Source organism: Microvirga sp. CF3016, assembly GCF_036314085.1.
Taxonomy (GTDB): Bacteria; Pseudomonadota; Alphaproteobacteria; order Rhizobiales; family Beijerinckiaceae; genus Microvirga.
In genome coordinates this window covers 112695-169323 of the sequence record NZ_JAYGGM010000010.1, presented here as the reverse complement: position 1 = coordinate 169323, position 56629 = coordinate 112695, and the positions used below count along the sequence as shown (strand labels likewise).

The window sequence follows — 56629 nt, the reverse complement described above, 5'->3', positions numbered from 1 at the left end:
TGCTGCGCCGAGATCGCCGCGATGGCCTGATCGACCAAGGCCGACCAGCCGAACTTCATGTGCGCGCCGGATTGCCCGGCTTCGACCGTGAGCGACGTGTTGATGAGCAGCACGCCCTGCTTCGCCCATTTCGACAGATCGCCCGATTTCGGCATCGGCACGCCCAGGTCCTCCGCCATTTCGGCCAGGATCGTGCGCAGGGAGGCCGGGAGCCGCCGGGAGCCGCGGTAGGAGAAGGCGAGACCATGGGAGTCCCCTGGTGTCGGGTAGGGGTCCTGCCCGAGAATGACGACCTTGACCGTATCGAGCGGCGTCAGCGAGATGCTGGTGAACACGGCCTCCGGCGGAGGCAGCACCTGGGCGCCCGAGGCGATGACCGTATCGACCTTGGCCGCCACGGTCTCGGCGCTTCCGTCCTGGAAGAAGGGCAGTCTCAGCCACCCGGCGGCCTGAGGCTTGGCGCGGAAGTCGGCAAGGGCTTGGGTGATGGATCCGGTCATCGGAAGATCATGCCTTTCGGGAGAATGCGGGCTCTGTTGCTGCGCCGGCTCAATAGGTCGGCGGCCAGCGCTGAAAAAGACATCGGACGTGCTGCCGATCGAGGCTCCAGGACCGTCGACAGGATGTTACTTCTGTGACACGTTGCCGATCTAGGTTCCAGGGCTGTCAGACCCCCGGTTCCAATCTTCTACGAGGAATTCCATGATGCTTCAGAGCCGCCCTTCCGCTGCGTTTCGCGCCGGGTTTCTCGGATTGTCCATGCTTCTGTCGGGCACGGCCCTGGCGCAGGAGGCCGTGACCATCCGTTTCGTCCAGACCAACGACATCGACCGCATGAGCGCCGAAAAGGGCCGCGGCGGATTCGCCAGGCTCGCAACGGTGATCAAGGAGGAGAAGGCGAAGGGCAACACCTTCTTCGTCCACGCGGGCGACACCATCTCCCCCTCGCTGCTCTCGGGCTTCGACAAGGGCGCCCACATCATCGACATCCTGAATCGCATGGGCGTCGATGCCATGGCGCCGGGCAACCATGAATTCGATCTCGGCCCCGACGCCTTCCGTGCCCGCATGGCAGAGGCCAAGTTCGATGTGCTTGCCACCAACATCGTCGACGGCAACGGCCTGCCGGCGAACACCAAGCCCGACAAGATGGTCGAGGTCCAAGGCGTGAAGGTCGGCTTCTTCGGTCTCACCACCGAGGATACCCCGATCGCGTCGAGCCCCGGCCCCATCAAGTTCTCCTCCACCATCAACACGGCTCGCGCCAAGGCCAAGGAGCTGCGCGAGAAGGGCGCCGACATCGTCGTCGCTATCGCCCACACGCCGCTCGAGGTGGATATGATCATCGCCCGCTCCGCCGGCGTGGACCTGATCATCGGCGGCCACGACGAGCACCTGCTCGCCTTCTACGACGGCAAGGTCGCCCTGACGGAATCGGAGTCGCAAGCCAATTACGTCGCCGTCACCGAACTGGCTGTCACCAAAGCCACCAAGGACGGAAAGACCACCGTCACCTGGACGCCGAACTTCCGCCTCGTCGACAGCGCGACCGTCAAGCCCGATCCTGAGATCGAGGCCGTGGTGAAGGGCTATGAGGACAAGCTTTCCAAGGAGCTCGACATCGAAATCGGCGTGACGGAAACGCCGCTCGACAGCCGCCGCGCCACGGTGCGCGGAGGCGAGGCTGCCATGGGCAATCTCGTGGCCGATGCGCTGAAGGCCTCTGTCGGAGCCGACGTGGCCATCACCAATGGCGGCGGCCTGCGTGCCGACAAGCAATATGAGGCCGGCCAGAAGCTGACCCGCCGCAACATCCTGGCCGAGATGCCCTTCGGCAACACCACCGTGCTGCTGGAGGTCACGGGCGCCCAGATCAAGGCTGCGCTTGAGAACGGCGTCAGCCAGGTCCGCGAGCTCGGCGGCCGCTTCCCGCAGGTTTCCGGCATCGTGGCAGAAGTCGACGTGAAGGAGCCGGTCGGTAGCCGCGTGAAATCGGTCAAGATCAACGGCGAGCCGCTCGATCCCGCCAAGACCTACAAGCTCGCCACGAACGACTTCATGGCTCGCGGCGGCGACGGTTATCGCGTGTTCACGGAAGCCAAGCCGCTCGTCGACGTCTCGGCGAGCCAGCTCATGGCCACGCAGGTGATCGACTATATCGCCAAGGCTGGCAAGGTGGCGCCGAAGGTCGAGGGCCGCGTCGTCCTGCGCTAATCAGTCCGTTAGCGATCGTTCTCGCGCCGGGGCTCTTGAGGGTCCCGGCGTTTTTCGTGGAACGGTGTTACCGACGTGACGTTCGGGCGCATTCTTTATCGGCATGCAGCGCGATAGTTCGCCTGCCTCTGGTCAACGGGACAACAATAGGTAAATTCCCTCTCCATCAAAGACGTCTGCTGTGCCATTCTGGCCGCGCAACGGCGAATCTCCCAGTCAGAAGCGATCTCCCTTTGCAATATTACACGCGCCCTGAGTCGATCAGCCTGTCCCAGAAGCGGCGTCGCCGTTTTCTTGCGCGCGGCCGGCTGACCTTGTTCATGGGCCTGTTCGGCGTCGCGTTCATTCTTCTGACCTTCGGCTACATCGCCTGGGAGCAGCGCAACCGCCTGATCCAGCGCAACGAGGACGATCTCCGAAATGCCGCCTTCTTCCTGGCGGACCACACGGCCCGGCTCCTGGAGGTCACGGACCTGACTCTGAAGCAGACCACTGCTCTCCTCCAGGGGCAGAGTTGGGATCAAGTCGAAACCTCACGTCCCCTGTGGCAGCAGATCCATGCGGTTCAGGAGGCGTTACCCTATATCAATGACGTCTGGCTCAATGACTCGAGCGGGCGCCTACGCCTCACATCAGCTCAGTTCCCGACGCCTGCATCGAATATCGCGGGACGGGATGTCTTCAGTGCTCAGGTCAATGAGGACCAGGGACTGTTCGTCGGCGAGCCGATCCTGGAACGGGTGACGAAGGTGCCGACCTTCATGATCAGTCGCCGCATCCAGGATCCCAATGCAGGGTTCGGCGGCATCGCAGTAGTCACCGTCTCCCTGTCCTACTTCTACGATTACTGGTCCAAGATCCGGCTGCCGAAAGGCAGCCGGGTCGCTCTGCTGCGCGTCCCCGACGCAACGGTCATTGCGCAATTTCCTCCGCCGTCCGACGGACTCTCCTTCGCGCCTATCGACAAGGCGGCTTTCGACATGGCGCTGGGCTCAGCCCTCCGGGCCGGCCTCTACTCCTTCACCAGCATGGACCAGGAGCGTGTCGGAGCCTATCGTCAGGTCGGCGCGATGCCGCTTTATATCAGCGTCAGTATGCCGGAGGATGCCTATTGGACGCCGTGGTTCGTCCAGACACGGCTCTATGGCGCTTTCGCGCTGATCGCTCTTCTGGCCCTGATCGCCCTGACGGTTCTGGCCTCCGAGCAGTTCCACGAACAGGCCGCTAATGCAGCGCTTCTCGAGCGGCAGGTAGCGCTGCGGACGAGCGAATTGCGGACGGAAACCGCCGCGCTGGAGGTTCTCAACCGCACGGGCAGCGTACTCGCGGCCGAGCTCGATCTCGACCGTATCATCGAGAGCGTCGTCGATGCCGGGATCGAGCTGACCGAGGCCCAGTTCGGCGCCTTCTTCTGCAGCGCGTCCCAGGATGGAAAAGAACATTACGGGAAATTCGCGCCCGATGGGCTCCGCGAGGCTTTCGCCGCGCTCGATATTCGGGCCATCTGCGCTCCCGCTTTCCAAGAGGGCAAGACGGTTCGCCTGGACAACATTGCCATCGAGCAAGGACATGACGGCACGCCCTTCACCCTGGATGCCACGCCTGGCGCTCCCATCATCCGCAGCGTTCTGGCCGTTCCCGTGATCCTTCGCACCGGGGATACGCACGGCATCCTCGTCTTCGGGCACGAGCGGGCCGGCATGTTCAACCGCCGCTCGGAGCGCCTGCTGGCAGGCCTGACGGCCCAGGCAGCCATCGCGCTCGAGAACAGCCGCCTCTACCGCAACGCGCAAAGCGAAATCGAGGAGCGCAAGCAGGCCCAGACCCAGCAATCCCTGCTGATCCGCGAACTTCATCATCGCGTGAAGAACACCCTTGCCACCGTCCAGGCCGTGGTGGGCGCGACGGCGCGCTCCGCGCTCAGCATCGACGATTTCTATCAGGCCTTCGTCGGGCGCATCATTTCACTTGCCAACACGCATTCGCTTCTGACCGAGGCCGTGTGGCAGACCGCATCCCTGCAGGAGATCCTGGAAAAGGAACTCCGGCCCTACAACGATATTCGCGGCGAGAGGATCGTTCTCGAAGGTCCCGCCGTGGATCTGCCCTCCGAGGCGGCCGTGCCGATCGGCATGGCTATCCATGAACTGACCACCAATGCCGCCAAGTACGGCGCCTTGTCGGTTCCCGGCGGCAAGGTTGCCATTTCCTGGGAGGCCGAGCCGGCTGAGGATGGGACCCGGCTGAGGCTCACCTGGGAGGAGCGGGGAGGGCCCGCCGTTTCGGCGCCCACACGCCAGGGGTTCGGCTCTCGCCTGCTGCACCGGGTGCTGGCCACGCAGCTCAACGCCAAGGTCGAGACGGATTTCCATCCGACGGGATTGCGCGTGGCGATCGATGCCATGCTCAAGCAGGCGCGGTTCCCGGAAATGAGCGTCTGACACACTCGGGTGCAAACTCGATTTGCAGCCGATTCCGGTGATGCGATGAGGCGTCCTGTTGGCGGAGCTGCCTGAAACTTCTATCTAAGGCCGCATCAGAGCGGGATCCGAGACTCGGATCCGGCGGCCAAGGGGCTTTTCATGAACGAGAGTGTGAGTCTGACCGATCTTCGCCAGGGCGTGCGCCCGGTGGACCACCCGCCTGTTCGGACCGGGCGGATCGGTGTGCTTCTTCTGAACCTGGGCACGCCCGAGGGTACGAGCTACTGGCCCATGCGCGCCTATCTGAAGGAGTTCCTCTCGGACCGCCGGGTGATCGAGACGCCGCGCCTTCTGTGGTGGCCGATCCTCAACCTGATCATTCTCACCAAGCGCCCCGGTCCCAAGGGGCGCGACTATGCCTCGATCTGGAACAACGAGCGGAATGAGGGCCCGCTCAAGACCATCACCCGCAACCAGGCCGAGAAGCTGACCGCGCATCTCAAAACCGTCGCCGGGGACAGGATCATGGTCGACTGGGCCATGCGATACGGCAAGCCGGAGGTGCGCGAGCGCATTCAGGCGCTTCTCGATCAAGGCTGCGACCGCATTCTCCTGGTCCCCCTTTACCCGCAATATGCGGCCGCCACATCGGCAACGGCCTGTGACCAGGCCTTCCGGGCGCTCATGGACATGCGCTGGCAGCCGACCGTGCGCGTCTCGCCGCCCTACCACGACGACCCGGTCTATATCGAGTCCGTGGTCGCTTCGATGAAGAAGGAGCTGGCGAGGCTCACCTTCGAGCCGGAGGTGATCCTCATCTCCTTCCATGGCGTGCCGAAGGAATACCTGCTCAAGGGCGATCCCTATCACTGCCAATGCGTGAAGACCTGGCGCCTGATGCGGGAGGCCTTCGGCTGGTCGCCGGACAAGTTCCGCATGAGCTTCCAATCCCGCTTCGGCACGGCGGAATGGCTCCAGCCCTACACGGACAAAACCGTGGAGGCTCTCGCCAAGAGCGGCGTGAAGCGCATGGCCATCGTGGCCCCAGGCTTCTCGGCCGACTGTCTGGAGACTCTGGAAGAGCTCAACGGCGAAAACCGCGAGATCTTCATGCACAACGGGGGCGAGGAATTCGCCTATCTCCCCTGCCTCAACGACAGCGACGACGGCATGCGGGTCATCAACCATATCGTCGAGCGCGAGCTTCAGGGGTGGATCTAGAGCATCGTGCGAAGAAGCGGCTCCGGTTCTTCGCACGAAACGATGCGATCCCCTACTCTAGGACTCGAAGCCTCTTTGCGTTAGCGTGAGCCATCTGCAACGAGGTTGCCTGGGGGGCTCATGCCGCTGAGTGGTTTCGATATCTTCGTCATCGTCCTGGTGCTCGTCGTCGTGGTGACGATCGCCATGGGCATCAGGACGGTTCCCCAAGGTTACGCTTACACGGTCGAGCGGTTCGGGCGCTATTCGCGCACGCTCACTCCGGGCCTCGGTCTGATCGTGCCCTACATCGATCAGATCGGGAAGAAGGTGAATGTCATGGAGCAGGTGCTCGACATTCCGAGCCAGGAGGCCTTCACCCGCGACAATGCAGGTGTCACCATCGATGCGGCCGCCTTCTACCAGATTCTTGATCCAGCCCGCGCTTCCTACGAAGTCTCGGATATGAACCAAGCCCTGCTGGTTCTGACCATGACCAATATCCGCACGGTCGTAGGCTCCATGGACCTCGACCAGTTGCTCTCCCATCGCGACGAGATCAACGAGCGGCTCCTGCGGGTCATGGATGCTGCCGCGTCGCCTTGGGGCGCCAAGGTCACCCGGGTCGAGATCAAGGACATCCTCCCGCCGCAGGACCTCGCCGGCGCCATGGCGCGGCAGATGAAGGCCGAGCGCGAGAAGCGCGCCGCCGTGCTTGAGGCGGAGGGCCTGCGGCAGGCGGAAATCCTGCGCGCGGAAGGCCAGAAGCAGTCGCAGATCCTCGCCGCCGAAGGCCGCAAGGAGGCGGCGTTCCGCGATGCGGAGGCCCGCGAGCGGCAGGCGGAGGCCGAGGCCAAGGCCACCGGCATGGTCAGCGATGCCATCGCGCGGGGCGATCTTGCTGCCGCCAACTTCATCGTGGCGGAGAAATATATCGACGCGATCCGGGCTCTCGCCTCGGCCCCGAACCAGAAGGTCGTGATCGTGCCCATCGAGGCGGCTGGCCTGGCCGGGACGCTGGGCGGTATCGCCGAGCTGACAAAGGCCGTGTTCGGCGAGGGTGGTGCGGGAGTCAAGCCCGTGCGCAGCGTTCCCACGGTCAGCGGTGGTTCGGAGCGTTCATGATCGGCGATGCCTTCATTGGCTTGGGGGCGTGGGCCTGGATCATTCTCGGCGTCGTCCTGATCGGCGTCGAGCTTCTCGCGCCGGGCTCGTTCTTCCTCTGGCTCGGGCTGGCCGCTATCGCCACCGGGTTGCTGGACACGGTCCTTGGCCTGTCCTGGCAGGCTGCGGCGTTGATCTTCGCGCTGCTGTCCATCGGGGCGGTGATCGCGGGACGTTTCGTCACCCGCTCGAAGGCGCTGCCCGACGCTGAGACCACGCCGCTCAACCAGCGCGGCCAATCCCTCGTCGGACGGGTGTTCACCCTCGAGACACCGATCAAGGACGGCGAAGGCCGCATCCGGGTCGACGACAGCTCCTGGCGGGTGACCGGCGCGGACCGGTTCGCCGGCGCCAAGGTGCGCGTGGTGCGGGTCGAGGGATCGACCCTCGTGGTGGATGACCCCTGATCAGGCTGCGCCCGCGCGCAGCAAATCGAGATAATGTACGAGGCCGACGGGCCGGTTGTTCTCGACCACGATCAGGGCCGTGATCCGGGAAGCCTCTTCCATCTCCAGAGCGGTCGCCACGAGGGCATCCGGCGCGATGGTGCGCGGCGTCCTGGTCATGATCGCCGTCACCGGCAGGGTCATGAGGTCCGGCTTCAGGTTGCGGCGCAGGTCGCCGTCGGTGACGATCCCGGCGAGCGTGCCGTCGCCGTTCACCACGATCACGGCGCCGAAGCCCTTGCGGCCGATCTCCTCGACGGCTTCGTCCATACGGGCCCCGATGCCGACGACGGGCAGGCGCTCGTCCTTGTGCATGATGTCGCGCACGAGCTTGAGCCGGGCCCCGAGCTTGCCGCCCGGGTGGAACACGCGGAAATGCTCCGCCGTGAAGCCGCGCTTTTCCAGCAGGGCGACCGCCAGGGCGTCTCCGATGGCGAGCTGGATCGTGGTCGAGGTGGTGGGCGCGAGCCCGTTCGGGCAGGCTTCCTTGGCCTTCGGCAGGGTGAGGCAGATGTCGGCCGCGCGTCCGAGGGTCGATTCCGTGTTCGAGGTCAGGGCGATCAGCGGCACCCGGAAGCGCCGGGAATAGCCGATGATGTCCGCGAGTTCCGCGGTCTCTCCGGACCAGGACAAGGCGATGATCACGTCGTCCGTCTGGATCATGCCCAGATCGCCGTGGCTCGCCTCCGCCGGGTGGACGTAATGGGCCGGGGTCCCGGTCGACGCGAAGGTGGCGGTGATCTTGCGGCCCACATGGCCGGACTTGCCCATGCCGGTCACGATGACCCGGCCCTTGGCGGCGGACAGCGTCTCGACCGCAGCCGTGAAGACGGGGCCGAGGCCGTTGCCGATGGCTTCCATCAGGATCGTCAGGCCGTCCCGCTCGGTCTCGAGCGTACGCAGGGCCGAGGCGACGGCGGGATCGGGCGAAAGGGGGGCTGGTTCTGCAAGTGCCATGGCCGCCCTCTAGCACAGAGAAGCGGCCATGAGGAACCCTTGGCTGAGCTCTCGCTTACTTCTGCCGCAGCAGGGCTTCGAGCTCCCGCCGGAAGTCGGCGGAGAGCTCCTCGCGCTCCAGGGCATAGGCCACGTTGGCCATGAGGAAGCCGATCTTGGAGCCGGTGTCGTAGGTCTTGCCCTGGTACTTCATGCCGAAGAACTGTTGGCTCTTCATCAGCCGGATCATGGAATCCGTGAGCTGGATCTCGTTGCCGGCACCGCGCTCCTGGGTGGAGAGCAGGTCGAAGATCTCGGGCTGCAGGATGTAGCGGCCTGAAATGATGTAGTTCGAAGGCGCGGTGCCCTTCGGGGGCTTTTCCACCATGCCGGTGATCTCGAAGGTCTGGCCGAATTCCTGGCCGACCGAGACGATACCGTACTGGTGCGTCTGGTCCTCCGGCACCTCCTCCACGGCAATGATGTTTCCGCCGTGCTTGTCGTAGGCCGCGATCATCTGCTCCATGGAGCCGCGGCTGAGCATATCGGGCAGGATCACGGCAAAGGGCTCATCCCCTACGAGTTCGCGGGCGCACCAGACCGCGTGGCCGAGGCCGAGCGGCTCCTGCTGGCGGGTGAAGCTGGTCTGGCCGGCCTGGGGCTGGTCCTTGGCGAGAAGCTCCAGCTCCTTCGTCTTGTTGCGGCTCTCCAGCGTCCGGTTGAGCTCATAGGCGATGTCAAAATGGTCCTCGATCACGGCCTTGTTGCGGCCGGTGACGAAGATGAAGTGCTCGATGCCGGCGGCGCGCGCCTCATCCACCACATGCTGCACCACGGGGCGGTCGACGACGCAGAGCATCTCCTTGGGAACGGCCTTTGTGGCAGGCAGGAACCGGGTGCCGAGGCCGGCGACGGGAAGGACTGCTTTGCGGATACGCTTCATTGATTGGGCCATGATTGAGCATCAAGAGGGAAGGGTAATCTAAGTCAGGACCGGGAAAAGGGAACCGCTAACCGTCAAGCTTCGGCACCTTCCAACGGGGCAGCGCTGCCGGGATTTGATGGGTGTGGGTACCTCATTGCAGCTCCCGGCCTGAATTGGAGCTGAAGGGTCGCGGTTAAGCGGCCAAGAACGGCGGTTTTGAGGAGGCGGACCGGCCGGGTCCCCCTGTGGAAGACCCGTCGGCACATAAGGACGCACTATCAACAAGGAGAGCTATCAACCGGCTGTTAACCTGCTTAGTGTCGCATTGGCAGGGCAGATCTGTCCTGTTTCCGTGAGCGATTCCATGCGCCAGCCGCTGTCCCTGGTGCGCCGCCTGTCCGGCGCACTCCTTCTCGGACTGAGCCTCATCATCGGTGGAGGCGGCGGTGTTGGGCCTGCGCAGGCGCAGGAAGTCTCCCAGGCCGGGTTCCAGCGCTTCGTGCAGGGGCTCTGGCCCGCAGCCAAGGCGCGAGGTGTCTCAAGGACAACCTTCGAGGAGGCGTTCCGGGGCGTCGAGCCTGACGCCAAGATCATCGCGCTCACGAAAAAGCAGTCCGAATTCGTCCGGCCGATCTGGGATTACATCAACGGCGCCATCTCGGCCCAGCGCCTGAAGCGCGGCCAGGAGGCGGCCGCCGAGTGGTCCAAGACCCTGGCGGCGGTCGAGCGCACCTATGGGGTTCCGCGCTCCATCGTCCTCGGCGTCTGGGGCATGGAGACCAATTTCGGCAGCTTCACCGGCTCCATCTATGCCGTCCAGGCGCTGGCGACCCTGGCCTATACCGGCTACCGGGGCGACTTCTTCAAGGAAGAGCTGCTCACCGCCCTGCAGATCCTGGAAGGCGAGCATATCGATCGCTCCAAGATGCTGGGCTCCTGGGCCGGCGCCATGGGCCAGACCCAGTTCATGCCGTCGAGCTTCATGAAATTTGCCGTCGACGGCAATCGAGACGGGGTTCGGGACATCTGGTCCTCGGTGCCCGATGCCATGGCGTCCACCGCCAATTACCTGCGCCAGCACGGGTGGGAGCCGGGATTGCCCTGGGGCTTCGAGGTAGCGCTGCCCCGCGGCTTCGACTACCGGCACCTGAGGCAGGATTTCGCCCGCTGGCAGGCCGCGGGGGTGCGGCGCATGGACGGGAAAGCCATGCCCCGTTCGGGAGAGGCCACACTGTTTCTGCCCGGCGGATCAGGCGGACCCGCCTTTCTGGTCACCCGCAACTACGACGTGATCAAGGCCTACAATTCCTCGGACGCCTATGCCATGGGCGTGGCCCATCTCGGCGACCGGCTCATGGGCGGAGCGCCGATCCAGGGCGCCTGGCCCAAGGACGAGCCCATGCTGGACAAGGATCAGAGCCAGGAATTGCAGGAGCGCCTCGCTCGTCTCGGGTTCTATGAAGGCAATGCGGACGGCAAGCTCGGCTCCAAGACTCGGGAGGCCGTGCGGAACTTCCAGCTGCGCCGTGGCTTGATCCCGGATGGCTATGCCGATTACGCGGTGCTGCGTGAATTGCGTGCAGCCCGCTGACGGAGTTCCTAACAGGCTCTATAATCAAGGCTGGTCCGGACTGAAAAGGAACCGCCTATGAATTTGGTGCCGATCCTTCGCCGATGGTCCCTGGGGCTGCTTTTCGCGGTTCTCGGGAGCAGCGCGGCCCTTGCCCAGTCCGGCTATTACCAGCAGCCGGGCTACCGTGACCCGCGGGCCTATCCACCGGGCTATTATCCTGGAAAGCTCGTGCAGCCCGCGCAACCCCAGCCGCAGCAGGGTTTCAGTTTCCGGCGGTTTTTCGGGGTTCCCGACGAGCCGCCTCGCCCGGCACGAGCGCCGGTCGCACGACCCCGCAAGCCCGTCGCGCCGTCGGCAGCCGCGGCGAAGCAGGAAAAGCCGAAGGTCGATCCGAGCACCCATGTGGTTGTGTTCGGAGATGCCCTGGCCGGGTACGCCCGCCAAGGGCTCGATGCCCATTTCGCCGAAAACCAGGACGTGGCGGTCGTGCCCAAGATCAGGGACACGAGTCTCGTCCGGACCGATTCGGCCGATTGGCCGAACTTCGTCAAGGCGACTCTCGATGGCGGCCAGAAGACCACCGTGGCGGTGGTCATGCTCGGCACGAGCGACCGGCAGTCGATCAAGGAAGGCGAGGAGACTGCTGAGCCCCTGTCCGACCGCTGGAAGGCGCTCTACCGCCAGCGGGTCGATGCGATCGTGAACACGTTCAAGGAGCGCAAGATCCCCCTGGTCTGGATCGGCCTGCCGCCCATGAAGAACAGCAAGGCGACCGAGGATCTGGTGGCCATCAACGAGATCTATAAGGAAAGCGTCCAACGGGGCGGCGGCACATACGTGGATATCTGGCCGGGTTTCGTGGACGACGAGAACCGCTACACGGCGGAAGGGCCCGATGTGGACGGCGAGCCTGCCAAGCTGCGCACCAACGAGGGCGTGTTCTTCACCCGCGCCGGCGCCCGCAAAGTCGCCTTCTTCGCCGATACCGAGATCAAGCGCATCCTGGGGCAGGGCGGAACGGCGACGGCGGCTTCCAATCCGGCCGATATCACGCCCGCAGATGGATCCTCCCCGCCATCGGTCGAGGCGGCGATCCCGGCACCTCCGGACGCGGCTGCGCCGATCTCCCTCCCGTCCAAGCCGCTGGTCGGACCTGTCCTGCCGCTGACGCGCCAAGACGTGGCCCCCGGAGGAACGCTCGTTGCGGCGCCGCCGAAGCTCACCGGGGACAACGCCTATACGGTCCAGCGCGCCCTGCGGGTCGGGATCGCTCCAAGCTCACGACCGGGTCGTGCGGACGATTTCCGCTGGACCAGTCCTTGATAGGTAGGCTGAGACAATAAAAAGCGGCGGTTCATGCGCGAGATGAACCGCCGCTTTTGCTTTGGGAAACGAAGAGACTACACCGGCAAATTGCTCTCGCCCATCAGGAAGATGTCGATGGAGCGGGCGGCCTGGCGGCCTTCGCGGATGGCCCAGACGACCAGCGACTGGCCGCGGCGCATGTCGCCGGCCACGAACACCTTCTCGCTCGACGTGCGGTAGCTCCTGTCGTCGGCCACCACGTTGCCGCGACGATTCATGGCGACGCCCGATTCTTCCAGCAGCCCCTCCTTTACCGAGCCGGCAAAGCCGATGGCGATGAAGACGAGATCGGCCTTGAGCACGAACTCGGAGCCGGGAATCGGCTGGCGCTTCTCGTCGACGCGGGCACATTGCACGCCGGTGACGCGGCCCTTCTTGCCTTCGATGCCTAGCGTCGCCGCCTGGAACTCGCGCTCGGCACCTTCCGCCTGGGACGAGGAGGTGCGCATCTTCGTCGGCCAATAGGGCCACACGGTGAGCTTGTCCTCGCGCTCCGGCGGCTTGGGACGGATATCGAGCTGCGTGACGGAGAGCGCGCCCTGACGGAATGCGGTGCCGACGCAGTCGGAGGCCGTGTCTCCGCCGCCGATCACCACCACATGCTTGCCATTTGCGAGAATGGGCTCGGCCGTGACCTGCTCGTTGCCGACGCGCTGGTTGGATTGAGTCAGGTACGGCATCGCGTAGTGCACGCCTGTCAGATCCTGACCCGGCAGGTTCGGGTTGCGCGGGTCCTCTGCGCCGCCGGCGAACAGCACCGCGTCGAATTCGTTGTGGAGCGACGCAAAGCTTTTATCGACGCCGATATTGACGCCGCAATGGAAGATCACGCCTTCCGCTTCCATCTGCTTCACGCGACGGTCGATGTGGTACTTCTCCATCTTGAAGTCCGGGATGCCGTAGCGCAGCAGGCCGCCGGGCTTCGCCTGACGCTCGAACACGTGCACCTCATGACCCGCGCGGGCGAGCTGCTGGGCGGCCGCCATACCCGCGGGGCCCGAGCCGATCACGGCCACGCGCTTGCCGGTCGAAACCTCCGCCGGCTCCGGCTTCACGAAGCCCATCTCCCAGGCCTTGTCGGCGATGGCCTGCTCAATGGTCTTGATGGTGACCGGCTGGTTCTCGAGGTTCAGCGTGCAGGCTTCCTCGCATGGAGCCGGGCAGATGCGACCCGTGAATTCGGGGAAGTTGTTGGTGGTGTGGAGGTTGCGCGCGGCCTCCTCCCAATCGTCGGACCAGACCAGATCGTTCCAGTCGGGAATCTGGTTGTGCACCGGACAGCCGGTCGGCCCGTGGCAGAAGGGAATGCCGCAATCCATGCAGCGCCCCGCCTGCTTCTTCAGGTCGTTGTCGTCGAGCGGCAGCGTGAACTCGCGGAAATGGCGCACGCGTTCCCCGGCGAGCTGATACTTCTGCTCCTGCCGGTCGTATTCGAGAAAGCCTGTGACCTTGCCCATGGGTTTGCCCCCTAATCCTTATTCCGCTGCCTGCAGGTTCCGGAGACGGTCCATCTCCTGGAGCGCACGGCGGTACTCGACCGGCATGACCTTCACGAACTTGGTGCGGTAGGTCGTCCAGTTGTCGAGGATCTCCTTGGCGCGTGTCGAGCCCGTATAGGTGTGGTGATTGGTGATGAGCTGCATCAGGCGCTCTTCATCAGGGCCGGACATGTTGGCCATGATGTCGATGCGACCCTTGGTCTCCAGATCGCCGCCGTGATGGTGAAGGCGGCGCATCAGGTCCTCCTCCTCCTCGACGGGCTCGAGATCGACCATGGAGAGGTTGCAGCGCTTGGTGAACGTGCCGTCCTCGTCGAGCACGTAGGCGATGCCGCCCGACATGCCGGCCGCGAAGTTGCGACCGGTCTGACCCAGCACGACCACGAGGCCGCCGGTCATGTATTCGCAGCCGTGATCGCCCGTGCCCTCGACCACCGCGATGGCACCGGAGTTGCGCACGGCGAAGCGCTCGCCCGCAACACCGCGGAAATAGGCCTCACCCGCGATCGCCCCGTACATCACCGTGTTGCCGACGACAATGGAGCGCTCGGGAGCGGCCCTCGAATCCGGCGACGGCGCGATGATGATCTTGCCGCCCGACAGGCCCTTTCCGACATAATCGTTGGCTTCGCCTTCGAGATTGAGGGTCACGCCCGCCGCGAGCCAAGCGCCGAAGCTTTGGCCTGCCGTGCCTTTCAGCTTCACGGTGATCGTGTCGTCAGGGAGGCCTTCGTGGCCATAGCGCTTCGCCACCTCGCCGGAGAGCATGGCGCCCACCGTGCGGTCGGAGCTTTTCACCTTCGACTCAATGGTGACGGCTTCGCCGTTCTCGAGAGCCGGTCCGGCCTGCGCAATGAACGCGCGGTCGAGCACATTGGCGATGGGGTGAACCTGACGCTCCTGATGACGGATCGCCACGGTCGGGCTGACATCGGGCTTGTGGAACAGCTTCGTGAAGTCGAGACCCTTCGCCTTCCAGTGGCCGATGGCGGCGTTCTTGTCGAGAAGGTCGGACTGGCCGATCATCTCGTCCACCGTGCGGAAACCCATCTCAGCCATCAGCTCGCGCACTTCCTCGGCGACGAAGAAGAAGTAGTTGATGACGTGCTCCGGCAGGCCCTTGAAGCGCTTGCGCAACACAGGGTCCTGCGTTGCAACGCCGACCGGGCAGGTGTTGAGATGACACTTGCGCATCATGATGCAGCCGGCGGCGATCAGCGGCGCGGTCGAGAAGCCGTACTCGTCGGCACCGAGAAGCGCCGCGATCACCACGTCGCGTCCCGTGCGCAGGCCGCCGTCCGCCTGGAGCGCCACGCGGCCGCGCAGGCGATTGAGCACGAGGGTCTGCTGGGTCTCGGCCAAGCCGATCTCCCAGGGCGAGCCCGCATGCTTGAGCGAGGTGAGGGGAGAGGCGCCCGTGCCGCCCTCGAATCCGGAAATCGTGATGTGATCGGCGCGCGCCTTGGCGACGCCCGCCGCCACTGTGCCGACGCCCACCTCCGCCACGAGCTTCACCGACACATCGGCCGAGGGGTTCACATTCTTGAGGTCGAAGATCAGCTGGGCCAGATCCTCGATGGAGTAGATGTCGTGGTGCGGCGGCGGCGAGATGAGACCCACGCCCGGAGTCGAGTGGCGCACGCGGGCGATCTTGGCATCGACCTTGTGGCCGGGGAGCTGTCCGCCTTCGCCAGGCTTGGCGCCCTGCGCCACCTTGATCTGCATCATATCGGCGTTGACGAGATATTCCGTCGTCACGCCGAAGCGGCCGGAGGCCACCTGCTTGATGGCGGAACGCTTGGACATGCCGTTCGGCAGCGGACGGAAGCGCTCCGGCTCCTCGCCGCCCTCGCCGGTATTGGACTTGCCGCCGATGGCGTTCATGGCGAGCGCCAGCGTCTCGTGTGCCTCCTTCGAGATCGACCCGAAGGACATGGCGCCCGTGGAGAAGCGCTTCACGATCTCCTGCGCCGGCTCGACCTCGCTCAAGGAGACAGGCGCACGGCCCGACTCTTCCGCATTCTTGATGCGAAAAAGGCCGCGGATGGTTTTCAGCTCGTTGTCCTGCTCGTTCACGAGGCGAGCGTATTCGCGGTAGCGGTCCTGCGCGTTGAGGCGCACGGCATGCTGCAGCGTCGCGACCGTATCCGGGTTCCAGGCATGGACCTCGCCGCGCTGGCGGTAGGCGTATTCGCCGCCCACATCGAGCGCATTGCGATAGATCGGCGCGTCGCCGAAGGCGTCGCGGTGGCAGCGCACGTTCTCCTCCGCCACTTCGTCCATGCCGATGCCTTCGATGGTGGTCGCCGTGCCGAAGAAATCGCGGGATACGAAGTCGGACCGGAGGCCGACCGCGTCGAAGATCTGCGCGCCGCAATAGGACTGGTAGGTGGAGATGCCCATCTTGGACATGACCTTCAGCAGGCCCTTGCCGATCGACTTGATATAGCGCTTGATCGCCTCGTCGGCATCGACCTCTTGCGGCAGCTCGCCGGCCTCATGCATCGCCTCGATCGTCTCGAAGGCGAGATAGGGATTGATCGCTTCCGCGCCGTAGCCTGCGAGACAGGCGAAGTGATGAATCTCGCGCGGCTCTCCGCTCTCGACCACGAGCCCAACCGAGGTGCGCAGTCCCTTCCGGATCAGGTAGTTGTGCACGGCGGCCGTGGCGAGGAGCGCCGGGATCGGGATGCGGTCGGGCCCGACCATGCGGTCGGACAGGATGATGATGTTGTAGCCGCCATGCACCGCCGCTTCCGCGCGGTCGCAGAGGCGGTCGAGGGCGCCGTCGAGGGCGGATGCGCCGAGTTCCGCATCGTAGGTGATGTCGAGGGTCTTGGTGTCGAAGCGATCCTCGAAATGGCCGATGCAGCGGATCTTCTCCAGGTCCTCGTTGGTGAGGATCGGCTGGCGCACTTCGAGGCGCTTGCGGCGCGAGGTGCCTTCGAGATCAAGGATGTTCGGACGTGGGCCGATGAACGACACCAGGCTCATGACGAGTTCCTCGCGGATCGGATCGATCGGCGGGTTCGTCACCTGAGCAAAGTTCTGCTTGAAATAAGTATAGAGGAGCTTCGGCTTGTCGGAGAGCGCAGAGATCGGCGTGTCCGATCCCATGGAGCCGACCGCCTCCTGGCCGGTGACGGCCATGGGCTGCATGAGGAGCTTCAGGTCCTCCGACGTGTAGCCGAAGGCCTGCTGGCGATCGAGGAGCGACACGTCCGTGCGCGACTCGCGCGCCTGCACGGGCTTGAGATCCTCGAGCACGATCTGCGTGCGCTTCAGCCATTCCTTGTAGGGATGGGCCTGCGAGAGCTGCTGCTTGATCTCGTCGTCGGAGACGATGCGGCCTTCCTCGAGGTCGATGAGGAGCATCTTGCCCGGCTGCAGGCGCCACTTCTCGACGATCTTCTCCTCCGGAATCGGCAACACGCCCATCTCGGAGGCCAGCACCACGAGGCCGTCATCGGTGACGAGATAGCGCGCGGGGCGCAGGCCGTTGCGGTCGAGCGTCGCGCCGATCTGCTTGCCGTCGGTGAAACACACGGCGGCCGGGCCGTCCCACGGCTCCATGAGGGCCGCATGATATTCGTAGAACGCGCGCCGGTCGTCGTTCATGAGCGGGTTGCCCGCCCAGGCCTCGGGGATCAGCATCATCATGGCGTGCGATAGCGAGTAGCCGCCGCGCACCAGGAATTCGAGGGCGTTGTCGAAGCAGGCCGTGTCGGACTGGCCCTCGTAGGAGATCGGCCAGAGCTTCGAGATGTCGTTGCCGAACAGCTCGGAATCGACAGAGGCCTGGCGGGCTGCCATCCAGTTCACGTTGCCGCGCAGCGTGTTGATCTCGCCGTTATGAGCGACCATGCGGTAGGGATGCGCGAGCTGCCAGGTCGGGAAAGTGTTGGTGGCGAAGCGCTGGTGCACCAGGGCGATGGCGCTTTCGAAGCGCTCGTCCTGCAGGTCGAGATAGTAGTCACGCAGCTGCGTGACGAGCACCATGCCCTTGTAGACGATGGTGCGAGACGACAGGCTGACCGGATAATAGCCGGCCGTGCGCCCGTCCTTCATGTCGTATACGGCGTTGGAGATCACCTTGCGGGCGATGAACAGGCGGCGCTCGAAGGTCTCGGCATCGTCCATGCCCTTGCCCTTGCCGATGAAGATCTGGCGATGCTGCGGCTCGGTGGCCTTCACGCTCTCGCCGAGATCGCTCGAATCCACCGGCACCTCGCGCCAGCCGAGAACCTGCAGGCCTTCGTCCGTGATCGCCTTGGTGACGATCTCCTCGACGAGGTGGAAGCCCTCGGGATCGCGGGGCATGAACAGATGGCCGACGCCGTATTGGCCCTCCTCGGGCAGCCAGATACCGACCTTGGCGCATTCGGCGGAAAAGAACTTGTGCGGGATCTGAACCAGGATGCCGCAGCCGTCGCCCATCTTGGGATCGGCGCCCACCGCACCACGATGGTCGAGGTTGTGCAGAATGGACAGGCCCTGCTCGACGATGTCGTGCGACTTGCGGTTCTTCATGTCCGCGATGAAGCCGACACCGCAGGAATCCTGCTCGTTCGACGGGTCGTAGAGGCCCTGAGCCGCCGGCAGGCCCGGATCGCGCACCAGTTTAATCGTATCCGCCATCGTGGCCGTACGGCTTGGCACTCGGGTTTCCAGGCTTTTGGTCGGCTCGTCGCTCATGGCAGATCCTCACATCCGAACACGTCATTCAGGTTCTTTGAGGCGGCTTTTGGGCCCGCCGGATGATGAGATCGTCCGGGTGCCCGCCGCTTCTTGGGGTTCCGAGGGTTGGGTCCGGCAGGGGAGCCCGCACCTCGCGGGCACCTTTGGGCTGTCGTCAGCCCAGAGTCGCCCGTTCCGCCCACGTTTTGCGGGCGGCTTTCTTGGTATCTCGTTTCGTTCGCGCCGGGCGAAGCATCAAGAAACCCTCAGGGCAAAAAGGCAGGGCGCAGGCACCCCAAAAGGGACAGCATCGCTGTCCTAATACAGGCAAATTGCCAGAGTTCAGCGCAGTGCACAAGAGGGTTTAGAAATATTTTAGACAAAAGTTACAAGCATTAGAGGCAGAATGTAACAAAAACAGCTTTTCGGCCTTAGGAACGAAAGTCTCCGCCGATGGGTCAATGATCTTGACATGTTGCCATGGCCTTGGAGGAGCCCCTCCGTCCCAGGAGAAAGCATGGGGCGCATGTCCGAAAGGGCGTTCCTCTTGCCGCAACAATGCTCTAGGAGACGGGGCATGAATTTCGCGAGCGACAACATCGTTGGGGGCAGCGCTCCCGTTCTGCAGGCCATCCTGGATGCCAATGCCGGGACCATGGCGGCTTACGGCAACGACGAGATCTCGAAGCGCGTGAGAGCGCGGTTCAACGCGATCTTCGAGCATGAGGTCTCCGTGTTCTTCGTCACGACCGGGACGGCCGCCAACGCCCTCGCCCTGTCCTCGGCGGTGCCGCCCTACGGTCTTTGCGTCTGCCATCGGGAGGCGCACATCATCGACGACGAGTGCGGCGCGCCGGAATTCTTTATGCATGGGGCGAAGCTCGCAGGACTCGCGGGTGTCGGGGCCAAGCTGAAGGCCGACGACGTCGCCGCCTACCTCGAGAGCCTGCCGAAGGCCGTCAAGCAGATGCCGCCGAAGGCCCTGTCGATCTCGCAGGTCAGCGAGTGCGGTCTGGTCTATGGCCTCGACGAACTTGCAGATCTCGGGGCGGTCTGCCGCGCGCACGGCCTATCCTTCCACATGGACGGGGCCCGCTTCGTCAACGCGCTCGTCTCCCTCGGCTGCACCCCGGCCGAGATGACCTGGAAGCAGGGTGTCGACATCCTCTCCTTCGGCGCCACCAAGAACGGCGGCCTGATGGCCGAGGCCATTGTGGTGTTCAGGAAGGATCTGGCGGAGGCGCTCGACTACCGCTCCAAGCGGGCCGGACAGATCATCTCCAAGGGGCGCCTCATCGCGGCGCAGTTCGAGGGCTACTTTGCGAAAGACCACTGGCTCGACAACGCCCGTCATGCGAACCGCATAGCGGCGCTTCTCTCGCAAGGGCTCCTGCGGATTCCCGGCGTGCGCCTTGCTTGGCCGACCGAGGCCAACGAGGTCTTCCCGATCATTCCGAAATCCTTGGATCAGGTGCTGAAGGCGGCCGGCCTTCTCTATCATAACTGGACGGAGCTGAGCCTGCCGGAGACCGAGCGTGTTGCCGATCACGAGGTGTTGATCCGCCTCGTAACCTCCTGGGCCACAAGGGAAGAGGACGTGCGCAAGCTGCTGGAGGTCGCCTCTTCCGAAGCAGCGCAGCAAGCTGCCGAGTGATTGCCCTAACCCTGCCGCAATCACCCGTGATTGCTTATTGCCAGAGACCCTTGACCGACGGGGCCCCTCCAGCCCCAGCGGGATTTCCAAGGACCAGGATCCGACAATAAAAAAGCGCCCCGGCCGAACCGGGGCGCTCTTCGTTTGGGCTCGGAAAAACCGTCAGGCAGCCTGCTTGGCTTCGATGGTCCGGGCACCGTTCGAGGAAATCGGGATGAGCTTCGGCTTCTTGGCCTCCGGAATCTCGCGCACGAGGTCCAGGTGGAGCAGGCCGTTCTCGAGGGCCGCACCCGTCACCTGCACGCCGTCGGCCAGCTGGAAGCGCCGGTCGAAGCTGCGCGCCGCAATGCCCTGATGGAGCACGTCGACCTTGCGCTCCTCCTGGGGCTTGCGCTCGCCGCGCACGGACAGGGTGTTTTCCTTGACCTCGATGGTCAGGTCACGGTCGGTGAAGCCGGCAACTGCGATCGAGATGCGATACGCATTCTCGCCGGTGCGCTCGATGTTGTAGGGCGGGTAGCTCGGGGCCGCATCGACGCTGACGAGCTGGTCGAGCATCGAGAAAAGACGGTCGAAGCCGACCGTGTTGCGGTACAGGGGAGCAAGATCGTACTGTCGCATGGCATATCCTCCGCTTGAAGCGACATGCTTGAGGTGGAATCCACCTGAAGAGGCTGGATCCGGGTTGACGTGCCGCCGTCATGGCCGGCACGACCTCGATGTGGGAACAGCCAGTTATGCTTTCAAGAGGCTCGTTTCCTGAGGCCAAGTTGCCCTATATTGAGGCCTCTATCCTCGATCCTGGATCCTGCCGTGGACTTCATCACCACCCCCGACAATCCCGTGCCCGGCGAACCCAAGCTGGTCAGCGTCACGACCCGCGATGGGATGACGCTCCGGGCCGCCACCTGGATGCCCGAGACAGAGGAGCCGCAGGGCACGGTCTGCATCCTGCAGGGCAGGGCGGAGTTCATCGAAAAGTACTTCGAGGTGGTGGGGGAGCTGCTCGACAGGGGATTTGCTGTCGTGGCCTTCGACTGGCGCGGCCAGGGATTGTCCGGGCGGCAGGTGAGCAATCCGCGCAAGGGTCATGTCCGGCGCTTTTCCGATTTCCGGCTCGACCTGGAGGCGATCCGCGACCAGATCCTGGTGCCGCACATGCCGCAGCCGCATTTCGGCCTCGCCCATTCCATGGGCGGCGCCATCGCGTTGAACGCGGCCTATGAAACCTGGCTGCCCTTCCGCCGTCTCGTGACCACGACGCCGATGATCGCGCTGTGCATCATCAGGCGCACCCGCACCTCTGCCATTTTCGCACGAATCCTGAGATTTCTGGGGTTGGGCGGCATGTTCGTGCCCGGCGGCGGCGAGACGTCGATCTCCACCATGCCCTTCAAGGGCAACCGGCTGACGAGCGATCCTGTGCGCTATGCCCGCAACGCCGAGGCGGCCCATGCCATTGGAGCCGGAGCCGTGGGGGCACCGACCGTCGCCTGGCTCGACGGCGCCTTTCGCCTGATGAAGCGCTTCGCCGATCCTCGCTACGCGGTCAAAATTCGCCTGCCCACCCTCATCGTGGCAGCCGGTGCCGATCCGGTCTGCGCCACGCCTGCGACCGAGCGCTTCGCTTCGCGGCTCAAGGCCGGTTCCGTCATCGTCATTCCAGGTGCCCGGCACGAGATCCTGATGGAGCGGGATCCGATCCGGGAGCAGTTCTGGGCCGCGTTCGACGCCTTCATCCCCGGCACCCCCGATCCGGAGGTGGGGACGACACGCGATCTCGCGGCGATCGGCTTAGCGGCTGAGCAGCTCGACCGCGGCAGCATGGACCCGGCGGTCTCCCGCCGCGACGATGCGCCCGCCATCGGCAGCTGAGCCGCCTTCCCAGGTCGAGACGACCCCGCCGGCCCCTTCGATGATCGGGACGAGCGCCGCGATGTCGTAGGGCTTCAGCCCCGACTCGACCACGAGGTCGATATGGCCGGCCGCCAGCATGCAATAGGCATAGCAATCGCAGCCGTAGCGGGCGAGGCGGGCGACGCTCTCGACCCGGTCATAGGCCCGCAGCTCGTCGCCGGCGAAGAGGCGTGGGCTCGTGGTGGAGATGACGGCATCTTTCAGCGAGGCGCAGCGGCGCGCCATGAGCTTGCGTTCGCCGCCTGGTCCCCGGTAGGTCGCGCTGCCCCCGTCGCCGAAAAAGCGTTCGCCGGTGAAGGGCTGGTGCATCATGCCGAAGACCGGCCGGCGCTTGTAGGTCAGTCCGATCAGGGTGCCCCAGGTGGGGAGGCCGGCGATGAAGGCCCGCGTGCCGTCGATGGGATCGAGCACCCAGACATAATCCGCATCCTCGCGCTCCGCGCCGAATTCCTCGCCGACGATGCCGTGCGTAGGAAAGCTGCGCTTGATGAGGTGGCGCATGGTCGCCTCGCTCGCCCGATCCGCCTCCGTCACCGGGTCGAAGGCGCCGCCCCGGGACTTGTCCTCCGTGGCAATGGCGGTGCGGAAGAAGGGCAGGATCGCCTGGCCCGATTGGGTCGCGAGCTCGTTGACGAAATGCGTGAAGTCGATGAGCCCCATGACGCGCGTATCCCCTAAAAGTTGAGTGCGGGCGGCCTTGGCCCGCTTGCGATCAGCTTTTATCAAGCGCTGGGCGCGCGGCAAGGGAGCGGCGGCGTCACAGGGGTAAAGGCATCGATGAATTTTGCGCCCAAGCTTGGCAAGTCACGCTCCGAAACGGCGCTGTTCCTGATCGCGGTGCTCGCCGCTCTCTATGCGGTCAGCCAGTTCCTGCGCAACTCCATCGGGGTCATCGCCAACGATCTCGCCCGCGAGCTTCATCTGTCGGCGACCCAGACGGGTCTCCTGTCCAGCGCCTTCTTCTTCGCCTTCGCGGCGGTCCAGATCCCCATCGGCATCCTCATCGACCGCTACGGCCCGAAACGGATCATGCTGGCGACCGCCGTGCTGACGGTGGCGGGAACCGTTCTTTTCGCCCTAGCCCCGTCCGCCTCCGTGCTCATCGCCGCGCGGGCACTCATGGGGCTCGGCTGCTCGACCTTCTTCATGGCGCCCCTCGTGATCTATGCCCGCCGGTTCTCGCCGGAGCGCTTCGCCGGGCTCACGAGCCTGCAGATGGGGTTGGCCAATCTGGGCACCCTGGCGGCGACAGCCCCGCTGGCGGCCTCCGCCGCCGTCTACGGCTGGCGCGCCTCGTTCCTTGCGGTGGCGGTTCTGACGATCGTCATCTTGCTTGCGGTCGTCTGGATCGTGCCTCGGGATTCCGGCTCGGACCGGCCGAAGGAATCCTGGGCCGGCGCCTTCCGGGGCGTCGCCGCGGCCCTGAAGGTGCCCTCCTTCTGGCCGGTCTTCTTCATGCACCTGACCACCTATGGATGCTTCGCCTCGGTCATCGGGCTCTGGGGCGGGCCCTGGCTGTCGGACGTGCACGGAGCCGATCTCGGCACGAGGGGGAATATCCTGCTGCTCGGCGCCACGGCCCAGATCTGCGGCATGCTTCTCTGGGGGGCGATGGACCGGTTCTGGGGCAGCTACAAGAAGCCCGTCATGATCGGCAGCACGGCGACGATCCTGCTTCTGAGCGTCCTCGTCCTCGCCCCCCTCGACCCCGCTTCCGCTGCGGTCTGGTTCCCGCTCTTCGGCCTCTGCGTCGCCTACACGCCCATCCTCACCAGCCACGGAAAGTCGCTGTTCCCGCCGGCCCTGACGGGTCGGGGCATCACGCTCATGAACATCGGCACCATGGGCGGGGCGTTTCTGTCCCAGAGCGTGACGGGGATGTTGATCGATCTCATGGGACGGTCCGACCAAGGCCTCTATCGCCCCGAGGGCTATCGTCTCGTTTTCTCAGCCCTGGCGGCATGGCTGTTGCTCAGCCTCGTCTTCTATGTAAGAGCCATCGACCCGCATCCCGGCAGTCATGCATGAAACGCATGGCAGAAGCAAAGATTTTAGTTGCATTTTGTGCGATGCGGCGTAATTATTGCAGTGCGATATGGCGATGGCGTCGCCTTATCGTAGCCCTTCTTGGGCGTTTCCTCCCTAAACTTCGGGCCGCTGGCAACAGTGGCCTTTTTTCTTGCCCGATTGGCAAGACGGCGCCGAGGGTAGGACGGCTCTACGCCGAATAGGGCTTCGGCCCGGCGCGATGGGCTTGGTGTGAACCGTCAGGGATTACTCCGCCGCGATCGACCGGATCGTCAGCTCGCTCTCGATTTCCGAGATCACCTGCATGAACGCCTGCATCAGATCGTTCGCAAGAACGGCAAAGCCGGGCTTCTTATGCATGCTCCGCTCGTCCATGTAGAGCGCCCGGTTGATCTCGATCTGAAGCGCATGCCGTCCGATGGCCGGCTCGCCGTAATGTTCGGTGATGAAGCCGCCCGCATACGGCTTGTTGCGGAGCACCGTATAGCCGCAGCCCCTTAAAGCCGCTTCCACCAGATCGATCAGCAGGGTGGCGCAGCTCGTGCCGTAGCGGTCCCCCAGCACGATATCGGCCTTGGCGCCATCCTCGCGGCTGACGCTGGAGGAGGGCATGGAATGGCAGTCGATGAGGATCGCATGTCCGAAATGCTGGGCCGTGCGGAGCACGAGATGCCGGAGAGCCCGGTGATAGGGCTTGTAGAGCCATTCGATCCGTTGCAGGGCCTCCTCGACATGAAGCCGCGTGCGGTAGATCTCCTGCCCGTCGGCCACGATGCGCGGAATGGTTCCCAGTCCGCCGGCCACCCGCATGGAACGGGTGTTGGTGAAAGGCGGCAGACGACCGTCGAACATGCGGGAGTCGAGCTCGTAGGGCTCCCGGTTCAAGTCGAGATAGGCCCGCGGGAATCGCGCGGTCATGAGAGGGGCGCCGAGATCGGTCATGGCACCGAATAGCTCGTCGACGAAGGCGTCCTCGGAACGCCTCAGGGCGACGGCGTCGAGCCGGGACGCGGCCAGAAAGGACGCCGGATAGATGGCTCCCGCATGCGGCACGTTGAACACGAAGGGGATCGTCTGCGCCGAAGGTTCGGTGACGATGAAGGGAGGGTCGAACTCATCAACGATGGCTGGCCGCATCAGAATCTTGGCTGGGTTGGAAAAGAAGCAGGTCTTCGCGCTAGTGTAAGGCAGCCCCGTCGCCTGTCCATGACAATATCGTAGCAAGGCTGCGTCCTACTTTCACGGCTTGTTTACCCTCCATCCCTCATGAAGGGGCTAAGACCATCCGCCACGATTCGGGACTGGCAACCGATGAAGATTCTTCTTGCCGAAGACGATAACGACATGCGCCGCTTCCTCGTGAAGGCGCTGGAGAACGCAGGCTACGACGTCGCCTCGTTCGATAACGGCCTTTCCGCTTACAACCGCCTGCGCGAGGAGCCCTTCGAGCTCCTCCTGACGGACATCGTCATGCCGGAGATGGACGGGATCGAGCTGGCCCGCAAGGCCACCGAGCTCGACCCGGAGATCAAGGTGATGTTCATCACCGGCTTTGCCGCCGTCGCGCTCAATCCGGATTCCCAGGCCCCGCGGGACGCCAAGGTCCTGTCGAAGCCGTTCCATCTGCGCGACCTGGTCAGCGAAGTCGATAAAATGATGGCTGCCTAAAAAAGGGCAGGTCTAAGGCTTGCGCCTGAGCCCGCTTGTGGGTATATCGCCCCCACAGCCGAAGCGGGACGTCAAAATCACCGTTTCCCGGGCGCGTAGCTCAGCGGGAGAGCACTACGTTGACATCGTAGGGGTCGCTGGTTCGATCCCAGCCGCGCCCACCATTTTCTTTTTTCCGGCCTTCCCGAAGGGCCGCAGGAGACCGGATATGAAGATCCGTAACTCGTTGAAGTCGATCCGCGGCCGTCACCGCGACAACCAGCTGGTTCGTCGCAAGGGCCGGGTCTACATCATCAACAAGACCCAGAAGCGCTACAAGGCTCGTCAGGGCTAAGTCCGCTGCGGCGATGCCGCACACGAGAATCTGAATTGACCGCGCATGCCGGGACCCTAAAATCCCGGCATGCGCTTTTTCGCGTCCGTCCTGATCTTATCGCTGAGCTGTCTCTCCCACCCGGTCGGTGCCCAGGAGCCTGCGCGCCCCAGGGAGTCGAAGGAGCAGGCCCAGCCGCCGCAAGCCCGCCCTCGCGCTTCCACGCTGGATGAGCTCTTCGAACGCCTCGGCAAGGCCCAGTCGGAACGCGAGGCGGAGGGCATCGCGGCCCTGATCGAGCGGCGCTTTGCCCGCTCCGGCTCCGATACGGCCGATCTTCTCCTGAACCGCGCCGCCGAGGCTTTCGGCAAGAAGGACTTTCCGCTGGCCATCGAGCTCATCGACCGCGTCCTGACGCTGCGTCCCAACTGGGCGGAAGCCTGGTACAAGCGGGCGACCGTCTTCTACCAGCTCGACGATCCGGTGGGCGCCATGGCCGACCTGCACCGGGCGATCAAGATCGAGCCGCGCCACTTCAACGCATGGACCGGACTCGGCCATATCCTCATGGCCTCCGACGACAAGGCGCGGGCCCTCGCGGCCTATCGCCGGGTCCTCACGATCAATCCGCAGATGTCCGACGTGAAGACGATCGTGAGCCGCCTCAGCCCCGAGGTTGACGGGCAGGATCTCTAAATCCACGTTGCAGGGATGTCCCTGCTTCTCGTTCCTGTCGTTCCGCTCGTGCTCCTCGCCATGGGAGCCGCCTTCACCTATCTCTATGCCTGGACCATCGAAAGGCGCTATCCGCCGACCGGCCGGTTCATCGAGGTCGAGGGTTGCCGGATTCATTACCGGGAGGATGGCCCCAGGGACGCGCTTCGGGGAACCATCGTCCTGCTGCACGGGGCGTCCTCCAATCTCGTCGAATCCATGCTGGGGCTCGGCGCATCTCTCTCGCGACGCTATCGCGTCCTAGCCTTTGACCGCCCTGGCCATGGCTGGAGCGAGCGCAGGCCGGGCCTCATCGACGCCGAGCCTGCCCGCCAGGCGGCGCTGATTGCCGGCGCCTTACGGCAGTTGGACGTGCGCAATGCCGTCGTCGTCGGCCATTCCTGGTCGGGAACCATCGTGCCGCATCTCGCTCTCGATCATGCCGACGTGACGGGAGCGATCCTGGTCCTGTCCGGCATCACGTCTCCCTGGCCCGGCGGCTATATCGGCTGGTACCGGCGCCTGATCGATTCCTGGGCGGGCTGGCTGCTGATGCGGACGCTCGCCGTGCCGATTCTGCTCATGCTCCGGCCACCGATGAAGAGGAAAACCTTCTGGCCGCAGAAAGCCCCGAAAGGCATCGTGAAGAAAGGCTTCATCCCGCTGGCTTTCCGGCCCCGGGCCTACGAGGCCAACATGCAGGATTTCGCCGTCATGTATCACGCGGCCCTGCGGCAGAGCGCGCGCTACAAGGATATCGGGCTGCCCGTGACGGTGGTCGCCGGCGACCGGGACGAGATCGTCTGGACCGACCTGCACAGCCTCTCCTTCGCCCGGGAGGTGCCGGGTGCGGAGCTGATCCTGATGCCGGGCATCGGCCACATGCCGCAATATGCCGATCAGAGGACGGTTCTCGATGCCATTGAGGCCCTGGCCGAACGGGTTACGCCGGCCAGGGTCGAGGCGGATCAAGCCTGAGCGGCGTGTTCCTGATTGACGAAGGCGATGCGCACCATGTTGGTGGCGCCGGGCGTGCCGAAGGGCATGCCGGCCACGATGATCACGCGGTCGCCGACCTCCGAGAACCCTTCGCGCAGGGCGAACTTGCAGGCGCGGAACGCCATGTCGTCGATGTCGCTGGCATCCTTCGTGCGGATCGAGTGCACGCCCCACACCAGGGCCAGACGCCGGGCCGTGTTCACGCTGGGGGTTAGCGCAATGACCGTCGAGTTCGGCCGTTCGCGGGCGATGCGGAAGGCGGTGGAGCCTGAAAAGGTCCAGGCCGCCACCGTCTTGATATTGAGCGTATCGGCGATCTGGTGGGAGGCCGCCGCGATGGCGTCCGATCCGGTGGCTTCCGGCTCTGCGTTCAGGGTGCGCACGATCGACCAGTAGTTCTGATCCTGCTCCACCTCTTCGGCGATACGGCTCATGGTGGCCACGGCGTCGATCGGATACTGGCCCGAGGCGCTTTCGGCCGAGAGCATCACCGCATCCGCGCCGTCATAGACGGCGGTCGCCACGTCGGAAACCTCCGCACGGGTCGGCACCGGCGAGGTGATCATCGATTCGAGCATCTGGGTCGCCACCACCACGGGCTTGCCGAGGCGGCGGGCGGTGCGGACGATGCGCTTCTGGATGCCCGGGACCTTTTCCAGCGGCATCTCCACGCCGAGATCGCCGCGGGCGACCATGACCGCATCGGAGATCTCCATGATCTCGTCGAGGCGGGTGATGGCCTGAGGCTTCTCGAGCTTGGACATCACGAGCGCCCGGCCGCGGGCGACCTTCTTGACCTCGGCCACATCCTCGGGGCGCTGCACGAAGGAGAGCGCGATCCAATCCACGCCGGCGTCGAGCGCCGCCTCGAGATCCGAGCGGTCCTTCTCGGTCATGGCGGCGACCGGAATCGTGGTGTCGGGCAGGCTCACGCCCTTGCGGTTCGAGATCTTGCCGGCGACCTCGACCGAGGTGGTGGCCGAGCCCTGCTTCACGCTCTTCACGCGCAGCCGCAGCTTGCCGTCGTCGATCAGCACCGTGTGGCCGGGCTCGAGCGAGGACAGGATCTCGGGATGCGGCAGGTGCACGCGATCCTTGGTGCCTGGCGTCTTGTCGGCGTCGAGCGTGAAGGATTGTCCCGGCACCAGCATGGCACTGTCGCCCTCGAAGGCGCCCACGCGCAGCTTCGGGCCCTGCAGGTCGGCGAGGATCGCGATGGGGCGCTTGAACTTGGCTTCCACGGCGCGGATCATCTCGACCCGCTCCTTCAGCTTCTCGCGCGGCAGATGGCTCATGTTCAGACGGAACACGTCGGCGCCGGCCTGGAACAGCTTGGCGATCATCTCCGGGTTCTCGGAAGCCGGTCCCAAGGTTGCAAGGATTTTCGTGCGCCGGTCGCGTCTCATCGTCATGGCCCCCCTGGCCGGTTCGTTTCGGTGAGCTGGATGGTCCAGCTCTTCTGTTCACCTGTATCGACTTCGAAGAAGCCGCTGCGATCAAAGCCTCTGGCGAGGCAATCCTCCGTTCCACGAATCGTGAACTCGCGCTCCCGGGTGCACATGAAGGAACGACCGCTCCATTCGCCGCCCCGGTCGTAATCGATGGCATAGATGTAATAGAAGCGCCCGCCGAGTTGACCCTTGAGCAGGGTCTCGCAGGCGCGGGCGGTCAGGTTCCACCAGCCCTCCGTCACCCAGCCCTGGGAATCCCGGTAGCCGAGCGCGATGCCGACTCGGCTCGACGTCATGTTGCACAGGCGCAGATCCGCCTTCGCGGGCGATGCGGCCAGAAGGCCCCCGCCGACGAGAAATGTCGCGAGTGCAAGGCTTCGCCGCCAGCGAGGAGACGATGTGAGAGGAGCGGCCTTCATGGATGCGGTATGATCGAATCGAAAGGAATGAAATCGCACAATGCTGTGAGAACTATGTCGAATCGTTGTCGGCCAGAAGTTCAGCCGGAGCAAGACCTTACAGCAGAGGCGCTGCAGTTTTTGCGGTCTCCATGGCCTTTACGACACGGTAGGAAGGCCCTTGCTCTCCATACGGAGAGGGCTTGAGGGCTCATCCGTTCGCCGCATCAGCCTTGGGCCGCGCAACCCAGATCCCGAACAGGATCAGGGCGCCGCCCAGGCTTTGAGTCGGCGTCAGCACCTCGCCCAGGATCGCCCAGCCGAACATCGCCGCGGCAATCGCCTCCAGGAAGATCACCAGCGACGAGAAGACCGCCGGCAGCCGTCCGAGCGCGATGGCGAGAAGGCCCTGGCCCCCCGCATGGCTGACATAGGACATGGCGAGAAGCGCCGCGATGCCTTGCGCCGTCTGTGGGATCACCCGTGTGTCGAACAGGACCGCAATGACCAACAGGATGGCGGAGGTGATGAGGCCGGCCTCGAACGTGACCCGCGCGGCACCCGCCGTCTTGCGCGCCCGGCTCGCGGCCAGGAAATACATGCCGAAGAAGAAAGCCGTGGCGACGCCGTAGAGATCCCCTTCGATCCGAGCCGGGTCCGCCCGCAGGCTCTGACCGATCAGGGCTGCGCCGCCGAGAAGGCACAGGGCAAGTCCCACGAAGGTACCCCGCGACACACGCTGCCTGAGAACGAGCCAGACCGTCAGCACGACGAAGAGGGGAGCCATGGTGGCGAAGAAGGTTGCGTTCGCCACCGTCGTCTTGAGAATCGCCAGGTGCCAGAAGAAGAGGTCGCCCGCAAAGACGATGCCGCCGAAAATGCTGGCCTTGGAAAATCGGACTTTGGGAGCATTGACGGGTGCGCGCTTCTCCTCGATTCGCATCCAGGCATAGAGTAGCGGCAGGCAGAGCGAGACGCGCCAGAAGGCGCTGGCGAAGGGACCCACATCGGCCGGCGCCCCACCCATGTCGGCGGAGGCGAAGCGCACGAAGATCGGGGAAATCCCCATGGCGACGGCGCCGAGGCATAGGGCGGCAAAAGCAGAGGCGAAGCCCGGCTCGAGCCGGGCCGTTGTGGATGAAGTGGGCATAACGTTGTGAAAATGTGTTGCGCGGAACGTCGCGTTGTCAGGGTTTCAGGCGCAGGGTAAGGCTTTTCCTCCGCCGTTCAATCCATCCTTCCTGAAATCCGTCTTCCGTCATGTCCGCCTCCGCCGCGATCAAGCTCGACGATCCTGCCCTCGAGCCCTGTCCTGTCGAAATCATCGAAGGCTCCCTCGAATCGGGGATCTTGATCCTGTGCGACCACGCCTCGAATGCGGTGCCGCCGGATCTCGGGGATTTGGGCCTGCCCGCATCCGAGTTCGAGCGCCACATCGCCTACGACATCGGCGCCGCCGCCGTCACCCGCTCCCTGGCCCGGCGCCTTGGGGCACCTGCGATCCTGACCCAGTTCTCGCGGCTCATCATCGATCCCAACCGGGGACGGGATGATCCGACCCTGGTCATGCGCCTGTCCGACGGCGCGGTGGTGCCGGGCAACGCCCGGGTGGACGAGGCCGAGGTGCAAAGGCGCATTGCCCGCTTCTACGATCCCTATGACGATGCCATTGCGGACGCGATCCACAAGGCCATGGCGGCAGGCCAGCCGCCCGTCATCGCGACCGTCCACAGCTTCACGCCGGCTTGGCGCGGCTGGCTGCGGCCCTGGCATGTGGGCATCCTGTGGGACGCGGACGACCGGTTCGCCAAGCCGCTGCTCGAAGGGTTGGAGGCCGAGGGTGGACTCGTCGTCGGCGACAACGAGCCTTATGATGGGGCGCTTGCGGGCGATACGGTCGACCGTCATGCGACGGTGCGGGGTCTGGCCAATGCGCTCATCGAGATCCGGCAGGACCTGATCGCTTCGGAGGAGGGCGCCGAGGAATGGGCCGAGCGCTTTGCCCGGCTGCTCGCGCCGCTCGCAAGCCGGCCGGAGCTTCGGGCGCCGAGGATATTCGGAACCCGCACCCGCAACCGCCTGCGCCGGCATGGAGGATAGACCAATGAAGGATATCCACGGGACAACTCAGGTCGAGCTGGAGGCAGCTGCCTTCCGCAGGCTCGTCGAGCACCTGCGGGAGCGGACCGACGTCCAGAACATCGATCTCATGAACCTGGCGGGCTTTTGCCGCAACTGCCTGTCAAACTGGCTCAAGGAGGCAGCGGACGCGCGGGGCATCGCTCTCTCCAAGGAGGACAGCCGGACCTATGTCTACGGCATGCCCTACGAGGAGTGGAAGGAGCGCCATCAGCGCGAGGCCTCTGCCTCCCAGCTGGCCGATTTTGAGAAATCGAAGCCCGGGCATTAAAACGGCTTCAACCAAATGACCATAACACTGGCGCCAATGCCATCAATCAGGGGCTTCATTCATGGATGACGCAGCTTTCAACACCGAATCCGTCGCAGCCGACCAGCTGAAGGCCTTCATCGAGCGCATCGAGCGCCTCGAGGAGGAAAAGGCTGGCATCGCGGGCGACATCAAGGACGTCTACGCCGAGGCCAAGGGCAACGGCTTCGACACCAAGGTCCTGCGCAAGATCATCTCCCTGCGCAAGCGCGACTACGCCGAGCGCCAGGAGGAGGAGGCGATCCTCGAACTCTACATGCAGGCGCTCGGGATGGCTTAGCCCTCCCGACCGTTGAAGAGCTCAAAGGCCTCGCAGATCGACCTGCGGGGCCTTTCTTGCGTCAGGAGGCTGGCTGCGCATTCACAGTGACCTGATTGGAACCTTCCGTCATGGCTCCCGTATCGTCATGGCCGGGCTTGTCCCGGCCGTCCCGATCGGAAAGGCACGGCACCTCACACGATCGGGATCACCGGCACAAGGCCGGTGATGACGGTGGAGAGGATCAGGCCCGGTCCTGTGCCGGCGATGCCGCAGTGGATGTGCCGGCGATCCTCGCCAAGTGCTTCTCATAATCCATCCGCCATGCATGGTTCCCGCTCGCTTGCGGCGATCCGGTTACCTATAAGGAAGCGACCACGAAATGCTGGAGAGATGCATGAAGCTCGCCCGGGACCAAGTGTCCGAACCTGCCGATGCGGAGGCGCGTCGGAAAGTTGCTCCTGTCATCTGCTACCCGGTCGAGACCCTGCCGCGGCCCGACCTCGCTGCCTATCGGGCGGCTCGCGAAGGCTGGCAGAAGGTTGACGAGGTGATCGTCCCGCCCCGGGACGCACGCTGCTTCGCCGTGCCCGCCGGCTGCTTCTTCCGCATCGTGAGCATCGAGGGCCCGCAGGTGGGCGACCTCAATCTCTGGTCGGCTGACGATCTCGCTGAGCGCTTCTTCTCCGGCAAGACGAGGGCTCTCAACGGCACGCATGTGTCCACCGGAGACCAGCTCTGGTCGTCCCTGCCGTATCTGAGGCCGATGGCGACGATCACCCACGACACCCTCGATTGGTACGGCTTCGACGAATTCGGCGGCTCGGTGCACGACGTGATCGGCACGCGGTGCGATCCCTACACGCACCGTCTGCTCTCGGGCCAGGACTACTATTATTGCTGCCATTCCAACCTGACCCGGGCTCTCGCGCATCGTCTGGGGCGCGCCAAGGAGGATGTCGAGCCGGCGGTGCACGACGTGCTCAACGTCTTCATGTGCACCGGCTTCACCCGAGACACGGGGCAGTACTTCATGAAGGCGAGCCCCGTCAGGCCGGGCGATTATCTCGAGTTCTTCGCCGAGATCGACCTGCTGGGCGCACTCTCCGCCTGCCCGGGCGGCGATTGCAGCGCGGAGCATTCCAGCGATGTGGCCGTCTGCCATCCCTTGTTGGTGGAGGTGTATCGGCCGAAGGCGCCGCCGCAAGGATGGACCTCGCCGGCGCGCAACCCCTACGGACGGCAGCACGGCGAGTGATTGGGCAGCGCAGTCGAGAACCCGATCGAACAAAAAGGGCTCCGCAAGGAGCCCTTTTTCTTATCGCACCACGCTCAGCGGTTTGACCGCCGGTCCCGTGAAGCGGTTCGTCGCCAGATCGCCCGCGGGCTTGCTGGAAAAACCCATATGCAGGCTGGGCTCCGCCGACATCAGGGCGCTCAGCGCCGTGGGCGGCTTCTTGGCGGCCGGGGGAGCCTTCGCCTCCGGTGCTGCCGCGGGCTTTGCTTTCGCCACCTCCCTGGGGGTCGAGCCGGTGACCGGAATGTCGACCGGGCTTGCGGCGGCCACCACGATGGGGCGCAGGTCGGGCCGGGGCGGCGGCAGCGGGTGCTGGACGGCCGCCACATCCATCGGGCCGCGCAGCTCGGGAAGGCCGGGGATCGGGTTGGTGGCCGCGAGCGAGCCCGGCCGGGCCGGCGGAAGCGGGGCATAGGCCAGAGCGACCGTTCCGCCGATGGGCTCGATCACCTCGTCAGCCGCATCGGGCCGCCGGGGCGGCATCGGGGCGAAGGCCATGCCCTTGGCGATGGACATCTGCGAGCCGTCAGCCCCTTGCGCCTCCGGCCCCTGCTGCCAGGCCAGGGCCGGACCGGAGGCTGTCTGGACAGTGCCGGGCGCCCCATTGATCCGGGTCGGCGGCAGCGGCGCGGCGGCCGGCGGCGTCAGATCCTCACGCAGGGCCGGCGCAATGGCCGCCATTACGGCGGGAGCGGGCGGCTCGGGCCGCGGCTGGATCGCCACCGGGGCTCGGCGCACCGGCTCGACGGCCTGGCCCGGCTGCAGCGCCGCATAGACCGACGCGTTGGAGTCGCTGGCGTAATAGTTCTGCGCCGGCTGCGGCTGACGGGAAGCCATGATGGCCCGGCCCGGACGCGAGGCGACGCGGATCTCCTCCGCATCCTCCTCCTCGTCGTCGCCGATTCCGAACAGGGTGGCCCAGAAGCTCTTGCGGCGCGGCTGGTTGGCGACGGCCTCCTCCGCGTCCGCGTAGGCCGTGTAGCCGGCCACCGTGCCGCCCTTGGCGAGCACCTCGGCGCGGGCCTCGTCGTAGCCCGGAAGGGGCCGGCCGTCGGAGGGGACGTGGACGGTCTTGCCGTCGGGGAAGATGCTGGCGAGCTGGGCCCGTGTCATGCGCGGCCAGGCGCGGACACTGCCCACGTCGAGATGGACGAAGGGCGTGTAGGCGTTGGGATAATAGCCGACGCCGCCGTTCTGAAGCCGCATGCCGATGGCGCGCAGGCGCGCGGTGGACACGTCCGGCAGGTAGAAGTCCATCGCCTTGCCCTGCATGTGCTGGCTGTTCTTGGCTACGGCGCTCGACCGCCGCCTGAGCATGGAATTCGTCCGGGGCGAGCGGTAGCCCGAGTTCACATGCACCGGCTCGTTCGAGCCTGACTCGCGATAGACCTCCCACACCGTATCGAACAGGCGCGGATCCATGCGGGTCGGCTCGTCGCGCCGCCAGTCGCGCAGGAACCAGTTGAGCTGCTGCAGGGCGGCAGAATCGTACTGGCCATTGCGCCGGAAAGTGACGGTGAGGCTTTCCTTGGTGTTGTTGTTGTAGAGGCTCAGCGTGCGGGTATCGCCATTGGCGACGGCATCCTGCGTGCCGCGCACCCCGCCCACCATGATGGCCAGAAAGGCCACAAGACCAATGCCGACGCGGCGCGCTAGAGCATCGGACCCAAAAGTGGAACCCACTTTTGGGAACCATCCGATGCTCATTCCTTTGGCTGGCGCATCGTTCTTCGCGGAAAACCGGATCCACTTTTCCGCGCGATGCGCCAGGCGGTCCGTACGCAATACTCTCACTGTGATACTCGTCTTTACTGGGCCGCACCCGTGGATGCAGCAATCCTTATAGTGAAAGGATCTTTGCCGAGGACGGTTACCTTCGCGTTAAGTGAGGGCAGGAAAATCGTTGAGAACGTGGAGGAATGGAGAGTTACTCGGACAGATTGAGAGCGGCGCGGACCTTGCGGTCGAGGCCGTAGAGATCCTCGAACCGCTTCACCTCGCCCTTCTCGTCGATGGCGAGCGTGAAGTAGGTCAGATGCACGGGCAGGGGATTGGTGAGGTGCACGTAGCGCTCGCCCTTGCCGATGAGCCCGCGGAGCTTTTCCTCGGTCCACTTGCCGTCCCGGCCCATGATCTCTTCCGCGAGTTCGAAGGGCTTCTCGACGCGCACGCAGCCATGGCTGAAGGCGCGCTTGCTGGCGGAGAACAGATTGCGGTTCGGCGTATCGTGCAGATAGACCGCATGCTGGTTGGGGAACATGAACTTCACGAAACCCAGCGCATTGCGCTCGCCCGGCGGCTGCTGCACGGTGATCCGGTCGCCCCTGCGGATGATCTTGTAGCCCTTGCGCGCCGCGTAATACGGATCGTTGGCGAGTGCGGGCAGGATTTCCTTCTTCATGATCGACGGCGGGATCGTCCAGGACGGATTCACCACGAGATACTTCATGGTCTCGGAGAAGATCGGCGTCTGGGACTGCTCCTTGCCAACGATCACGCGGGTCTGATGGACCACGTTGCGCCCTTCGACCACCTGCAGGCGGAACTCGGGCACGTTCACCATGATGTGCCGTTGCCCCAGATCACCCGGGAGCCAGCGCCAGCGCTCCATGTTGGCGATCAGGTCGGATTGCCTTTGCGCCACCGACGGGCCTGAGAGGGCGGCGATCGTCTGGGCATTCAGAACGCCCGTGTCCGGCAGGCCCTTTTCCTTCTGGAAGGCCGCCACAGCCGAGGCCACGCGCTCGTCGTAGACCGTCTGGTTGTCCGCGTCCTTCGTCAGGTTGAACCGGGCGCGGATCAGAGGCACGCGGGGATCCTTCATGCCCACGCGCAGGATCGGCCCTCGGGGCAGGTGGACGCTCGGCTGCGAGGGATGGTTCTCGCGCAGCTTCACCAGCCGGTCCTTCAGGGCTCTGTAGCCCGGGTGCGGCGGGTTGTAGGCCTCGAGCGCCCCGCCGGCATCTCCGGCCGACGAGACCTTGCTCAGCACCTCCTCGGCCGAGGGCAGGGCGAGCTTCGGCGTCACGAGAGGTGACAGGCGGGCAAGATCGATGCGCCCGCCGCGGGCATCGCGGGCATAGCGGATCACGGACAGGGAGAGCCTCACGTCGGCCCGGGCCCATTGCGCCGGCGTCGCATCCTTGCGCAAGCCCCGGTCGGGCAGAGAATAATCGGCCGGATCGAGGCCATCCTCGTCGGCCGCTTTCAGGCGCTCCATCGCGCCCAGTGCAGCAGGCGACCAGGCGCCGTCCCGTGCCCAGACCAGAGGGCGCTCGGCCTGCGCATAATAGGCGGATAGGGCATCCCGGTCCTTGCCGCTCACGCGCAGATCGCGCATGGCGGCGTCATCCGCGAACAGGCCTTCCACGGCCATGCGGACGAGATCCGCCTGCATCAAGGCCGTCACGGGAGCCGCGTCGGGCAGGGGAATGTCGATGGCAGGCGACGGCTTCAGATCGGTTGCCTCGATGCCGACCGGCGCCGGCTCGGGCAACGGAATGGGCTGGGAGACCACGTCCTTCTGCGACGGGGTCTGTTGAACGGCAACATCGTGGAAGGAGGGCTCAGCGGGCACGGACTGAAGCATGTCTGGCTGGATAGTGCTGGTGTCGTCCGCCAGGGCGCCGAGGGGGAGGAGTGAAACAGACCCGATAAGACCGAGCCAAAGTGCCGTCTTGCGCAAGTCACGCATGATCTTGCTCCTCGTCGCAATGAAGGGTGGAGGCTGGAAAAGTCCTCCATCGAATGGATTTCGTCAGTGTTCCCGCACACGTCCTGTTACGCTTAACGCACAAAACGGCATGCGGCTTCATCGTCTAGGCCAAGTTCTTTCAATTTTCTGTAAAGGCCCGCGCCAAAGCGTGCGTCCGCCTCCTGCATTCTCCCACAAATATCGTTTGCGGGGAGATCGTGTCGGGGCGCGAACGCTTTGAAGGATCTACGAGAACCGTTCAGGCTATGCTGGGCGAGGAGGGTAAACCGGCCCTTGACGAGGGCGGGATTGCCCCCTGGGCTGATATGGGTTGATCCGGAGAGCGCGGCGGCCAATATGTGTGCAGTACCTTCCAGACCGATCCCAATCAGGCTGTCGTCCGTGACCTCTCAGAAAGCGATCCCCTTGCATCACCCGTCCGCTGCCGGCGCCGCGCAGGCCGAACTCGGGGCGCTGCCCGAATGGAACCTGTCCCATCTCTATCCAGGCATGGACAGCGAGGCGTTCAAGCGGGATCTCGCGAAGGCCGAAGCGGAGTGCAAGGCCTTCGCCGCCGCCTATCGCGGCAAGCTCGATGAGATGGCCCGGGGCGAGAGGGCCTCCGAGCGGCTCGACGAGGCGGTGAAGCGCTACGAGGCGCTCGAAGACCTCCTCGGCCGCCTCATGTCCTATGCGGGTCTCGTCTATTCCGGCGATACCACCGACCCGGTCCGGGCGAAGTTCTACGGCGACACCCAGGAGCGCCTGACCGCCGCCTCGACGGAGCTTCTCTTCTTCGGGCTCGAACTCAACCGAATCGACGACGAGGTCCTCGACAGGGCCGTGGGCGAGGAGCCGCTCCGGCATTACAAGCCCTGGATCGAGGACCTGCGCAAGGACAAGCCGTTCCAGCTCGAGGACAAGATCGAGCAGCTCTTCCACGAGAAGTCCGTGACCGGCCGCTCGGCCTGGAACCGCCTGTTCGACGAGACCATCGCGTCCTTGCGCTTCACGGTGCGCGGCGAGGAACTGCCGATCGAGCCGACCCTGAACAAGCTGCAGGATCCGGACGAGAGCCTGCGCAAGGACGCCTCCGACGCCCTCGCCAAGACCTTCAAGGCCAATCTTCGCACCTTCACGCTCATCACCAACACGCTCGCCAAGGACAAGGAAATCTCCGACCGCTGGCGCGGCTTCGAGGACGTGGCCGATTCCCGCCATCTGGCGAACCGGGTCGAGCGCGAGGTGGTGGAGGCGATGGTCTCCGCCGTGCGGGAAGCCTATCCGCGCCTGTCGCACCGCTATTACGCCCTGAAGGCCAAGTGGTTCGGCAAGGACAAGCTCGACCATTGGGATCGCAACGCGCCCCTGCCGAGGGTCGAGCAGCGCACCATCTCGTGGAACGAGGCGAAGGACACGGTTCTCTCCGCCTATTCCGCCTTCTCGCCCCGCATGGCCGACATCGCGCAGCGCTTCTTCGACGAGGATTGGATCGATGCGCCGACCCGTCCCGGCAAAGCGCCGGGCGCCTTCGCCCATCCGACCGTGCCGTCGGCCCATCCTTACGTGCTCCTGAACTACCAGGGCAAGCCGCGGGACGTGATGACGCTGGCGCACGAGTTGGGCCACGGGGTGCACCAGGTCATGGCCGGCCCCAACGGCGCACTCATGGCGCCCACGCCCCTGACGCTTGCCGAGACGGCCTCCGTCTTCGGCGAGATGCTCACCTTCCGCCGCCTTCTCGACCAGACCACCGACCCGGTGCAGCGCAAGGCGATGCTGGCGGCGAAGGTCGAGGACATGATCAACACGGTGGTGCGCCAGATCGCGTTCTATTCCTTCGAGCGCAAGGTGCATCTGGAGCGCCGCAACGGCGAGCTCACGGCGGACAAGCTGTGCGAGCTCTGGATGTCGGTCCAGGACGAGAGCCTCGGGCCTGCGATCCGGCTGGGTCCGGGCTACGAGAGCTTCTGGACCTACATTCCTCACTTCATCCACTCGCCGTTCTACGTCTACGCCTATGCCTTCGGCGACTGCCTCGTGAACTCGCTCTACGGCGTGTACGAGCGCTCCAACGAAGGCTTCGTGGACCGCTATTTCGCGCTCCTCTCGGCCGGCGGCACCAAGCATTACTCGGAGCTTCTCGCCCCCTTCGGCCTCGATGCCAGCGATCCGTCCTTCTGGCAGATCGGCCTGTCGATGATCGAGCGCCTGATCGGCGAGCTCGAGGCAATGGAGAAGGCGTCCTGATCGCTTGCCCTGTGCGGCAGGGGTCACCTGCCGCACAGGGCAGCGACATCGATGAGTGAGAGAAAGATCACTGTGGGGGCTGGACCGGGAGGTCGACCATGGCGGTTCGTATCGGGAGTCAGGCTGCAGACAGGCTGAGCGGCACCGGCGGGGCCGATGTGATCTACGGCTACGACCCGAATGCCAGAACCCCGCCCACGATGGCGGCCACCATGCTTGTGTCCGGCCTGGATAATCCCTTGTACCTGACGGCGGCGCCGGGTAATTCCCGGCACCTCTTCATCCTTGAGAAGCGCGGGCTGGTGAAGGTCCATGACACCAGCACGGGGCAGACCCTCGGCACGTCTTTTCTCGATGTGTCGACCCAGGTCGCGACCGACGGAGAGCAGGGGCTGCTGGGGCTCGCCTTCGCGCCCGATTTTGCGACCAGCCGGACGTTCTACGTCTATCTCAGCACGACCGACGGTGATGTGGAGATCCGTGAATACAGGACCCTGGCGTCGAACCCGCTCGTCGCTGATCCTGCCACCATGCGGCTCGTCGAGCGGATCGACTACCCGTCCTCCTCCAGCAACCACCGTGGCGGTTGGATCGGGTTCGGTCCCGACGGCTATCTCTATGTAGCGACCGGTGACGGCGCGAACGGGGCGAATTCGCAAAGCCTCGGCAACCAGCTCGGCAAGATCCTCAGGCTCGATGTGAGGGCCGATGCCTTCCCGTCCGACCCTGAAAGAAACTATGCCTTGCCCGCCGACAATCCCGCCTCGATCGAGGGAATCTCGGGCAGTGCGGCAGGGACCGGGATCTATGCGGCTGGCCTGCGCAATCCCTGGCGCACGAGCTTCGACCGGGTAACGGGCGAACTGTATATCGGCGATGTCGGACAGAGCGCCTTTGAGGAGATCAATCTCGGGCGGGCCGGCGCCAATTACGGCTGGAGCGCCACCGAAGGGCCGTTCAACCCAGGAGCGTTCCCGGGCTACACCAACCCGATCCACGCCTATGGGCGCGATCTCGGTCAGGCGGTCACCGGAGGCTATGCCTATCGAGGCGCCGAGCAGGATTTCCAGGGCACGTACTTCTTCTCCGATTTCGGAAGCGGCGGAATCTGGTCGCTGCAGCGCGTCTCCGGCTCGTGGTCGTTCAAGGATCTGACGGGTCAGGTGGCCGTAGGCGGCGGCCCGATCGGCTCCGTGTCGTCGTTCGGGGAGGATGGGTCCGGAAACCTCTATATCGTCGATTACGGGGGCAAGATCTTCCGTCTCGACCTCAAGTCCGGCCTCGGCCCGAACGTCCGTGACGATACCGCCGACGTTCTCAGGGGCGGCGGCGGCAATGATCGAATCTTCGGCGGCGGCGGAAACGACTCGCTGTACGGGGGCACCGGCAACGACTATCTCCGAGGCGGACCGGGCGCCGATCTCCTGTCCGGCGGAAGCGGCTTCGATTATGCCGATTACCGCGATTCCTCGGGGCCTGTGCTCATCGACCTCGCAAGAAGGACGCAGGTGGGAAGCGATGCGGCCGGCGACCGATTCTTCAGCATTCAAGGTGCGTTGGGCAGTGCGTTCGACGACGTGCTCAAAGGCTCTCGGAGCAGCGATACGCTTCGCGGCAATGCGGGCAACGACAGCCTCTCCGGCAATGCGGGCGATGACAGGCTCTATGGCGATGCCGGCCGGGACACCCTTGTGGGAAGCTCGGGAAAAGACTGGCTGTCCGGCGGACCGGAGGGTGACGTGTTCCGCTGGCACTCCGGTGGCTCGGCCGGCACTGCCTTGAGCCGCGCGGACGTGGTGCGCGACTTCAGCCATAGTGCTCGGGATCGTCTCGATTTGGCAGGGATCGACGCCAACAGCCTGCGCGACGGCAATCAGACCTTTGCGTTCATCGGCAAGGGCAACTTCACGTCGGCCGCCCAGGTCCGTTACGAGGTTGTCGGATCCGAAGCGCGCATTTTCCTGAACACGGATTCCGATTTCGATGCTGAAGGCCTCATTCGCCTCGTCGGAATACGCAATCTGAAGTCAGGTGATTTTCTCTTGTAAGAAAGCCGAGCCTCGCCGGTAAAAGGCCGCGGAGGGCTGCCCTAGCGCTTGGCGCGGCACGCCATATCTTAAGCTCTCCAGTTCAGAGCAAGAGATTCCACGTCATGGCTGAATCCGACCGCGAAGCGAACCGCTTCTCCGCGCGCGCCGCCCGTTATGCCCGCGTGGGCGCCAACATGGGCGGGGTCGCGGCCCGCATGGCAGGATCTCGGCTATTCGGGGGCGATGCACGCGACGCGTCCAATGCCGCAGTGCTGGCCCAGGCGCTGGGCGGACTTAAAGGACCGATCATGAAGGTGGCGCAGTTGCTCGCCACCATCCCGGACCTGATCCCGCCGGAATATGCCGCCGAGCTGCAGAAGCTTCAGAGCGAGGCCCCACCCATGGGGGCGGCCTTCGTGAAACGGCGCATGCAGGCGGAGCTTGGGCCGCAATGGCAGAGCCGCTTCGGCTCCTTCGATCTCAATCCCGCGGCGGCAGCCTCCCTCGGCCAGGTTCACCGGGCGACCACGAAGGACGGCGAGAAGCTCGCCTGCAAGCTGCAATATCCGGACATGCAATCGGCCGTGGAGGCGGACCTCAAGCAGCTGGAGCTCGTCTTCGCCCTGCATCGACGTATGGATCCCGCCATCGATACCCGCGAGATCGCCAAGGAGATCGGCGAGCGGGTGCGGGAGGAGCTCGATTATGAGCGCGAGGCCAAGCACGCGGCGCTCTATGCCCAGACCCTCTCGGACGTGGAGGAGGTCCGGGTTCCGGGGGTGCGTCCGGAACTCTCGACCAAGCGGCTCCTGTCGCTCGAATGGCTGGAAGGCGAGAAGATCCTCGGGTTTACCGAGGCCCCGGTCGAGATCCGCAACCGGCTGGCGGTGGCCATGTTCAAGGCTTGGTGGCACCCCTTCAGCCATGCGGCCGTCATTCACGGCGATCCGCATCTCGGCAATTACACTGTCTTTTCCAATGATGGCGAGGCCCGGGGCATCAACCTCCTCGATTACGGCTGCATCCGCATCTTCCACCCGCGCTTCGTCGGTGGCGTGGTCGATCTCTATCGCGGTCTCCAGACCGACGACCGGGCCCGCGTCGTCCATGCCTATGAGACCTGGGGGTTCAAAAGCCTCTCGAACGAGCTGATCGACATCCTCAACATCTGGGCTCGCTTCATCTATGCGCCGCTCCTCGACGACCGGGTTCGCACGGTGGCCGACGGCGTGAAACCGGGCGAGTACGGCCGCCGTCAGGCCTTCGAGGTTCACAAAGCCTTGAAGGAGAAGGGGCCTGTCACGGTCCCGCGCGAGTTCGTGTTCATGGACCGGGCGGCCGTGGGCCTGGGCGCGGTCTTCCTCCACCTGAAGGCCGAGCTGAACTACCACCGGCTGTTCGAGAACGAGATCGAGCGCTTCTCCCTGGAGAACCTGGAGCAGAAGCAGAGGGAGGCGCTGGCAGCTTCCGGTTTACCAAATCCTGTGTAATGAGGTTGCATCTTTCCTGTTCCGGCCCTACAGGCTTACGGAGCGTTAGGGGCAGCCGATGAAGATCGCTTTCGTTCACCAGAACTTTCCAGGCCAATTCCTGCGTCTGGCCCGGACCTTCGTGGCCGAGGGGCACGAGGTCGTTGGTCTCGGGATGGTCAAGCAATGCTCCGTCCCGGGCGTGAAGTACTTTTCCTACGATGCGGTCCCGGGGCCGGAGGATGCGCCTTATCAGAACCGCTACTCCCCGGTCATCCCGCGCCTGCGCCGGGCCTATGGCGCCGCCTACAAGGCCAAGGCGCTGGCTCAGCAGGGCTTCGAGCCGGACGTGGTGGTGGTCAACACGGGCTGGGGCGAGAACCTGTTCCTGAAGGACATATGGCCCAGGGCCCGGCACGTGGCCTATTTCGAATATTATTATCACGCCAAGGGGCAGGATCTGGATTTCGATCCTGAGTTCCCGGTCACCAACGAGGAGGTGATCTGGCGCCTTCGTCTGAAAAACTCGATGCAGCTCGGCGCCCTCGACGCCGCCGATATGGCCGTGGCCCCGACCCGCTACCAGCGCGACACGTTCCCGGCCTACCTGCGCGACCGGCTCGCCATCATCCATGACGGGATCGATACCCATAAGCTCCTGCCCGATCCGAATGTTCGGCTCCAGCTCGGCGAGGGCGGGCCGCAGCTCACCCGTGAAAGGCCCGTCGTCACCTATGTGACGCGCAACATCGAGCCGATGCGCGGTGCTCATGTCGTCTTCAAGAGCCTGCCCTATCTCCTCGACATCGATCCCGAGCTGCGGGTGGTCATCATCGGCGGCAAGGGCACGAGCTATTCCGGCTCTGCGCCGAACGGGCAGACTTGGTTCGACGTGTTCAAGGCCAGGATCGAGCGCCCCGTCGATTGGTCCCGGGTCCATTTCGTCGGAAACCTGCCCTATGACCAGTTCGTGAAGGTCCTGCAGGTCTCCTCGGCCCATGTCTACATGACCTATCCCTTCGTGCTGTCCTGGTCCTCCATCGAGGCCATGGCCCTCGAATGCCGGATCGTGGCCTCGGACACCGAGCCAGTGCGCGAGGTCATTCAGGATGGGGTGAACGGGCGCCTCTTCCCCTTCTTCGACGAGAAGGCCCTGGCCGAGAGGGTGCGCGAGACATTGGCGGAAAAGGACAGATCCGCCGCCATGGCCGCGGAGGCCCGGAGAATCGCGGTCGCGAAATATGATTACGAGACTGTCTGCCTGCCTCAATGGCGCGAGTTTCTCGGGATCAAATGACCGGAAAAAGCATTCATAAAGTTTTCATTTGGAGCCATTCGAAAGATTGCGGCTCCTCACTGCTTGCGTTAAACGCAGCAATTAACAAGTGACGCTGAACAGGGCTTTGAAACATGGCCGATACAAAACACGCGCCGCATGGGGGCTACAGTCCGGATATGGACGCCCGTACCCATGAGGCGACCTATCAGGGATTTGTCCAGTTCGCCGAGATCGGCACCGCCGTCGTCATCTGCCACGTGCTGGCGCTCGCGGTCGGCGGCATCAAGCACGCCTGGCTGACGGCGATTTTCGGTGTGATCCTCTCGCTCGTGGCGGGCGGCATCGGCGCGATGGCCCCGTCCGTTGGAGTTCGGGCTCCGGCAGCCGTCGGCGTCCTCCTCCTGCTGGCGCTTATTTTCTATTGAGCCGAGCGGGCGACCTTTTGACAGAGTGAGACAAGAGCTTGATTTCAAGCCGTTGACCAGATCGCAGGGGGGCTAAAATGCGGATCGCCGTTCTCTCCGAAACCGATGGAGCGGAGACTCGCGTTTCCGCCACCCCTGAAACCGTCAAGAAATATAAAAATCTCGGTGCCGACGTGATCGTCCAGGCCGGGGCGGGTGCCAAGGCCGGCGTCCCCGATGCGGAGTTCGAGGCGGCCGGCGCTTCCGTTGCCAAGACCGCCGAGGATGCCCTGAAGGATGCCGATATCATCCTGAAGGTCCGCCGCCCTGCAGAGGGCGAGCTCAAGGGTGCCAAGCCCGGCGCGCTGGTCATCGCCATCATGGATCCCTACGGCCAGGACGCGGCCCTCAAGGCCCTGGCAGAAGCACAGGTTTCCGCCTTCGCCATGGAGCTGATGCCCCGCATCACCCGCGCGCAGGTCATGGACGTTTTGTCCTCCCAGGCCAATCTCGCCGGCTACCGGGCCGTCATCGATGCCACGGCCGAGTACGGCCGGGCGCTGCCGATGATGATGACTGCAGCCGGCACGGTGCCTGCAGCCCGCATCTTCGTCATGGGCGCCGGCGTCGCCGGTCTGCAGGCCATCGCCACCGCCCGCCGCCTCGGCGCCGTGGTGACCGCCACCGACGTGCGGCCCGCCGCCAAGGAGCAGGTGGAGAGCCTGGGCGCCAAGTTCGTCGCCGTGGAGGACGAGGAGTTCAAGCAGGCGGAGACCGCCGGCGGCTACGCCAAGGAGATGTCGGCCGAGTACCGGGCCAAGCAGGCCGAACTGGTGGCCTCGCACATCGCCAAGCAGGACATCGTCATCACCACGGCTCTCATTCCAGGCCGGCCGGCGCCGAAGCTCGTCTCCCGCGCCATGGTCGAGTCCATGAAACCCGGCTCCGTGATCGTCGATCTGGCGGTGGAGCGCGGCGGCAATTGCGAGCTGGCCCAGCCGGGCCAGGTGGTGGAGCACAACGGCGTGAAGATCGTGGGCCACCTCAACGTGCCCGGCCGTCTCGCTGCCACGGCGTCCAGCCTCTACGCGAAGAACCTCTACGCCTTCGTCGAGACGCTGGTGGACAAGGAAACCAAGGCTCTGGCCGTGAAGTGGGACGACGAGCTGGTCAAGGCCACCTGCCTGACCCGTGACGGCGCCATCGTCCACACCGCCTTCCAGCCGACCGCTTAAACCGTCCAGGGGAGGACACCATGGCAACGCTCACGCCCGAACAGGCCGTCGAACAGGCCCGAGCGGCGGCAGAAGCCGCCCGCCGCTCGGCCGACGCGGCCCAGACCATCGCCGATCAGGTGGCCGACGCCGCAGGGGCCGCCGCCGCCGCGGTCACCCATGGAGCCGTCGATCCGACGGTGTTCCGCCTCGCCATCTTCGTGCTGGCGATCTTCGTCGGCTACTACGTGGTCTGGCAGGTCACCCCGGCGCTGCATACACCGCTCATGTCGGTCACCAACGCCATCTCCTCCGTGATCGTCGTCGGCGCGGTGCTGGCGGTGGGCGTCGACGTGGCTCCCGGTCTCGGCGAAGGCCCGATCTGGGCCCGGGCGCTCGGCTTCATCGGCCTCGTCCTCGCGGCCATCAACATCTTCGGCGGCTTCCTGGTGACCCAGCGCATGCTCGCCATGTACCGCAAGAAGGGGTGAGGCGATGTCGGCCAATCTAGCCTCGATCCTCTACCTCGTCTCCGGCGTCCTGTTCATCCTGGCCCTCCGGGGCCTGTCGCATCCCACCACCTCCCGGCAGGGCAACCTCTACGGCATGGTGGGCATGGGGATCGCCATCCTCACCACCCTGTTCGTGTCGCCGCCAAGCGGCTTCGGCGGCTGGACGCTGGTGATCCTCGGTCTCGCCATCGGCGGCGGCATCGGCGCGGTAATCGCCCGGCGCGTGCCGATGACGGCCATGCCGCAGCTGGTGGCTGCCTTCCACTCCCTGGTCGGTCTCGCCGCGGTTCTGGTGGCGGCGGGTGCGCTCTATGCGCCGCAGGCCTTCGGCATCGGTTCGGTCGGCACCATCCACGGCGGCTCGCTGTTCGAGATGGCGCTCGGCGTCGCCATCGGGGCCGTCACCTTCACGGGCTCCGTGATCGCGTTCCTGAAGCTTGACGGACGCATGTCCGGCAAGCCGATCCTGCTGCCGAGCCGGCACCTCATCAATATCGGCCTCGGCCTCCTGCTGCTGGTGCTGCTCGTCGCCTTCATCCGCACCGAGAGCCATGCAGCCTTCTGGCTGATCGTGCTGGTCTCCTTCGTGCTCGGCGTGACGCTCATCATCCCGATCGGCGGCGCCGACATGCCCGTAGTGGTGTCGATGCTCAACTCCTATTCGGGCTGGGCCGCGGCGGGCATCGGCTTCACGCTGGGCAATCTCGCGCTCATCATTACGGGCGCCCTGGTCGGCTCCTCGGGCGCGATCCTGTCCTACATCATGTGCAAGGGCATGAACCGCTCCTTCATCTCGGTGATCCTCGGCGGCTTCGGCGGCGAGACGGCGGCCGCAGCGGGCGGTGCGGTCGAGACCCGGCCCGTGAAGCAGGGCTCGGCGGACGACGCGGCCTTCATCATGAAGAACGCCGCCAAGGTCATCATCGTGCCCGGCTACGGCATGGCGGTCGCCCAGGCGCAGCACGCTCTGCGCGAGATGGCCGACGAGTTGAAGGCCGAAGGCGTCGAGGTCAAGTACGCCATCCATCCGGTAGCAGGCCGCATGCCCGGCCACATGAACGTGCTGCTGGCGGAAGCCAACGTACCCTACGACGAGGTGTTCGAGCTCGAGGACATCAACGGCGAGTTCGCGCAGGCCGACGTGGCCTTCGTCATCGGCGCCAACGATGTGACGAACCCGGCCGCCAAGACCGACCCGGCCTCGCCGATCTTCGGCATGCCGATCCTCGACGTGGAGCGCGCCAAGACCGTGCTGTTCATCAAGCGCGGCATGGGCTCCGGCTATGCGGGCGTCGAGAACGAGCTGTTCTTCCGCGACAACACCATGATGCTCTTCGGCGATGCCAAGAAGGTGGTCGACGAGATCCTGAAGAATCTCTGACCGAACGATCATGTGAACGCTTCATGCCCGGCCCGTGCCGGGCATTTTGTTTTTGCCCTCGTCATCACCGGCCTTGTGCCGGTGATCCCGATGGATTGAAGCATCGCGCTCTTCCGCATCGGGATGGCCGGGACAGGCCCGGCCATGGCGGTGGAGGGAACATGACGCAGGGCAAGAAATCTGCTTTAACGCGAGCCCCTGACGCGTTCTGCCCGGACCTCACTTCATGTCCTCCATCACCCTTCGCACCGCCCTTCCTGCCGACCGGGATGCCGTCATCGAGCTCATCCACCAGCTCAACGTCTTCGAGGCCGATCTCGTCGGCGACCGCCGCCGCGACTACGGGGCCGCGGCGGAATATTACGATGAGCTGATGCAGCGCCTGTCGCGGCGCAACGGCCGCATCGTCCTGGCTCAATCGGAAGGGATCACTGTCGGCGCCATGGGTTTTTCGCTCGATCAGGATGCCGCCTACGTGGCGGACAGCTTGCGCAATCACGGCACGGTGACCGACCTGATCGTGCACGACGACTGGCGCGGACGCGGCATCGGCCAGATCCTGCTGAAAGAGGCCGAGCGCCTGACGAAGGAAGCAGGGCTCAAGCGCCTCTTCATCGGCGTCCTGGTGGCCAATCAACGGGCCGAGCGCACCTATCGTGCCTTCGGCTTCGAGCCTTACGTGTCGATCCTGTCGAAGGAGCTGTGAGGATCGGGATAGGCCTCGCGCCACGTCATGAGCATCGTCAGCTTCGGCCAGCGGGCTGGCCAATTCTTGCCCAGGACCCGTTTGCGATAGACGTCCATCTTCCCTGCGAAAGGCGGCGTCGGCCGCACGATTAGGTTCAGGAGGTCGTCGATTCCATGGGGCGCCATCACCTCGACCCTGCCGCGATTCGAGCGTGCCGCGATGGCCGTTGCAGTCTCGGCCCAGTGGGCAACGGCATCGACGGTGTCGCGATAAGGCGCATCGCCGTTGCGGAGATGCATGCGCGCCTGATTCTTCACGGACCAGGCTATGCCTGGCGCATGCTCATGGAGCCGGTTCCGAAGGTCGCTTTCCCGTTCCCTTCGGGTGTCGCTCGAATCGAAGAAGATCACGTCCACGTCGTTGAGGCGTGAGACATCGATCGCACGCCCATGCAGCACGTCCCAGATGCTGTTGCGGATGAGGCCGGCCCCGATCCAGCAATCGGGAAGCCCGAGGCTCTCCACATGCGAAAGAAGCGCATGCAGGTCCGCATGCGCTTCGAGAAGATGCCTGATATCGGCGATGGTCCGTAGGGGAGGGGAGGAAGCCATGCTGCCTTCCTCCGAAAGCCTTACGAGCGGAACAGGCCTGCGACGCCGCCCTGGAGGCGGGATGAGCCCTGGCGGGCGACGCTGTTGCTGTTGTCGAGGGCGAGGGCGCGCGAATAGCTTTCGAGGGCCTGGCTGCGGTCGCCCTTGCGCTCGAGGGCGACGCCGCGCCACGCCCAGGAATTAGCGTCCTTGTTGTCGACGTTGAGGGCCGCGTTGAAGTCCTCGATGGCCTTGTCGTACTGGTTCGTCGCCACGAAGCTCTGGCCGCGGGCCGCGTAGGGAGCTCCGACGAAGGGGTTGCGGTCAATGGTGGCGTCGAAATCGAGGATGGCCTGCTGGTGCATGCCCTGGCGCTGGTAGAGCAGGCCGCGTGAATGGAGCGCCTCGGCGGATTCGGGCAGCAGGCGGGTCGCCATGTTCAAGTCGCTGAGGGCTTCCTGATACTGGTTCTGGGCGCGGTACAGATTGGCGCGGCCGATATAGGCCGGGCCGTAATTGGGATCGGCCTGGATCGCGCGGGTGAAGTCGGCAAGCGCCTGATCGTTGCGGTTCGTCTGTCGTAGGGCGAGGGCGCGGTTGGTATAGGCCGGCGCATAATTCGGATCGAGCTGCACCGCCTTCGTGAAATCGGACATGGCGCTGCTGTAATTCCCCACCCGGGCATAGGCCGCCCCGCGGGTGTTATAGGCGCTCGGGTCGTTCGGGTTGCGCTGGATCACGTCCGACAGGGATGAGATGTTGACGGTGCTCGTGCCCTGCGTGTCCTCTTCCACCACGGCGATGCGCTGGGTGGGGCCGCCGCCGGTGGTGCTGCAGGCGGCAAGGCCGAGGGCCACGAGGGTCAGGCTCAAGGGGGCCAAATGGCGAATCGATGGGGCGAACACCTTCGTCTCCAGCTAATTTACTCACGGTACCAGGAAGCGGCACTCTGGCGGGTAATCCTTAACAGCCGTGAAACAAGGCATCAAAAAGGCGCCGATGCAAGAGGTATTGCAACTGAGTTCGGTCGCAGGCAAGGAAGCGACACCTCAGACATGCAAACAGCGCCCCGCTTGACGCGATGGGCGCTGGTTCACAACCGATAGGCGAGGCCTTTTTCAAGGCCTGCTCGAAGAGCTTAGCGGGTCGGACGGGGCTTGGAAGGCAGCAGGCCTTCGCGCTGCATGCGCTTACGGATCAGCTTGCGAGCGCGGCGAACGGCCTCAGCCTTCTCGCGGGCCTTCTTCTCAGACGGCTTCTCGTAGTGCCCGCGAAGCTTCATTTCGCGGAAGATGCCCTCACGCTGCATCTTCTTCTTGAGAGCGCGGAGCGCCTGATCGACGTTGTTATCCCGGACAAGAACCTGCACGCGAATTCCTCGTGTTTGAACCGTTTCGATTGTGACAAAAAAACAATGAGGCGCGTCATGCGCACCTCTATCTGGTCGGCGTCGATATCAGAAGAAGCCTTGCCTGTCCAGGGTTGCTTCTTAAGAAAAGCGCCGGTCCAGAGGGACAACGGCCCCGGTTTCAAAAGGTTCAGGCCCGTTCCGGGAAAATCCGGGTCACATGTCCCATCTTGCGGCCCGCGCGGGCTTCCGTCTTGCCGTAGAGATGCAGATGCGCGCCCGGCTCGGCCAGGATCTCCTCCCAGGCATCGGCATCGTGCCCGATCAGGTTCGTCATCTCGACCCGACCGAGGCGGGCAGTCTCGCCCAGAGGCCAGCCGCAGACGGCTCTCACATGCTGCTCGAACTGCGAGGTCGCGGCGCCGCCCAGCGTCCAATGGCCGGAATTGTGCACCCGGGGGGCGATCTCGTTCACCACAAGGCGCTCGGAACCGTCCTCGGTGACGAGAAACAGCTCGACCGCGAGCACGCCTACGTAATCCAGGGCTTCGGCCATGGAACGGGCGATCCGGAAAGCCTGCTCCTCAGTCTGAGGGGACACGCCGGCCGGAACCCGGGTGGTGTCCAGAATGTGGTTGCGGTGCTCGTTGGCGCACAGATCGTAGGCCGCGAACGCGCCCGATGCCGTGCGGGCGGCCACCACGGAGACCTCCCGCTCGAAGGGTACGAAGCCCTCGAAGATGGAGGCCGCGCGCCCGATCTCCTCCCAGGCCGCGACGGGATCGGTCTCAGGACCGATCTTCACCTGCCCCTTGCCGTCATAGCCGAAGCGGCGGGTCTTGAGCACGGCGGGCCGGCCGATGCGCTCGACAGCCTCGGCCAGCTCGGCCTCGCTGGAGACGGGCGCGAAGGGCGCGACCGCAATGCCGAGGCCCGCAATGAAGCTCTTCTCGAGAAAGCGATCCTGCGACACGGCCAGGGCCTGCGCATTGGGGGCAAGAAGCGCATGAGCGCTCAAGATCGCGGCCGTTTCGCTCGGCACGTTCTCGAATTCATAGGTCACCGCATCCACGGCCTTGGCGAACCGGACCAGGTTCGCCTCGTCCTCGTAGGCCGCGATGGTGTATTCGGTCGCCACCTCGAACGCCGGGCTGTTTTCCTCCGGGGCGTAGATATGCGTCTTCAGGCCCAGCTGTGCCGCCGCCATGGCGATCATGCGGCCAAGCTGGCCGCCGCCGAGGATGCCGAGGGTGCAGCCGGGACGGATCATCGGATTCCTTAGCTCTCGTTGGAGGGGCGCTCGGCCACGCCTTCGCTCTGGCGCTTCCGCCAGGCATCGAGACGCTCGGCCAGATCCGGATCGTGCAGGGCCAGCACGGCGGCCGCGAGAAGAGCCGCATTCACGGCGCCCGCGCGGCCGATGGCGAGTGTTCCCACCGGGATGCCGGCGGGCATCTGGACGATGGAGAGCAGGCTGTCCTGGCCCGACAGAGCCTTGGATTCCACGGGAACGCCGAAGACGGGCAGGGGGGTCATGGCGGCCGCCATGCCGGGCAGGTGGGCGGCTCCACCAGCGCCCGCGATGATGACCTGAAAGCCCTCCGCCTTGGCGCCCTTGGCGAAGGCATAGAGCCGATCCGGGGTGCGATGGGCCGAGACGATGCGGGCATCATAGGCGATCCCGAGCGCATCGAGGGTCTCGGCGGCATTGCGCATGGTGGCCCAGTCGGACTGGCTGCCCATGATGATGGCAATGGGAGGATGCGCCATGGCGTGGCTCCGGCTTCAAGGCCTCAAGTCTTCAGCGGGAATAGCGAAGCCGTCCCGGGCAGGCAAGGCCGTTCCCGAGAAGGTGTTGGATTCTCACGCGATAATGTCGGGGGTGAGCTGATCCTCGAGCCGGATGATCTGGTCCTTCAGGGCGAGCTTGCGTTTCTTTAGGCGCTGGACCTGCAGCTGGTCCCCGGCAACCATGCTCTCAAGGGCGTCGATGGCCATGTCGAGATCGCGGTGTTCCTGCTTGAGACGGGCCAATTCCGCTTCCAGTTCAGCCAATTCGGTCATTGAAAATACCTAAGATGCCCAGGCCGCCTTACCGCTGGGCCAAGAGGGGCGGAAGTATGCTCTCGGGCCCTGTGGAGAGCAAGATAGCCGGAGCATCTTCTACTCTCGATTCTTCAAATTTCGCCTTCGACTCGCCACACTCTGTCTGCCACAATCGGCCTGTCAGTAGATCGAATAGGAGGAACTGACATGCCGCTGCAGAATCACCTGACGGAACTGGAACGCAAGCATCGCGCCCTCGAACGCGAAATCCAGGATACGCTCAACAGACCGTCGGCAGATGACATGAGGCTGGCAGAACTCAAGCGAAGGAAGCTTCAACTCAAGGATGAGATCGCAAGACTGAGAAGCTCCGAATCGGCGGTGCACTAGCCGCGCGGTTCCTCGAAATCCCCCACCTGAAGAAGCCGTCGCTTCATCCGAGAAGCGGCGGCTTTTTCATGTGTACGCTCAGAAAAGCGCACCGGCGCCGTCATAGATGAGCTTGATGCCGACAAGGACCAGCAGAACATAGACGGCCGTATAGAAACTCTGGCCCGAGACCCGCCGCACGAGCAGGACGCCGGCCCAGGTGGAGGCGATCGCCACCGGGAACAGAGCGCCCGCCGTGGCCATGTTTTCGAGGGTCATCTGGCCGAGCGCCAGATAGGGCGGCACCTTGATCCAGTTGATGAGCGCGAAGAGCACGGCTCCCGTGCCGACGAAGATGTCGCGCGGCAGGCGCTGGGGCATGACGTAGATCTGGAAAGGCGGCCCGCCCGCGTGGGCGACCATGCTGGTGAAGCCGGTCACCCAGCCCCAGAAGATGCCGCGCGGCAGGTCGGCCGGGGCAGGTTTCGGCTGCCGCCCGCCCCGCTCCACCACCAGGCGGCGAAGGGCGAAGGCCACCGATATGATCCCGACCGCCAGCTTGACCGCCGCGTCGGACACCTGGGCCGCCAGAAGATAGCCCGTCACGATGCCCGAGACAGCTCCGATCAGAAGGATGACCACGTTGCGCCGATCCCATGCATGCCGGTAGGCCCAGACCGACACCACGTCCTGGACGATGAGGATGGGCAGGGTGATGGCGGCGGCCTGCACGGGCGAGACCACCAGGGCCATCATGGGCAGCGAGAGCATGCCGAGCCCGGAGAAGCCGCCCTTGGCGAGTCCCAGCAGGATGACGGCCGGAATGGCGACGGCGTAGAAGAGAGGATCGGTAATCACGAAAGCACTCGCCGAAAGTCGACTCGCCGAAAGTCGCCCCTGACCACGGCTTGATGGCCTGCTACCACAGCAGGCGCTTGAAGTCTCATGCAGAGAACGCAACGGGGAGCGCCATGCCATCCGCCCAAAGCCGCTACCATGAGGTCTATGCCGGCTGGAAATCCGATCCGGTTGGGTTTTGGGAAAAGGCTGCCAGGGAGATCGACTGGATCAAGCCGGCCGAGACGGTGTTCGACAGCCAAGCCGGCATCTACGGCCGCTGGTTCGTCGGGGCACAGTGCAATACCTGCTACAACGCCGTCGACCGGCACGTCGCCGCTCGCGGCGATCAGGCGGCGATCATCTACGACAGCCCCGTCACCAACACCAAGCGCAGCATCACCTATGCCGAGCTGCAGGACGAGGTGGCGACGCTCGCCGCCGTGCTGCAGGACATGGGCGTCACGAAGGGCGACCGCGTCGTCATCTACATGCCGATGATCCCGGAGACGAGCTTCGCGATGCTGGCCTGCGCCCGCATCGGCGCGATTCACTCGGTGGTCTTCGGCGGCTTTGCCGCGAAGGAACTCGCGACCCGCATCGACGACGCCAAGCCGAAGATCGTCCTCTCCGCCTCCTGCGGCATCGAGGGGAGCCGCGTCATCCCCTACAAGCCGCTCCTGGACGAGGCGATCGCCCTGTCCAAGGCCAAGCCCGAAGCCTGTCTCCTGTTCCAGCGGCCGCAGCTCGCCTGCGCCCTTGCCGAGGGGCGTGACCGGGACTGGGCCAGCGCCGTCGCCACGGCGCGAGCCGAGGGCCGCAAAGCGGACTGCGTCCCGGTGGCGGCGACCGATCCGCTCTACGTCCTCTATACATCGGGCACAACCGGCATTCCGAAGGGTGTGGTGCGCGACAACGGCGGCCACATGGTCGCGCTCAAGTGGTCCATGGAGCATTTCTTCGGCGTGAAGCCGGGCGAGGTGTTCTGGGCCGCCTCCGACGTGGGCTGGGTGGTCGGCCATTCCTACATCGTCTACGGGCCGCTGCTTCACGGCTGCACGGCCATTCTCTACGAGGGCAAGCCGGTGGGCACGCCCGATGCGGGCGCCTATTGGCGAGTGATTGCCGACCATGGGGTCGTGACCCTCTTCACCGCGCCCACGGCCTTTCGCGCCATCAAGAAGGAGGATCCGAAGGCGGAGCTCCTGAAGACATACGATCTCTCCTCGTTCCGCGCCCTGTTCCTGGCCGGCGAGCGTGCCGATCCCGACACGGTGAAATGGGCCGAGGACATCCTGCGGGTGCCCGTCATCGATCATTGGTGGCAGACGGAGACCGGCTGGCCCGTGGCCGGCAACCCCCTCGGACTGGGCGCGCTTCCGGTCAAGCACGGCTCTCCGACGGTGCCGATGCCGGGCTATACCCTCGAGGTCTTGGACGAGGGGGGCAAGTCTGTCGCTCCCAACACCATGGGGGCCATCGTCATCAAGCTGCCGCTGCCGCCCGGCGCCCTGCCGACCCTGTGGCAAGCGGATGAACGCTTCCGGGAATCCTATCTCTCGGTCTATCCCGGCTATTACAACACCTCGGATGCGGGATACCTGGACGAAGACGGCTACATCTGGGTCATGGGCCGCACGGACGACATCATCAATGTGGCAGGCCATCGCCTCTCGACGGGCGGCATGGAGGAGGTCCTGGCCTCCCATCCGGCGGTGGCGGAATGCGCGGTGATCGGCGTGAAGGACGCGCTCAAGGGCGAGGTGCCCTGCGGCTTCGTGGTGCTCAAATCCGGCGTCGACCGGCCGCCGGAGGAGATCGAGGCGGATCTGGTGGCGCTGGTGCGCGAGAAGATCGGTCCCGTGGCCGCCTTCAAGCTCGCGATCACCGTCGCCCGCCTGCCCAAGACCCGTTCGGGCAAGATCCTGCGCGGCACCATGAAGAAGATCGCCGATGGCGATCCATGGTCGACGCCCGCGACCATCGACGATCCCATGATCCTGACCGAGATCGGGGAGGTGCTGCGGGCGAGGGGGCTTTCCGGTTGAGAGGGTTCGCGGATGTCAAAGCCGCCCGAGGATGAGCACGCGCGCTTCGAGGCCCTGTTGAGCCATGCTCTCGGAGACGATGACAAGGCTCTGGCCCATCGCGCCGCCAAGACTCTGCGCAGCACGGCGCGGCACGAGACCGTGGGGGCGAAGGCAAGCTTCGAGCGTAACCGCGAAAGACCGCCAAAGCCGCCCCGGCGGCAGCCCAAGCGTCAAGGATAAGAGCCGGAAAAGAAAGGCCCGGATCGCTCCGGGCCTTTGTGCGTGAGCCTTATTCCTCGTCCTCGTCGTCGCGCTTGAGCTGCTTGAGCTTGGCGAAGACCGAGTTGACGTCGATGTTCTCTTCCTGGACCGGCTTCGGGCGGCTCATGTCGGCGAAGGGGTCGACCCGCTCGGGGGCCGTTGAGATTTCCGCCGGTATCAGGGTGCCGCCGTGCTCCTGGGCCTCCACCTGCGGACGGTCCTTGGCGGCGCGCTGCACCTCGAAGTCGAGATCGATCTGCGAGCACAGGCCCAGCGTCACCGGGTCCATCGGCGTGAGGCTCGCCGAGTTCCAGTGGGTACGGTCGCGGACCTGCTGAATCGTGGTCTTGGTGGTGCCCACGAGGCGCATGATCTGCGCATCCTTGAGCTCCGGATGGTTGCGCACGAGCCAGAGGATCGCGTTCGGACGGTCGTGACGGCGGGAGACCGGGGTGTAGCGCGGTCCCTTCTTGACCCGCTTCTGCTCCGGCAGCTTCACCCGCGACTCGGCGAGCCGAAGGCGGTGGCTCGGGTTCTCTTGAGCCTTCTCGATCTCTTCACGGGTCAATTGACCCATGGTGATGGGATCCGAGCCCTTGATGCCGGCCGCGACTTCGCCATCGGCAATGCCCTTCACCTCGAGCGGGTGGAGCTTGCA

51 protein-coding genes and 1 tRNA gene (2 of these 52 only partly in view) are annotated in these 56629 nt (G+C 64.8%); 31 read left to right on the top strand and 21 right to left on the bottom strand.

Features of this window, described 5'->3' with window-relative positions:
- On the bottom strand, window positions 1–500 hold the 5' portion of the coding sequence (gene ung / locus VB672_RS16310; RefSeq protein WP_329785250.1) for a uracil-DNA glycosylase. It extends 208 nt beyond the left edge of the window; 500 of the gene's 708 nt are visible here — the first part of the coding sequence; it begins with the start codon at window positions 498–500; its stop codon lies beyond the left edge, outside the window.
- A gap of 202 nt (window positions 501–702) precedes the next feature.
- Here ung and VB672_RS16305 point away from each other — a divergent pair, with 202 nt between their 5' ends.
- The 5 genes from VB672_RS16305 (at window position 703) to VB672_RS16285 (ending at window position 7408) form a co-directional block, all read left to right on the top strand.
- Complete coding sequence (locus tag VB672_RS16305; protein WP_329785249.1) at window positions 703–2214, top strand: bifunctional metallophosphatase/5'-nucleotidase; 1512 nt, start codon at window positions 703–705, stop codon at window positions 2212–2214.
- Window positions 2215–2447: 233 nt separating this feature from the next.
- Window positions 2448–4655, top strand: coding sequence for an HWE histidine kinase domain-containing protein (locus VB672_RS16300; RefSeq protein WP_329785248.1), 2208 nt, complete (start codon window positions 2448–2450; stop codon window positions 4653–4655).
- 141 nt (window positions 4656–4796) lie between these two features.
- Window positions 4797–5858 (top strand): ferrochelatase, encoded by a 1062-nt coding sequence (hemH, locus tag VB672_RS16295; RefSeq protein WP_329785247.1) that lies wholly within the window; start codon window positions 4797–4799, stop codon window positions 5856–5858.
- Between the two features lie 120 nt (window positions 5859–5978).
- Window positions 5979–6962, top strand: coding sequence for an SPFH domain-containing protein (locus VB672_RS16290; RefSeq protein WP_329785246.1), 984 nt, complete (start codon window positions 5979–5981; stop codon window positions 6960–6962).
- A complete protein-coding gene (locus tag VB672_RS16285) occupies window positions 6959–7408 on the top strand; it encodes an NfeD family protein (protein WP_329785245.1) in 450 nt (149 codons plus the stop codon). The genes VB672_RS16290 and VB672_RS16285 overlap by 4 nt, the downstream gene beginning before the upstream one ends.
- Here VB672_RS16285 and VB672_RS16280 read toward each other — a convergent pair whose 3' ends face one another.
- Both VB672_RS16280 and galU read right to left on the bottom strand, forming a co-directional pair.
- Window positions 7409–8404: a KpsF/GutQ family sugar-phosphate isomerase gene (locus VB672_RS16280; RefSeq protein ID WP_329785244.1), complete on the bottom strand. Its 996-nt coding sequence runs from the start codon at window positions 8402–8404 to the stop codon at window positions 7409–7411.
- A gap of 55 nt (window positions 8405–8459) precedes the next feature.
- Window positions 8460–9326 carry a UTP--glucose-1-phosphate uridylyltransferase GalU gene (gene galU, locus VB672_RS16275; protein ID WP_329785309.1) on the bottom strand — a complete coding sequence of 289 codons (867 nt, stop codon included), beginning with the start codon at window positions 9324–9326 and terminating at the stop codon, window positions 8460–8462.
- 346 nt (window positions 9327–9672) lie between these two features.
- Between galU and VB672_RS16270 the strand changes: the two genes are divergently transcribed.
- Window positions 9673–10899 carry a lytic murein transglycosylase gene (locus tag VB672_RS16270; RefSeq protein ID WP_329785243.1) on the top strand — a complete coding sequence of 409 codons (1227 nt, stop codon included), beginning with the start codon at window positions 9673–9675 and terminating at the stop codon, window positions 10897–10899.
- A 57-nt stretch (window positions 10900–10956) separates the two neighbouring features.
- Window positions 10957–12204 carry an SGNH/GDSL hydrolase family protein gene (locus VB672_RS16265; RefSeq protein WP_329785242.1) on the top strand — a complete coding sequence of 416 codons (1248 nt, stop codon included), beginning with the start codon at window positions 10957–10959 and terminating at the stop codon, window positions 12202–12204.
- Window positions 12205–12281: 77 nt separating this feature from the next.
- Here the strand turns inward: VB672_RS16265 and VB672_RS16260 are convergent, their stop codons facing one another.
- Together VB672_RS16260 and gltB are read right to left on the bottom strand one after the other, a co-directional pair.
- Entirely contained in the window at window positions 12282–13703 is a 1422-nt protein-coding gene (locus tag VB672_RS16260) for a glutamate synthase subunit beta (protein ID WP_329785241.1), read from the bottom strand.
- An 18-nt stretch (window positions 13704–13721) separates the two neighbouring features.
- Window positions 13722–18383, bottom strand: a complete 4662-nt coding sequence (gene gltB, locus VB672_RS16255) for a glutamate synthase large subunit (RefSeq protein WP_329785308.1) — start codon at window positions 18381–18383, stop codon at window positions 13722–13724.
- 616 nt (window positions 18384–18999) lie between these two features.
- Between gltB and VB672_RS16250 the strand changes: the two genes are divergently transcribed.
- On the top strand, window positions 19000–20076 hold the full coding sequence (locus VB672_RS16250) for a threonine aldolase family protein (protein ID WP_329785240.1): 1077 nt from the start codon (window positions 19000–19002) through the stop codon (window positions 20074–20076).
- A 162-nt stretch (window positions 20077–20238) separates the two neighbouring features.
- Here the strand turns inward: VB672_RS16250 and VB672_RS16245 are convergent, their stop codons facing one another.
- The gene (locus VB672_RS16245) at window positions 20239–20697 is read right to left on the bottom strand and encodes an Hsp20 family protein (RefSeq protein ID WP_329785239.1); all 459 of its coding nucleotides are present in this window, start codon (window positions 20695–20697) and stop codon (window positions 20239–20241) included.
- Window positions 20698–20889: 192 nt separating this feature from the next.
- On the opposite strand from VB672_RS16245, the gene VB672_RS16240 reads away from it, so the two are divergent.
- Window positions 20890–21951 carry an alpha/beta hydrolase gene (locus VB672_RS16240; protein ID WP_329785238.1) on the top strand — a complete coding sequence of 354 codons (1062 nt, stop codon included), beginning with the start codon at window positions 20890–20892 and terminating at the stop codon, window positions 21949–21951.
- Here the strand turns inward: VB672_RS16240 and hisN are convergent.
- Window positions 21871–22653 carry a histidinol-phosphatase gene (gene hisN / locus VB672_RS16235; protein ID WP_329785237.1) on the bottom strand — a complete coding sequence of 261 codons (783 nt, stop codon included), beginning with the start codon at window positions 22651–22653 and terminating at the stop codon, window positions 21871–21873. The genes VB672_RS16240 and hisN overlap by 81 nt on opposite strands.
- Before the next feature lie 117 nt (window positions 22654–22770).
- Here hisN and VB672_RS16230 point away from each other — a divergent pair, with 117 nt between their 5' ends.
- Entirely contained in the window at window positions 22771–24021 is a 1251-nt protein-coding gene (locus VB672_RS16230) for an MFS transporter (protein ID WP_329785236.1), read from the top strand.
- Window positions 24022–24267: 246 nt separating this feature from the next.
- Here VB672_RS16230 and VB672_RS16225 read toward each other — a convergent pair whose 3' ends face one another.
- Entirely contained in the window at window positions 24268–25158 is an 891-nt protein-coding gene (locus VB672_RS16225) for an N-formylglutamate amidohydrolase (RefSeq protein ID WP_329785235.1), read from the bottom strand.
- A 174-nt stretch (window positions 25159–25332) separates the two neighbouring features.
- Here VB672_RS16225 and cpdR point away from each other — a divergent pair, with 174 nt between their 5' ends.
- The 5 genes from cpdR (at window position 25333) to VB672_RS16200 (ending at window position 27694) form a co-directional block, all read left to right on the top strand.
- Window positions 25333–25689, top strand: a complete 357-nt coding sequence (gene cpdR / locus VB672_RS16220; protein WP_036361886.1) for a cell cycle two-component system response regulator CpdR — start codon at window positions 25333–25335, stop codon at window positions 25687–25689.
- Between the two features lie 89 nt (window positions 25690–25778).
- Window positions 25779–25853: transfer RNA gene (locus tag VB672_RS16215), tRNA-Val, on the top strand.
- A 44-nt stretch (window positions 25854–25897) separates the two neighbouring features.
- Window positions 25898–26023, top strand: a complete 126-nt coding sequence (ykgO, locus tag VB672_RS16210; RefSeq protein WP_009763379.1) for a type B 50S ribosomal protein L36 — start codon at window positions 25898–25900, stop codon at window positions 26021–26023.
- A gap of 69 nt (window positions 26024–26092) precedes the next feature.
- Window positions 26093–26698 carry a tetratricopeptide repeat protein gene (locus VB672_RS16205; RefSeq protein ID WP_329785234.1) on the top strand — a complete coding sequence of 202 codons (606 nt, stop codon included), beginning with the start codon at window positions 26093–26095 and terminating at the stop codon, window positions 26696–26698.
- A 15-nt stretch (window positions 26699–26713) separates the two neighbouring features.
- Complete coding sequence (locus VB672_RS16200; protein WP_329785233.1) at window positions 26714–27694, top strand: alpha/beta fold hydrolase; 981 nt, start codon at window positions 26714–26716, stop codon at window positions 27692–27694.
- Here VB672_RS16200 and pyk read toward each other — a convergent pair.
- From pyk to VB672_RS16185, 3 genes are all read right to left on the bottom strand, one after another.
- Window positions 27685–29121, bottom strand: a complete 1437-nt coding sequence (pyk, locus tag VB672_RS16195; protein ID WP_329785307.1) for a pyruvate kinase — start codon at window positions 29119–29121, stop codon at window positions 27685–27687. The genes VB672_RS16200 and pyk overlap by 10 nt on opposite strands.
- Before the next feature lie 2 nt (window positions 29122–29123).
- Window positions 29124–29585, bottom strand: coding sequence for a DUF1036 domain-containing protein (locus VB672_RS16190; protein WP_329785232.1), 462 nt, complete (start codon window positions 29583–29585; stop codon window positions 29124–29126).
- Window positions 29586–29775: 190 nt separating this feature from the next.
- Window positions 29776–30714, bottom strand: a complete 939-nt coding sequence (locus VB672_RS16185; protein WP_329785231.1) for a DMT family transporter — start codon at window positions 30712–30714, stop codon at window positions 29776–29778.
- Between the two features lie 110 nt (window positions 30715–30824).
- Between VB672_RS16185 and VB672_RS16180 the strand changes: the two genes are divergently transcribed.
- The 4 genes from VB672_RS16180 to VB672_RS16165 all read left to right on the top strand — a co-directional run bounded on the left by VB672_RS16180 (window position 30825) and on the right by VB672_RS16165 (window position 33530).
- Entirely contained in the window at window positions 30825–31664 is an 840-nt protein-coding gene (locus tag VB672_RS16180; protein ID WP_329785230.1) for an N-formylglutamate amidohydrolase, read from the top strand.
- 4 nt (window positions 31665–31668) lie between these two features.
- On the top strand, window positions 31669–31974 hold the full coding sequence (locus tag VB672_RS16175) for a DUF1244 domain-containing protein (protein ID WP_329785229.1): 306 nt from the start codon (window positions 31669–31671) through the stop codon (window positions 31972–31974).
- A gap of 61 nt (window positions 31975–32035) precedes the next feature.
- The gene (locus VB672_RS16170) at window positions 32036–32293 is read left to right on the top strand and encodes a DUF2312 domain-containing protein (protein ID WP_036355032.1); all 258 of its coding nucleotides are present in this window, start codon (window positions 32036–32038) and stop codon (window positions 32291–32293) included.
- A gap of 376 nt (window positions 32294–32669) precedes the next feature.
- The gene (locus VB672_RS16165) at window positions 32670–33530 is read left to right on the top strand and encodes an urea carboxylase-associated family protein (protein ID WP_329785228.1); all 861 of its coding nucleotides are present in this window, start codon (window positions 32670–32672) and stop codon (window positions 33528–33530) included.
- A 60-nt stretch (window positions 33531–33590) separates the two neighbouring features.
- On the opposite strand, the gene VB672_RS16160 is transcribed toward VB672_RS16165, so the two are convergent.
- Both VB672_RS16160 and VB672_RS16155 read right to left on the bottom strand, forming a co-directional pair.
- The gene (locus VB672_RS16160) at window positions 33591–35252 is read right to left on the bottom strand and encodes a DUF882 domain-containing protein (protein WP_442932074.1); all 1662 of its coding nucleotides are present in this window, start codon (window positions 35250–35252) and stop codon (window positions 33591–33593) included.
- A 244-nt stretch (window positions 35253–35496) separates the two neighbouring features.
- Window positions 35497–37263, bottom strand: a complete 1767-nt coding sequence (locus VB672_RS16155; RefSeq protein WP_329785227.1) for a L,D-transpeptidase family protein — start codon at window positions 37261–37263, stop codon at window positions 35497–35499.
- 357 nt (window positions 37264–37620) lie between these two features.
- Between VB672_RS16155 and VB672_RS16150 the strand changes: the two genes are divergently transcribed.
- The 9 genes from VB672_RS16150 (at window position 37621) to VB672_RS16110 (ending at window position 48508) form a co-directional block, all read left to right on the top strand.
- The gene (locus tag VB672_RS16150; protein ID WP_442932073.1) at window positions 37621–39513 is read left to right on the top strand and encodes a M3 family oligoendopeptidase; all 1893 of its coding nucleotides are present in this window, start codon (window positions 37621–37623) and stop codon (window positions 39511–39513) included.
- A 98-nt stretch (window positions 39514–39611) separates the two neighbouring features.
- Window positions 39612–41561: a PQQ-dependent sugar dehydrogenase gene (locus VB672_RS16145; RefSeq protein ID WP_329785225.1), complete on the top strand. Its 1950-nt coding sequence runs from the start codon at window positions 39612–39614 to the stop codon at window positions 41559–41561.
- Window positions 41562–41665: 104 nt separating this feature from the next.
- Entirely contained in the window at window positions 41666–43033 is a 1368-nt protein-coding gene (locus VB672_RS16140; RefSeq protein ID WP_329785224.1) for an ABC1 kinase family protein, read from the top strand.
- 58 nt (window positions 43034–43091) lie between these two features.
- A complete protein-coding gene (locus tag VB672_RS16135; protein ID WP_329785223.1) occupies window positions 43092–44309 on the top strand; it encodes a glycosyltransferase in 1218 nt (405 codons plus the stop codon).
- Between the two features lie 113 nt (window positions 44310–44422).
- Window positions 44423–44716 carry an aa3-type cytochrome c oxidase subunit IV gene (locus tag VB672_RS16130; RefSeq protein WP_329785222.1) on the top strand — a complete coding sequence of 98 codons (294 nt, stop codon included), beginning with the start codon at window positions 44423–44425 and terminating at the stop codon, window positions 44714–44716.
- Between the two features lie 77 nt (window positions 44717–44793).
- Window positions 44794–45930 carry a Re/Si-specific NAD(P)(+) transhydrogenase subunit alpha gene (locus tag VB672_RS16125; RefSeq protein ID WP_329785221.1) on the top strand — a complete coding sequence of 379 codons (1137 nt, stop codon included), beginning with the start codon at window positions 44794–44796 and terminating at the stop codon, window positions 45928–45930.
- A 20-nt stretch (window positions 45931–45950) separates the two neighbouring features.
- On the top strand, window positions 45951–46400 hold the full coding sequence (locus tag VB672_RS16120) for a proton-translocating transhydrogenase family protein (protein WP_329785220.1): 450 nt from the start codon (window positions 45951–45953) through the stop codon (window positions 46398–46400).
- Between the two features lie 4 nt (window positions 46401–46404).
- A complete protein-coding gene (locus tag VB672_RS16115) occupies window positions 46405–47802 on the top strand; it encodes an NAD(P)(+) transhydrogenase (Re/Si-specific) subunit beta (RefSeq protein ID WP_329785219.1) in 1398 nt (465 codons plus the stop codon).
- Window positions 47803–48028: 226 nt separating this feature from the next.
- The gene (locus VB672_RS16110) at window positions 48029–48508 is read left to right on the top strand and encodes a GNAT family N-acetyltransferase (RefSeq protein WP_329785218.1); all 480 of its coding nucleotides are present in this window, start codon (window positions 48029–48031) and stop codon (window positions 48506–48508) included.
- Here VB672_RS16110 and VB672_RS16105 read toward each other — a convergent pair.
- The 6 genes from VB672_RS16105 to VB672_RS16080 form a co-directional block, all read right to left on the bottom strand.
- Complete coding sequence (locus VB672_RS16105) at window positions 48478–49101, bottom strand: nucleotidyltransferase family protein (protein WP_329785217.1); 624 nt, start codon at window positions 49099–49101, stop codon at window positions 48478–48480. The genes VB672_RS16110 and VB672_RS16105 overlap by 31 nt on opposite strands.
- Before the next feature lie 20 nt (window positions 49102–49121).
- On the bottom strand, window positions 49122–49985 hold the full coding sequence (locus VB672_RS16100; RefSeq protein ID WP_442932072.1) for a tetratricopeptide repeat protein: 864 nt from the start codon (window positions 49983–49985) through the stop codon (window positions 49122–49124).
- 233 nt (window positions 49986–50218) lie between these two features.
- A complete protein-coding gene (gene rpsU, locus VB672_RS16095; protein WP_009763401.1) occupies window positions 50219–50449 on the bottom strand; it encodes a 30S ribosomal protein S21 in 231 nt (76 codons plus the stop codon).
- Between the two features lie 169 nt (window positions 50450–50618).
- On the bottom strand, window positions 50619–51698 hold the full coding sequence (locus VB672_RS16090; RefSeq protein ID WP_329785216.1) for a 5-(carboxyamino)imidazole ribonucleotide synthase: 1080 nt from the start codon (window positions 51696–51698) through the stop codon (window positions 50619–50621).
- An 8-nt stretch (window positions 51699–51706) separates the two neighbouring features.
- Window positions 51707–52198, bottom strand: a complete 492-nt coding sequence (gene purE, locus VB672_RS16085; RefSeq protein ID WP_329785215.1) for a 5-(carboxyamino)imidazole ribonucleotide mutase — start codon at window positions 52196–52198, stop codon at window positions 51707–51709.
- 93 nt (window positions 52199–52291) lie between these two features.
- Window positions 52292–52492 carry a YdcH family protein gene (locus VB672_RS16080; protein ID WP_036361827.1) on the bottom strand — a complete coding sequence of 67 codons (201 nt, stop codon included), beginning with the start codon at window positions 52490–52492 and terminating at the stop codon, window positions 52292–52294.
- A gap of 189 nt (window positions 52493–52681) precedes the next feature.
- Between VB672_RS16080 and VB672_RS16075 the strand changes: the two genes are divergently transcribed.
- On the top strand, window positions 52682–52864 hold the full coding sequence (locus VB672_RS16075; RefSeq protein WP_329785213.1) for a YdcH family protein: 183 nt from the start codon (window positions 52682–52684) through the stop codon (window positions 52862–52864).
- A 78-nt stretch (window positions 52865–52942) separates the two neighbouring features.
- Here VB672_RS16075 and VB672_RS16070 read toward each other — a convergent pair whose 3' ends face one another.
- Window positions 52943–53701, bottom strand: coding sequence for a sulfite exporter TauE/SafE family protein (locus VB672_RS16070; RefSeq protein ID WP_329785212.1), 759 nt, complete (start codon window positions 53699–53701; stop codon window positions 52943–52945).
- A 113-nt stretch (window positions 53702–53814) separates the two neighbouring features.
- Between VB672_RS16070 and VB672_RS16065 the strand changes: the two genes are divergently transcribed.
- On the top strand, window positions 53815–55728 hold the full coding sequence (locus VB672_RS16065) for a propionyl-CoA synthetase (protein WP_329785211.1): 1914 nt from the start codon (window positions 53815–53817) through the stop codon (window positions 55726–55728).
- 12 nt (window positions 55729–55740) lie between these two features.
- A complete protein-coding gene (locus VB672_RS16060) occupies window positions 55741–55950 on the top strand; it encodes a hypothetical protein (RefSeq protein ID WP_329785210.1) in 210 nt (69 codons plus the stop codon).
- A gap of 49 nt (window positions 55951–55999) precedes the next feature.
- On the opposite strand, the gene VB672_RS16055 is transcribed toward VB672_RS16060, so the two are convergent.
- Window positions 56000–56629, bottom strand: the 3' portion of a protein-coding gene (locus VB672_RS16055; RefSeq protein ID WP_329785209.1) for a DUF1013 domain-containing protein. Its footprint extends 87 nt past the window's final position; 630 of the gene's 717 nt are visible here — the last part of the coding sequence; its start codon lies beyond the right edge, outside the window; it ends in the stop codon at window positions 56000–56002.

What these genes read in the sequence shown, in the direction of transcription:
- VB672_RS16305 (WP_329785249.1), top strand. Translation starts at nt 703, where the DNA reads ATGATGCTTCAGAGCCGCCCTTCCGCTGCGTTTCGCGCCGGGTTTCTC.
- hemH (WP_329785247.1), top strand. Translation starts at nt 4,797, where the DNA reads ATGAACGAGAGTGTGAGTCTGACCGATCTTCGCCAGGGCGTGCGCCCG.
- VB672_RS16290 (WP_329785246.1), top strand. Translation starts at nt 5,979, where the DNA reads ATGCCGCTGAGTGGTTTCGATATCTTCGTCATCGTCCTGGTGCTCGTC.
- VB672_RS16285 (WP_329785245.1), top strand. Translation starts at nt 6,959, where the DNA reads ATGATCGGCGATGCCTTCATTGGCTTGGGGGCGTGGGCCTGGATCATT.
- VB672_RS16280 (WP_329785244.1), bottom strand. Translation starts at nt 8,404, where the DNA reads ATGGCACTTGCAGAACCAGCCCCCCTTTCGCCCGATCCCGCCGTCGCC.
- galU (WP_329785309.1), bottom strand. Translation starts at nt 9,326, where the DNA reads ATGAAGCGTATCCGCAAAGCAGTCCTTCCCGTCGCCGGCCTCGGCACC.
- VB672_RS16270 (WP_329785243.1), top strand. Translation starts at nt 9,673, where the DNA reads ATGCGCCAGCCGCTGTCCCTGGTGCGCCGCCTGTCCGGCGCACTCCTT.
- VB672_RS16265 (WP_329785242.1), top strand. Translation starts at nt 10,957, where the DNA reads ATGAATTTGGTGCCGATCCTTCGCCGATGGTCCCTGGGGCTGCTTTTC.
- VB672_RS16260 (WP_329785241.1), bottom strand. Translation starts at nt 13,703, where the DNA reads ATGGGCAAGGTCACAGGCTTTCTCGAATACGACCGGCAGGAGCAGAAG.
- gltB (WP_329785308.1), bottom strand. Translation starts at nt 18,383, where the DNA reads ATGGCGGATACGATTAAACTGGTGCGCGATCCGGGCCTGCCGGCGGCT.
- VB672_RS16250 (WP_329785240.1), top strand. Translation starts at nt 19,000, where the DNA reads ATGAATTTCGCGAGCGACAACATCGTTGGGGGCAGCGCTCCCGTTCTG.
- VB672_RS16245 (WP_329785239.1), bottom strand. Translation starts at nt 20,697, where the DNA reads ATGCGACAGTACGATCTTGCTCCCCTGTACCGCAACACGGTCGGCTTC.
- hisN (WP_329785237.1), bottom strand. Translation starts at nt 22,653, where the DNA reads ATGGGGCTCATCGACTTCACGCATTTCGTCAACGAGCTCGCGACCCAA.
- VB672_RS16230 (WP_329785236.1), top strand. Translation starts at nt 22,771, where the DNA reads ATGAATTTTGCGCCCAAGCTTGGCAAGTCACGCTCCGAAACGGCGCTG.
- VB672_RS16225 (WP_329785235.1), bottom strand. Translation starts at nt 25,158, where the DNA reads ATGCGGCCAGCCATCGTTGATGAGTTCGACCCTCCCTTCATCGTCACC.
- cpdR (WP_036361886.1), top strand. Translation starts at nt 25,333, where the DNA reads ATGAAGATTCTTCTTGCCGAAGACGATAACGACATGCGCCGCTTCCTC.
- ykgO (WP_009763379.1), top strand. Translation starts at nt 25,898, where the DNA reads ATGAAGATCCGTAACTCGTTGAAGTCGATCCGCGGCCGTCACCGCGAC.
- VB672_RS16205 (WP_329785234.1), top strand. Translation starts at nt 26,093, where the DNA reads ATGCGCTTTTTCGCGTCCGTCCTGATCTTATCGCTGAGCTGTCTCTCC.
- VB672_RS16200 (WP_329785233.1), top strand. Translation starts at nt 26,714, where the DNA reads ATGTCCCTGCTTCTCGTTCCTGTCGTTCCGCTCGTGCTCCTCGCCATG.
- pyk (WP_329785307.1), bottom strand. Translation starts at nt 29,121, where the DNA reads ATGAGACGCGACCGGCGCACGAAAATCCTTGCAACCTTGGGACCGGCT.
- VB672_RS16190 (WP_329785232.1), bottom strand. Translation starts at nt 29,585, where the DNA reads ATGAAGGCCGCTCCTCTCACATCGTCTCCTCGCTGGCGGCGAAGCCTT.
- VB672_RS16185 (WP_329785231.1), bottom strand. Translation starts at nt 30,714, where the DNA reads ATGCCCACTTCATCCACAACGGCCCGGCTCGAGCCGGGCTTCGCCTCT.
- VB672_RS16180 (WP_329785230.1), top strand. Translation starts at nt 30,825, where the DNA reads ATGTCCGCCTCCGCCGCGATCAAGCTCGACGATCCTGCCCTCGAGCCC.
- VB672_RS16175 (WP_329785229.1), top strand. Translation starts at nt 31,669, where the DNA reads ATGAAGGATATCCACGGGACAACTCAGGTCGAGCTGGAGGCAGCTGCC.
- VB672_RS16170 (WP_036355032.1), top strand. Translation starts at nt 32,036, where the DNA reads ATGGATGACGCAGCTTTCAACACCGAATCCGTCGCAGCCGACCAGCTG.
- VB672_RS16165 (WP_329785228.1), top strand. Translation starts at nt 32,670, where the DNA reads ATGAAGCTCGCCCGGGACCAAGTGTCCGAACCTGCCGATGCGGAGGCG.
- VB672_RS16155 (WP_329785227.1), bottom strand. Translation starts at nt 37,263, where the DNA reads ATGCGTGACTTGCGCAAGACGGCACTTTGGCTCGGTCTTATCGGGTCT.
- VB672_RS16150 (WP_442932073.1), top strand. Translation starts at nt 37,621, where the DNA reads ATGTGTGCAGTACCTTCCAGACCGATCCCAATCAGGCTGTCGTCCGTG.
- VB672_RS16145 (WP_329785225.1), top strand. Translation starts at nt 39,612, where the DNA reads ATGGCGGTTCGTATCGGGAGTCAGGCTGCAGACAGGCTGAGCGGCACC.
- VB672_RS16140 (WP_329785224.1), top strand. Translation starts at nt 41,666, where the DNA reads ATGGCTGAATCCGACCGCGAAGCGAACCGCTTCTCCGCGCGCGCCGCC.
- VB672_RS16135 (WP_329785223.1), top strand. Translation starts at nt 43,092, where the DNA reads ATGAAGATCGCTTTCGTTCACCAGAACTTTCCAGGCCAATTCCTGCGT.
- VB672_RS16130 (WP_329785222.1), top strand. Translation starts at nt 44,423, where the DNA reads ATGGCCGATACAAAACACGCGCCGCATGGGGGCTACAGTCCGGATATG.
- VB672_RS16125 (WP_329785221.1), top strand. Translation starts at nt 44,794, where the DNA reads ATGCGGATCGCCGTTCTCTCCGAAACCGATGGAGCGGAGACTCGCGTT.
- VB672_RS16120 (WP_329785220.1), top strand. Translation starts at nt 45,951, where the DNA reads ATGGCAACGCTCACGCCCGAACAGGCCGTCGAACAGGCCCGAGCGGCG.
- VB672_RS16115 (WP_329785219.1), top strand. Translation starts at nt 46,405, where the DNA reads ATGTCGGCCAATCTAGCCTCGATCCTCTACCTCGTCTCCGGCGTCCTG.
- VB672_RS16110 (WP_329785218.1), top strand. Translation starts at nt 48,029, where the DNA reads ATGTCCTCCATCACCCTTCGCACCGCCCTTCCTGCCGACCGGGATGCC.
- VB672_RS16105 (WP_329785217.1), bottom strand. Translation starts at nt 49,101, where the DNA reads ATGGCTTCCTCCCCTCCCCTACGGACCATCGCCGATATCAGGCATCTT.
- VB672_RS16090 (WP_329785216.1), bottom strand. Translation starts at nt 51,698, where the DNA reads ATGATCCGTCCCGGCTGCACCCTCGGCATCCTCGGCGGCGGCCAGCTT.
- purE (WP_329785215.1), bottom strand. Translation starts at nt 52,198, where the DNA reads ATGGCGCATCCTCCCATTGCCATCATCATGGGCAGCCAGTCCGACTGG.
- VB672_RS16080 (WP_036361827.1), bottom strand. Translation starts at nt 52,492, where the DNA reads ATGACCGAATTGGCTGAACTGGAAGCGGAATTGGCCCGTCTCAAGCAG.
- VB672_RS16075 (WP_329785213.1), top strand. Translation starts at nt 52,682, where the DNA reads ATGCCGCTGCAGAATCACCTGACGGAACTGGAACGCAAGCATCGCGCC.
- VB672_RS16065 (WP_329785211.1), top strand. Translation starts at nt 53,815, where the DNA reads ATGCCATCCGCCCAAAGCCGCTACCATGAGGTCTATGCCGGCTGGAAA.
- VB672_RS16060 (WP_329785210.1), top strand. Translation starts at nt 55,741, where the DNA reads ATGTCAAAGCCGCCCGAGGATGAGCACGCGCGCTTCGAGGCCCTGTTG.